This is a genomic window from Pirellulales bacterium, from assembly GCA_019694455.1.
GTDB lineage: Bacteria > Planctomycetota > Planctomycetia > Pirellulales > JAEUIK01 > JAIBBY01.
This window is the reverse complement of sequence record JAIBBY010000010.1, coordinates 1-57,671: the sequence shown is the minus strand read 5'-3', so window position 1 is coordinate 57,671 and position 57,671 is coordinate 1. Positions and strand designations below refer to the sequence as shown.

Below are 57,671 nucleotides of genomic sequence, written 5' to 3'. Positions count from 1 at the left end.
TCGTGGGGCGCGGTATCGACGTCAGCAGCATCTCGCACATCATCAACTACGACCTGCCAGAGTTCTGCGACGACTACGTGCATCGCGTGGGACGCACAGGCCGTATGGGGCGTGAGGGAGTGGCCTATAGCTTTGTCACCCCCGAGCAAGGCAACGAGTTGACGCGCATTGAGATGCGCATCAATCGCCTGCTCAAGCGCGCCGAGATCAAAGGCTTCGACACCGATCAAAAGAAACCCGCCGCCAGCGCCCACGGCAATGGCCAGCAATCGCCCCCCCCAGACGGCCAGCCCGAAGAACCGGCCAAGCCAGCCCCGCCGCCGATGCGGGGCCGGTATCGCCGGCGCATTCGCAAAGCGCTCTAGTGGGCTACTCGGCGCCGGCTGGCACCGCCTCCAGCGGCGGCGCCTCGCTCGACTGCGGCGCCTCCGAGTGCGGCAATGGCTGCGTTTCCAAAAAGCCGATCAACAAGAACAGCAGCGCCGCGCTGATCACGAACGACGCGCTGAGTCGCGTTCCGCTCGATTCCACCTCGCCCTTAATCTCTGGCGCCGTGCGCGCCACGCTCCACGCGGCCAACCGGTCGATCGCCGCCAGCAAGAGCGTCAGCGCCGCCACCACCAAGAGCACCGCCACCGCGTGATGAAGCCCCGCCAGATACATGCGCGAGGTTGGCCCCCGCAGCAGCACCGCGCACAAGATCACAAGCAGCAACAGTTGCTCCGCGACCAGCGCAATCCACATCCGCCCCGGTTGCGCCAAGATGCGATGGCCGTAGCGACTGAGCCGATACTGCAGCACGCCCGCCAAGCCCAGATAGAGCACCGTCAACCAGCGGCCAATGGCGCCCATGGTGCCCAGGTGGTCGACTCCGTGATGCGGCGTCTCCACCAGCGCGGCGCCCATCACCCAGGCGGCCCCCAACCATGCCAGCGCGGCCAGGGCCAGGTGCGCCGTCGGCAGATAATGCACCAATCGAAACAGCACGCGCCGCGCTCCTCAAAGTGTTACTCGGGGCGAGTTTCTCGGCGATCCGCTCGCCACGGAAAAGCTATGCTTTCCTAGCATGGCCCGCAAGACGCCAAAACGCATGCCCTCCACTCAGACCATCACCGATCTCGACCCCCTGTCGCCGCGCCTGGCCGCGCGCGGGCATGGCGTCATCGAGGTGGCCAATGGGCGATTGGTGAGCGTCACCCCGCGCTGGCTTCCCAAACAGGTCTCACTGGCCGAGGCGCTGCTGTGGGGCCGAGCGGCGCACGCGCGCCGCGCCGGCGACCGCTGTTGGCTCTACTACAATCAACCGCGGCGCTGCCCCAACTACCTGGCGCTCAAATACATCGTTTCGCATCGTGGCGCCAGCTTCGCCACCTTTCGGCGGGCAACGCTCGTGCTCGATCGCATTGCTGAAATAAAGCGAATCGACGCCATCGTGACAGAAGTCACTAACCTGCGCATCTCCGCCCGGTTGCTCCACCGCTGGGGCTGGGAGCCGCACTTGGAGAACGGCTGGCGGCGGCACTACATCAAGCGGTTCTACGGCCACTATCCGCGCCCGGCGCCGGCGATTGGCGCCAGCTTGCTGGCAGTCGCGGCCGACTGAGGTTCAAGCTCGCCTTGTCGCGGCGGTTCCCCCTGGCTACCATCCCGCCGCGCCACTGTTTTCTGCGCAGCCTGCGGCGCCCCCAAGCGCCGCCACCCCTGCTCGCACCGGGCCACTGATGAACATCGCGGGCCGCCAACCTGCTCGCTCCAGATTCGCCGGCTGTCTCTGCGCGCTGGCGGCGCTGGCGGCCAGCGGCTGCACACAGAACCCGATGATGATGCAGAGCCAGATTCAGTCGCTGCAACAGCAGCAACTGGCCATCTCGCAGCAAAACCGCGAACTGCAAACCCGCGCCACCACGCTCGACAACGACAATCAAGAGCTCGAACGCTTGCTGGCGCAAAGCCAACAGCAGGTGCGTCTGTTCGAAGACCAGGTGACGGTGATGCGCGAGCAACTCACCGCCACCTCGTCGCAGTTGGCGCAAGCGCGCGACCTGTCAGAAGAGTTCAACGACAAGCACAAGGCGCTCCAGGCCTCGATTCGCAGCCGCGGCAGCGCGCAAATCACCGCCAACAACAGCTTCAAGGCCCAACTTCCCGACATTGTCGTGGCGGGGCTCAACGTCCGCCGCGATGGCGACGTCGTCCGTATCGAGCTTCCCGGCACGCGGCTCTTCGTGCCCGGCGGCGCGCGGCTGCTGCCCGAGGCCAGCCCGCTGCTCGATCAGGTGTCGGCCGAACTCAAGCGGATCTACGCCGGTCAGGTCATTGGCGTCGAGGGCTTCACCGACAGCGATCCGGTGCAAACCAGCCAGTGGCAAAACAACCATCAGCTCTCGGTCGGCCAAGCGATGGCGGTGTACGACTATATGACGGTTCGTGGCGGCTTTCGCGCCGATCAGTTGTTCGTCGTCGGCCACGGCTCGAATCATCCGGTCGTCTCCAACGCCACCCCCGCCGGCAAAGAGCGCAATCGCCGCGTCGAGCTGGTGGTCTATCCAGAGCAGGTCGGCCGCAACTAGCGATCGCCTTGCTCCTCCTGCGCGCTGCCCGCGCTTGGGCTATAATCGGCGAACCCGCCCGGCCCCGCTGCTGTCCCTGCCTCTGCCGTTTCGTGCTCTCCACCACTCACGCTCACCACCTGCCGCACCGCACGCATGATCGCCATTATCGACTACGGGATGGGCAACCTTCGCAGCGTGCAAAAAGCGTTTGAAAAGGTGGGCCACGCCGCCGAAATCAGCGACCGACCCGAGACGATCGCCCGCGCCGATAAGGTGATTCTGCCCGGCGTCGGCGCCATGGGCGACGCCATGCGCGAGCTTTGCGCACGCGGGCTGGACGACGCGGTTAAAGAGTCGATCGCCGCCGGCCGGCCGTTTCTTGGCATCTGCCTGGGGCTGCAACTGCTGTTCGACAAGAGCTACGAGGGGGGCGAGCATGCGGGGCTCGGCATCGTGCCCGGCGAGGTCCGCCGCTTTGAAGTCCCCGCCGAGTGCAAGGTGCCGCACATGGGCTGGAACCAGATTGAGCTGCGCAGTCGCCCACCGATCTTGGCGGACATCGCCGACGGCAGCTATTTCTACTTTGTGCATTCCTACTATGTGGCGCCGCGCGACCGCGACATCATCGCCGCCGAGGCTCGCTATCCCGAGCCATTCACCGCCATGATCTGGCGCGACAACCTCTACGCCACGCAGTTCCATCCCGAAAAGAGCCAGGCCGACGGGCTGAAGCTGCTCAAAAACTTCGCCGAGTTGTAGCTAAAGTCGATTTCTGAACCTTCTCCCCGGCCTCCTATCGGCTTCCCTCCACCCCTGGCGTGAAGCGGGGCGCAAAGCGTATCTTCATCGCTGCCGAACTGGCTGCTTTCGCCGCACAACCACACATCACACCGTAGGCATCGAGGAGACGCACATCATGGGCGCCCACAAGAGCACCGCCAACGCACGCCGCAAGCGCCTGCGCACCAAGAAGAACGCCGCCACCCGCGCAAAGGCCGCCGAAAAGGCTGGCGCGACCAAGCCCGCCAAGAAGAAAGCGGCCCCCAAGAAGGTCACGAAAAAGGCCGCCGTCTAAACGAGCGGCAGCGCCCCGAACCGGTGTCGGTTCTTGCGTCGTCGTTGCGCGTCGGTCGTAGTTGCTGTTCTCATTTACGGAGCGGCGCGGGGCGCCGCCGGGATCGTCGGCGGTTAGCACCGGCGGCCGTTGCGCTTGCGCGGCTGGCGCTTGGTGTGCAAATGCCAGAGGAAGCAGCGCGTCCTTTTCCCATCCCAGCGCCATCAAATTCGATCGCCCGGCGCAGTGGTTCTCGACTGCTATCAACTCCGAAACCGCGATAGGGCGCGTTTCTCGCCGCGGCTATAATCCTGATCGAGTCTTGATTGCGTCGCTTCAGCTCCATTCGTCGCACGTCGAATGGAGCGGCGCGTCGCGTCAATGCTTGGCCGTCGGTCGCTGGTCCCGCGGAGGTCTTGTCTCGTGTCGCACACAGCCGCCCCCGATCCAATCGCGAACGAATCACGGCCCACCGGATCGCCACGCCATCCACACGGGTCGCGGGCTCGCGTACTGCTGACCAGTGTGTTTGGGCCGTACGCGCAGGACGACGCATATGGCAGTCGCTACATCAATCCGATGGAGCTGTACCACAATCAGGTCACGCGGGTGCAGCATGCCTTCTCGCTGCGAACGTTCAATCGGTCGTGGGGGCTGATGTTGATTCAGGCTAATCTGCGGGCCCCGGTCACATTGTTGGACTTTCCCACACAAGAACGCTTTGTGGAGGAGATTCAAACGCAGCCCTACGACATTGTGGGCATCAGCTCCATTCAAACCAACCTGATCAAAGTCCGGCGGATGTGCCGCTTGATCCGCAAGCACCTGCCCCACGCCACCATTCTGATCGGCGGGCATCTCGCCAACTTTCCCGACTTGAAACAGTATTGCGATTGCGACCACGTCGTCAGATCGGACGGCGTGCGCTGGATGCGCGAATACCTCGGTGAGGATCCCGACGCGCCCATTCGTCATCCGCAAGTCGCCGGCAATATCGGGTCGCGCATCCTGGGTGTGACCCTGCGGAATCATCCTGGCGACGCCTGCGCTACGCTCATTCCGTCGGTGGGTTGTCCGATGGGCTGCAACTTTTGCTCGACGTCCGCCATGTTTGGCGGCAAAGGACGTTCGATCGAGTTCTATCGCAGCGGGTCCGACCTGTTCGAGGTCATGTGTCAACTGGAGCAGAATCTGACGATTCAATCGTTCTTCGTCATGGACGAAAATTTTCTCGTCAACACCAAGCGCAGCCTGCAACTCTTGGAGCTGATGGAGAAGCATCACAAGCCCTGGTCGATCTTCGTCTTCAGCTCGGCCAATGTCTTGCAGAAGTACACGATGGACCAGCTTGTGCGATTGGGCGTCTCGTGGGTTTGGATGGGGTTGGAAGGAAAAGGCTCGCAGTACAAAAAGCTCGCAGGGACCGACACGCTCGCCTTGGTGCGCCAGCTTCGCGAACATGGCATACGGGTCCTCGGGTCGACCATCATCGGATTGGAAGAGCACACGCTCGAAAACATCGACGCCGCAATCGACCACGCCGTGCAGCACGCCACCGAATTCCACCAATTCATGCTGTATACGCCGATCCCCGGCACGCCCCTCTTTTCGGAGCTCGCGTCGCAGGGCAAGCTGCTCTCGGTGGCCGACTACTCCGTGGCAGATATCCACGGCCAATTACAATTCAACTATCGCCATCCTCATATTCCACAGGGGCAAGAGACCGAACTCTTGTTGCGGGCATTTCATCGCGACTTCGAGGTGAACGGCCCCAGTGTCGTGCGTATCGTGCGCACGACGCTCCGCGCCTGGAAGCGCTTCCAACACCACCCAGACGAGCGCGTGCGCGCTCGATTCGCCTATGAGGCCGCGAATCTCCCCATGCAATACGCGGGCGTGCTTTGGGCTTGTCGCCAGTGGTATCGCGACGATACGCGCCAGGCGGCAGAAATCACCACCGTCCTCAACGAGCTCTATGCCGAATGTGGAGAGCCGGCGCGGCGGGCGGCGCCGATCATCGGCCGCAAGCTCCACCGCCGGATTCAGCAAGAGGAACAACGCCTGCGACAAGGGTGGACCTATGAGCCGCCAACCTTCTATGAAACCAATTATCCCGACGGTCCGCCCAACTCCGTCCACGTGGCGCCGGTGGATCCACCTTGTGTAGCGCATGCGACCGTGAGTAATTGAACGCTGAGGCGCGTCACCCAAAGTGAGAAAACTGACGCCGATCGCCGCCACCCGCTTGCCGGCCGCCGAAAAGGCCGGCGCGACGAAGACCGCCAAGCCCACCAAAAAGTAGGCAGCGCCCAAGAAGGCCGCGAAAAAGGCCACTGCTTAAGCAGGAGGCCGCACAACGGTACGCGTGCCGCAACTGGAAAGCGCCCTACGCCTCACCTGCCAAAATGACACGCCCGGCCGGCGGCGGTTCGCGGTCCATCCGCCGACCAATCGCTGCGATTCTACACAAGTCTTTGCCTATTCGCCTCTTGTGGCGCTACTGCAGACAGAGGGCCGCCACTGGGCGCGCCGCTTGCGTTCTACACCGCCGCGCCGGAAGGTGCGCCTATTTTGGCAGGCCCCCGGCCCACACCCCGACTTTCACCACAACTCTCTGATAAGCGAATTCCGGAGGATACCGAGTCATGTCGACCGCGACCGCGTCCAAAGCTCGCAAATCGACCCAGCCCAAGCTCCAGCCGCTCGGCGACCGTGTGGTCATCCAGCGCGAGGAGGCCGAAGAGCGCACCGCCGGCGGCATCGTGCTGCCCGATAGCGCCAAAAACAAGCCCGCCCGCGGCAAGATCGTCGCCGTCGGCGATGGCCGCCTGCTCGACAATGGCCAGCGCAACAAGATTCAGGTCAAGGTGGGCGAGCGCGTGCTGTTTAGCTCCTACGCCGGCGAGACCTTCAAGATCGGCGAGCAAGAACTGCTGCTGATGCGCGAAGACGATATCCTGGCCGTCATCGACTAACCGCCGCTTGTAACCACCGTGCGCCGCGCCCCGCGCGGCCGGTTCCCTCCATACACCGCCATTGAGACATTGCGAAGGAGATTCCACGCATGGCAAAGATGATTGCTTTCGACCAGGAAGCCCGCGAGGCGATGCGCCGCGGCGTTTCCAAACTGGCCCGCGCCGTCAAGGTGACCCTCGGTCCCCGCGGCCGCAACGTGATTTTGCAAAAGAGCTTTGGCTCGCCGACCGTCACTAAGGACGGCGTCACCGTGGCCAAGGAAATCGACGTCGAGGACGTCTACGAGAACATGGGCGCCCGTATGGTCCGTGAGGTCGCCTCCAAGACCAGCGACGTCGCCGGCGACGGCACCACCACCGCCACCGTGCTCGCCGAAGCCATCTTCAACGAAGGGCTCAAGGCGGTCGTGGCGGGCGTGAACCCGATCCAACTCAAGCTCGGCATCGAAAAGGCCGTGGCCGACATCACCGAGCGCCTCCACAAGGCCTCGATCACCATCAAGAGCCGCAAGGAAATGGCGCAAGTCGCCGCCGTGGCCAGCAACAACGACATGGAAATCGGCAACCTATTGGCCGAGGCCATGGAGAAGGTCGGCAAAGACGGCGTCATCACCGTCGACGAAGGCAAGAGCCTCAAGACCGAGGTCGAATGGGTCGAGGGCATGCAGTTCGATCGCGGCTATCTGTCGCCTTACTTCATCACCGACCCCACCAAGATGGAGGCGGTCCTCGATGACCCCTATATCCTGGTGTTCGAAAAGAAGATCTCCAACGTCAAAGAGTTGGTGCCGGTGCTAGAGGCCGTGGTCAACGCGGGCCGTCCGCTGCTGATCGTCGCCGAAGAGGTCGAGGGCGAGGCCCTGGCCACGCTCGTCATCAACAAGCTGCGCGGCACCTTCAAGTGCGTCGCCGTCAAGGCGCCGGGCTACGGTGATCGCCGCAAGGCCATGATGGAAGACATCGCCATTCTCACCGGCGCCACCGCGGTCTTTGAGAGCCTCGGCATCAAGCTCGAGAGCCTCAAGATCACCGACCTCGGCCGCGCCAAGAAGGTGATTGTCGACAAGGACAACACCACCGTCATCGAAGGCGCCGGCAAGAGCGCCGACATCAAGGCCCGCATCGAGCAGATTCGCCGCGAGATCGAAGGCTCGACCAGCGATTACGATCGCGAAAAGCTCGAAGAGCGACTCGCCAAGCTCTCCGGCGGCGTGGCCAAGATCAACGTCGGCGCCGCGACCGAAAGCGAGATGAAGGAGAAGAAGGCCCGCGTCGAAGACGCCTTGCACGCCACCCGCGCAGCGGTGGAAGAAGGCATCTTGCCCGGCGGTGGTGTCGCGCTGCTCCGCGCCACCAGCGGCCTGAAGCCCAAGAACATTTCGCAAGGCGAGGAAGTCGGCTTCAACATTGTGTTGCGGGCGTGCCGCGCTCCGCTCACGCAGATCTCGCAGAACGCCGGCCAAGACGGCAGCATCGTCTGCGAGCGCGTGCTGGAGAAAGAAGGCAACGTTGGCTACAACGCCGCCACCGACAAGTACGAGGACCTGGTCAAGGCGGGCATCATCGACCCCACCAAGGTCACCCGCACCGCGCTGCAAAACGCGGCCAGCGTCTCCACGCTGCTCTTGACCAGCGATGCCTTGATCGCCGAGAAGCCCAAGGAAGGTAAGAAGGGCGCCGGCCACGGCGGCGACCACGACATGTACTAAATCGCAAATTGCTTTCCTTTCGGAGGCAAGCGATTTGAGTGGATATCAAAAACCCTGGGCGACAAGCTGCCAGCGAGTCGCCCAGGGATTTTTTATGCGCCGCGGGCCGATTTCCGCCGACATTCGCCGCAACATTGCGGGCGACGTAGAATTGTGGGCTCGTACCGCAAAGCCCAGGCAACCCGCTCATGACCGACCAGCCGACTCCCGTCCCTCCACCGCTCGCGCTCAATGCCGACCAGCGCAAGCTGCTCGCGGAGGCGGCGGCCTATCTCGAAAACCCCAGCTTCCTCGTCAAGGTGGCCAACCTGGTCGGCAAGCCCGCCGAGGTGGTCATCAAGTCGCTCCCCGATCGGGCGCGCGTCATCGTCGCCGACGGCACGAGCGACGCGTTGAAAACGGGACTCGATTGGGCAGTGCGTAGCCTGCCGCCCGAGTCGTCCGACGAGGTGTGCGAAAAGACCGGCGTCCGCGGCTTCTTGAAAAAACATCGCCACACCGCGCTCACGGCGCTCACCGGCGCCGGCGGCGGCATGATGGGCCTGCCCGGCCTCGCGGTGGAACTTCCCACCACCACCATGCTGATGCTCCGTTCCATCGCGTCGATCGCGGCCGAGCATGGCGCCGATCTCAACGACCCGGCCACGCGGCTAGAGTGTCTGGCCGTCTTCAGCCTTGGCTCGCAACCGCTGGAAGAAATGGAGTCGGCCTATCTGACCACGCGACTCAGCCTGGCGATGGCGGTGCGACAGGCCACGCACTTCGTGGCGCAGCACACGGCCCGCGAGATCAGCGACGCGCTGGCCAAGGGGACGGCGCCGGTGCTGATGCGCCTGATCAGCGCGATCGCCGCCCGCTTCCAGATTGTCGTCACCGAGAAGGTCGCCGCGCAGGCGGTGCCGATCGTCGGCGCCGGCCTCGGGGCCTTGGTCAACGCCTCCTTCACCGATCACTTCAACCGCGTGGCGCGATATCACTTTTCCATTGTTGAGATGGAACGCCGCTACGGCCGCGAACTGGTGCAGTCCGCCTATCGCGAGGCCTGTCAGGCGGAACAGAATAAACGCGTCGCTCGCCAAGGAGTAAAGCTCACCTCGGGCTAGTCATAAGCGTCGCTTATCGTCCCATTGGCATGTGGCTTGCATGTGGGAATACTCTAGAAAAACTGGAGGTTCTACCATGAATCGCGTATTCATTCTTCGCATCGCGGTCCTGGCGCTGATGTCGTTCGCCTGGGTCGGCACGGCCTGCGCCGAGGTCTATCTCGGCAAGGTGGTCTCCAGCCTCGAAGGCAAGCTGGTCGCCACCAGCAACGATGGCAAGACCAAGCGCGCCTTCACGCCCGACCGCGACACGCGCATCACACTCAACAGCACGCCGTGCAAATTGGAAGAGTTGTTGCCCGGCTTTTCGGTGACGGTGAAGACCAACGACGACGACGGCAGAGTCGAATCGATCTCCGCCCGCGGCAAAGCAGAGAAAGCGCGCGACCAGAGACCCAAGGCTCAGGACCAGCGACTCGCAGTGACCATTGTCGCGGCCAGTCAAGTGTCCTCCGCTGCTCCGCTGCTCTCTTCCGTGTGCCACTGGCTCTGCCAGTGCGACGCCAGGCGCGAGCTTCCAACTCTTCATCTCCCCTGCGCCTTCGCGACGTCGCGTTCTCGACTTTCCTAGCCACTAGTCACTGACCACTAGCGACTCATTCACACCTCTCCCCGCCGCTCCAACCATTTGTAATACACCAGCGAATAGACCACCGGCGCCAGCGCCGCGGCGATCACAAGCGCGAAACAAATCTCCAATCGCCCGCCGGCCAACAGGCAAATCACGCCTAGCGCGCCGGCAATGCCAAACGTCCACCCCGCCATCCAATGCGTGGCCCGCCACACCGTTTCGCTGGCCAGCGTCCACGGGGTGCGCACCCCCATCCAAAAATTACGCTCGATCCGCGGCATCAACCATCCAATCGCCGCGAAGAACGCCATCATGCCCCCAATCAGCCAGCGCCCAACATCGAGCGATCCGGGACGCGCACTGCCGACCAGCGTCACCAGATGGATGTAGGCCAACAAGCCAGTCGTCAGCGCCATCACCAGCCCATAAGCCCCCAAGAACGACCGTACCTGAAATTGCTTCGGCGACAGCCACGGCAGCGCCAAGGTGAGCGCCTGCAGGCCAACCAGCACGACCGGTAGCAAAAAGAAGATCGGCGCCGCATCCTCCTTGCGCGTCCAACCGTCGGGCTCTCCGTGCAGGTTCCAATGCGTCGGCAACCGCGCCGGCAGATTGTCGTAGGCGACAAACGCGTAGTAGACGCTGGCCGCCAGCGCCAAAAGCGTGATTCCGCACGAGACGTAAAACCAGCGCGTCATGACAAGAGGCTCCCCAAGGCGCGCCGCGTACCCGTCGCGCGTGCCGGTCGCTATTCTATCGCGCTTCGTCTGTCTCCTCTCCCAGCCGCGAGATGGTCGCCGCGATCTGTGCCACGTCGACCGGCTCCGACATCGGCACAAAGCGGCATTCCGCCAGACTCCGAAACCACGTCCGCTGCCGCTTGGCGAACTGCCGAGTGCGGGCCTTGATCTTCTCAATCGCTATTGCCAGTTCGCACTCGCCGTTCAAATAGGAAAAGATCTCCGCGTAGCCCACCGCCTGGCTGGCCGTGCGGCTCAACTCCCCGCGCTCGCGCAGTCGCCGCGCCTCGTCGACCAGCCCAGCCTCAATCATCGTGTCGACGCGCTGGTTGATCCGCGCGGCCAGCGCTTCGCGCGGCCAGTCGAGCGCAAACACGCGCCGCGCTGGCGCCGCCGGCGTCCAATCCGCGTCGGCCTGCCACGCGCTGATCGGCCGGCCGGTCAACTCATGCACCTCCAGCGCCCGCACCACGCGCCGCACGTCGTTGGCGTGCAGCCGTGCGGCGCTAGCCGGATCGACGGCCGCCAGTCGCGCATGTAGCGATTCGCTCCCCGCTGCCTGCGCCGCGGCGAGCAATCGCCGGCGCAGTTCCCAGTCGGCGGGCGGACCTTCGCTCAGTCCGCGCAGTAGCGCTTTGAGGTACAGCGGCGTGCCGCCAACAAAGATCGGCTCATGCCGTCGCGCGCGAATCTCCGCCACCAGCCGCGCGCTGGCGGTCAGGTACTGCGCCACGCTGAACTCGTCTTCCGGCGCAACCACGTCGATCAGGTGGTGCGGCACGCGCCCACGCTCAGCCGCGCTCGGTTTGGCCGTCCCCACATCCATCCCGCGATACAGCGCCATCGAATCGAGCGAAATGATCTCGCCGCCGACGCACTCGGCCAGCGCCACGCCAATCGCCGTCTTGCCGCTGGCGGTCGGCCCGGTCAAAAACCAGCAGTCGATAAATCGAGCCGGGTCGATCACTGTTTTCCAGTCCGTCGACATCATTTCAGATCACTTCGGTTCCAACAGTGGCCAGCAGGCCAGCGCGGCAGGCGGTTGCGACCCGCGCGCCCCCCCTCTACGATGCGTTTTTAGCAGTCTGGCCCGACCTGGAATACCGCCCGCAATGAGCGTTTCGCCCCCCATTCTTGAGCAGCTTATGGCGGTGATCGTCGATCGCAAGGCCCAGCCGCGCCCCAACTCGTACACCAACCAGTTGCTCGCCGACGGCGTCGCAAAAATCGGCGCCAAGGTGCAAGAAGAGGCCGCCGAGGTGGTCGAAGCGGCAGCCGAACCCGGCCCCGAGGGACGCGCCCACCTGATTCGCGAAACAGCCGACGTGCTCTATCATCTCTTCGTCCTGTTGGCCCATGCGGGCGTCCCGCTGGCCGAGGTCGAGGCCGAACTCGCACGCCGCTTTGGCATCTCCGGCCTCGACGAAAAAGCCGCCCGCGGCCAGAAAGGGGCCTCATGAGCAATCTGCGCATCGGCATCCCCAGCAAGGGCCGCCTCAGCGAGATCGCCGGCGACCTCTTAAGGCAAGCCGGCCTCAACTTCCGCCAACAAGAGCGCACCCTCTTTGCTCGCGTACGCGAGATGCCGGTCGACATCACCTTCTTGCGCACCGACGATATCCCGGTGCTCTGTGCCGAAGGGGCGATCGACCTGGGCATCACCGGCAGCGACCTGGTGGCCGAGAGCGGCGCCCATGTGCATACCCGGCTGGAGCTTGGCGTCGGCCAGTGCCGGCTTTCGGTCTGCGTCCCGGAAGACAGCCCGGTCCAAAAGCCCGCCCAGCTTGACGGCTGTCGCGTGGCGACCAGCTTTCCGAACATCACCCAGCGCTATCTAACGCGCGAAGGCGCCGAGGCCCATCTGGTCAACCTCTCCGGCTCCGTCGAGATCATGATCGCCCTCGGCGTGGCCGACGTAGTCGTCGACCTCATCGAAACCGGCAGCACGCTCGCCGCCAATCGGCTGCGCGTTCTGGCCGATATCGACCAATATCAAACTGTGCTCATCCAAAACCCGCAGGCCCGCCAGTCCGACCTGGCAGACCGCGTTGTCCGCCGGCTGGAAGGGGTGGTCATTGCCCGCGCGTACTCGCTGCTGGAGTACAATGTCCCCCGCGCCAAGTTGCACGAAGCGGAGCGGATCACGCCGGGCTTCAACTCCCCCACCGTCAGCTCGCTGGAAGACGCCGATTGGTGCGCGGTGCGGGTGATGGTGCGCCGCAACGAAGTGATCGGCATCATGGAACAACTCGAAGCGCTCGGCGCCACCGCGATCCTCGAAACTCAAATCACTAACTGCCGGCTGTAAGCCCTCACAAAGGATGTCTCATGGAATTCGGCGTCTCCCCCAAAATGCAGGAGATCCTTGCCAACATTCGCCAGTTCATGCGCGATCATGTCTTTCCGCTGGAGCCGGCAGTCGCCGAAAAGGGCTTTGGCGCCACCAAGCAAGAACTGGCCGCCCTGCGGGCCAAGGTGCGCGAGCGTGGCCTCTGGTGCCCGCAAATCCCCAAGGAGCATGGCGGCATGGGACTGTCGCTCTTGGAGCACGGCATGGTCAGCGAAGAGTTGGGCCGCAGCCCGCTCGGCCACTATGCGTTCAACTGCCAGGCGCCCGACAGCGGCAATATGGAAATCCTCTTGCAGTACGGCACGGAGGAGCAAAAGAAGAAATACCTGGCGCCGCTGTTGCGCGGCGACATCCGCAGTTGCTTTTCAATGACCGAGCCCGATCGCCCCGGCTCGAACCCCACCTGGATGGCCACCACCGCCGTCACGGATGGCGACGACTACGTGATCAACGGGCATAAGTGGTTCACCTCCAGCGCCGAGGGCGCCACCTTCGCCATTGTGATGGCGGTCACCAATCCCGAAGCGTCGCGCTACGCGCAGGCCAGCCAGATCATCGTGCCGCTCGACAACCCAGGCTTCAAGTTCATTCGCAACATCCCCATCATGGGGCACGCCGGCGACGACTACGACAGCCATGCCGAGGTGAAGTACGTCGATTGCCGCGTGCCGCGCACCAACTTGCTGGGGCCGGAAGGCGCCGGCTTTGTCATCGCGCAAGAACGGCTCGGCCCCGGCCGCATCCATCACTGCATGCGCTGGATCGGCATTTGTGAGCGCTCGTTCGACCTCATGTGTCAGCGCGCCGCCACGCGCGAACTGGCCCCCGGCAAACCGCTGGGGACCAAGCAAGCGGTGCAGCAGTGGATCGCCGAAAGCCGCGCCGAAATCAACGCCGCCCGGCTCAGCGTGCTGCAAGCCGCCTGGAAGATCGACAACGACGGCCTGTACAACTCCCGCACCGAGATCTCCTGCATCAAGTTTCTCGTCGCCGATGTCATGCTCAAGGTCATCGACCGCGCGATTCAGGTCCACGGCGCGCTCGGCGTCACGAGCGACACCCCGTTGGCCGCGTTCTTGCGCAACGAGCGCGGCGCGCGCATCTACGACGGCGCCGACGAGGTGCACAAGACCGTCGTCGCCCGGCAGGTGCTCAAAAACTACGGACTCAAGCTCAACTCCTGATTCGATTTCTGATGACCGAAACCGATTTTCTCGATAAGACCCGCCCCATTCGCGAAGGCGAGCAACTCGACGCGCCGCGACTCGAAGCGTGGCTCCGCGAGCGCTTTCCCACGGTCCAGGGCCCGCTCGCCATTGAGCAGTTCCCCGCCGGTCATTCCAACCTCACCTACTTTGTGCGGCTCGGCGATCTGGAGATGGTGCTCCGCCGACCGCCGTTTGGCAGCCAGGTCAAATCGGCCCACGACATGGGGCGCGAGTTTCGCGTCCTCTCCAAACTGCACGCCGCTTATCCCCCGGCGCCGGAACCGCTCGCCCAGTGCGAAGACGATTCCGTGATCGGCGCCCCCTTCTACGTCATGCGCCGCGTGCGCGGCGTAATCTTGCGCCGCGATCCGCCGTCCGGGCTGGAGCTTCCCCCCGAGGTCGCCACGCGCCTCAGCCACTCGTTCATCGATAATCTCGCCGACCTGCATGCAATCGACTACGCCGCCGTTGGCCTGGCCGATCTCGGCAAGCCGGTTGGCTACGTGCAGCGCCAGGTCGAAGGTTGGATCAAGCGCTACCACGGCTCGCAGACAGACGAACTGGCCGAAGTGGAGCCGGTGTCCCAATGGCTCACCGCCAACATGCCCCACGAGTCGGGCGCCGCGCTCATCCATAACGACTACAAGTTCGACAATGTGGTGCTGGACGCCTCCGATCTGACCCGCGTGCGCGGCGTGCTCGACTGGGAAATGTCGACCCTCGGCGACCCACTCATGGACCTGGGCACCGCCATCAGCTACTGGATCGACCCCGCCGACCCCGACGACTTGCAACTCATTCGCTGGGGTCCCACCACGCTGCCGGGCATGCTCGATCGGCAGCAACTGGTCGATCACTACGCGCATCGCACCGGCCGCGACATGTCGAACATGGTCTTCTACCTGGCCTATGCCTACTTCAAGACCGCGGTCATCGCGCAGCAGATCTACTTTCGCTATCACAAGGGGCTGACCAAAGACGCGCGCTTCGCCTTCTTTATCGAGGCCACGCGCATCCTGTGCCGCGCCGCGCTACGGACCATCGAAACCGGCAAACTGTAATTAGCAAAGGCAAGTTCCCCGGCAATCACCATGGCCGACCATGCAGCCACCAGCGACGAACTTCGCGCCACCATGGGCGCCGTCGACGCCGACTTGCCGCAGGTCTGGGTCTTTCAGCCGGCGGTCAAGCATTATCGCTTGCCCGTCTGGGACCTGATCGCCGAGCAGGCCGCGCGCCGCTACCAACTCACCGTCTTTGGCCCCTTGGAAATCGATCACGCCGATATCGAACAGCGCCATTACTTGCAAGCGATGCCATTGCACAAGCGGCTGTTCATGGGACGCGAGGTCACGCACTGGCGCGGCGCCGCCAAGATGGTGCGCCAGTCGCGCCCCGATGTGGTGGTGGTCACCGCCAGCGTGGCCTTTCTCGGCAGTTGGACACTCCCCCGCGTTGCCCGCCGCATCGGAGCCGCCGTGGTCGGCTGGTCGAAGGTGAACAATCGCGCCGGGCACACATCCTGGGTCGAGCGGCGGCTCAAGCGCCGCTTCTTCCGCCGCTTCGATCTGTTTCTCTGCTACGGCGAATGTTCGCGCTCCGAATTGCGCGAACTGGGCTATCCCGAATCGCGGATTCGCATCGCGCAAAACACGATCGACACCCGTCGCATCTTCGACGAGCGCGAGATCATCGCCGCCCGCGGCGAACAGTTGCGCCAAGAGCAAGGACTGACCGGAAAAAAGGTGCTGCTCTGCATCGGCCGCATGGCGCCGCAAAAACGCCAGGCCGACCTCATCACCGCCTGGCACGACCTGCGCACTCTCGATCCCGATCTGGTCTTGGTCTTCGTGGGGCGCGGCGAACTTTACGAAGGTCTTCTCCAGGCCGCTGAAGAAACCGATCCCGACCGCATCCTCTTCACTGGCGCGGTGCCCGAGGGAGACGACTACGCCTGGATTGCCACCAGCGACCTGGTGGTCATCCCCGGCGCCGTGGGGTTGGCGCTCAACCAGTCGCTCGCCTTCGGACGCCCCACTATCATCGCCGACGAGCCTGGGGCCGACGCCGAACTGTTGCGCCACGGTGAAAATGGCTGGCGTTATCCGCGCGGCGATATTCAGGCGCTGGTCGCCGCCGTCCGGCACGCGTTGGCAAACCCGGCCGAGGCCGCGCGCGTCGGCGCCGCCGCCGTCGCCGCGGTGCAAGACAAGGCCACCATCGAGCGAATGGTCGAGACCATGGATCGCACCTTCATGGAAGCCATCCACCTGAGCAAAAAGCGCCGTCACAAAGCCAAACACCGCGGCGCGTGAGCGGCGCATGATCGCTGCTCGAATTCCGCCTGCCACGCCTACGGCTGCTCGCCGTGGGCCGGCCAAAGTCCCGCCCCCTCTTCCCCGCACCCGGCATTTCGCCCGCGCCAGCACGCCCAGGGGCGGGTTTAGTTTCTTGCCCCGTCCACTTACAATGCTCGGCTTGTCGCAATTCCAACTAGCAGCCCGGGCAAGTATTCGCCGGGCTGCGCGAATCGCCGGAAGCAATTCGCAATATTGCGACATGGGTTGTGATTTTGCGAGCCGCAGCAGCGTCGCTGTGCTCGCGGCTAGAGAGGGAGAAAAGCCACGACGGCTTTCTTCCCCAGACTGTTACGCGCGCCCCCGGCAACCCTGCCGCCACGGCGCCAAGGAGCCCACTTTGCTGCGCACTCACTCCTGCGGCCAACTCCGGCCGCAGCACGTCGGTCAAACCGTCACCCTCGCGGGCTGGGTCGACAGCTATCGCGATCATAGCGGCGTGCTGTTCGTCGACCTGCGCGACCGTTACGGCAAGACGCAAATCGTCTTTGGTCCCGAGAGCGGCGGCGCCGCCCAAGAACTGGCCCGCACGCTTCGCTCCGAGTTTGTGATCGAAGTCGCCGGACAGGTGGCCGAGCGCCCCGAAGGGACCATCAATCCCAAGCTGGCCACCGGCGGCATTGAAGTCCGCGCCACGCGACTGACCGTTCTCAACAAATGCCAGTCGCCGCCATTTCAACCCGGCGCCCAGGAATTGCCCGGCGAGGATCTGCGCCTCAAATATCGCTATCTCGACCTGCGCCGCCCCGAGATGCAACGCACGCTGGTGCTGCGACATCAAATCATCAAGCGAATGCGTGATTACTTCGACCAGCTCGATTTCATCGAGGTCGAAACGCCGATGCTCGGCCGCAGCACGCCCGAGGGCGCCCGCGACTATCTGGTGCCTAGCCGCGTCCACAAGGGAGAGTTCTACGCGCTGCCGCAGTCGCCGCAGCTTTATAAGCAAATCCTTATGATCGCCGGCTACGATCGCTACGTGCAGGTAGCCCGCTGCTTTCGCGACGAGGACTTGCGCGCCGATCGCCAGCCCGAGTTCACCCAGCTCGATCTGGAAATGGCCTTTGTCGACACCGACGACGTGATCGCCATTATCGACGGGCTGGTCGCCAAGCTCGCCAAGGAGCTGTTGGGTATCGACGTGCCAACGCCGCTGCCGCGTATGACCTACGACGAGGCGATGGAGCGCTTTGGCCACGATGCGCCCGATCTGCGGTTTGGCATGGAACTGGTCGACGTCACCGATCTGGCGGCCCAGGCGGAGTTCCGCGTCTTCAAGGGGGCGGCCGACGCCGGCCTCAAGGTGCGCGGCGTCAACGCCAAGGGCGCCGCCTCGCGCTACTCGCGCAAGAACATCGACGACCTCACCGATTGGCTCAAGCAAGATTTTGGCGTCAAGGGACTTGTCTGGTTCAAGGTCGAGTCCGATGGCACGCTCGCCTCGACCGTGGCCAAGAATTTCACCCCCGAGCTGCTGGTCCAAATTGGCCAGCGCCTGGACGCCGCTCCCGGCGACCTGCTGCTCTTCGTCGCCGATACTTACCCCATCACTTGCAAGGCCCTCTATGGCCTCCGCAAGCGCTTTGGCGAGGAGCTTAAGCTCTACGAGCCCGGCAGCATGAACTTTTCTTGGGTCGTCGAGTTCCCCATGTTCGCCTGGGACGAGGAAGCCAAGGCCTGGGCGGCCATGCACCATCCCTTCACCGCACCGCGGCCGCAAGACCTGCAACTGCTCGCCACCGACCCAGGCCGTTGCCGTGCCCAGGCCTACGACCTGGTTATCAACGGGCTGGAGGCGGGGGGCGGCACCATTCGTATCCACGATCAGGCGGTGCAGCAGCAGGTGTTTGCGTTGCTCGGCATCGACGCCGAAACGGCCCGCGAGCGGTTCGGCTTTCTGCTCGACGCCTTGCAGTTTGGCGCGCCGCCGCATGGCGGCATCGCGCTAGGCATGGATCGCTTTGTCATGCTCTTCTCCGGTCGCGACAATATCCGCGACGTGATCGCCTTCCCCAAAACGCAAAAGGCCAGCGACTTGATGACCGGCGCCCCCAGCCACGTCGAGACCAAGCAACTGCGCGAACTGGCGATCAAGGTCGACAAGCTCCCCGACTAACGCGAAGGAACTTCTATGTCACGGAAGACCCCGCGACAGGTCAATCTGCGTCGCGCCGTCGTGCAGACGCTCGAAAGCCTTGAATCGGCCGGCGTCAAACAGATCGACCGCAAGCTCGCCGCCAAGCTCACAACCCCGGCGGCCAAGCGAGGCGAGTCGGCCAAGGCCGCCACGGCGCGTCCCGCCCCTCCGCGCGCGAGCACGGCGCCACCATCCGCGTCGCGCGCCGCTCCGCCTGCCCCCGCTGCGCCGGCAACACCCGCGCCTCGGCGCGAAAAAGATATCTCTTGGTCTGGCGCCGCATTGCCGCTGGCCAAACGCGTCGACGCCCTCGCGGTCGTCCAAACAGAAGTGGCGGCTTGCCGGCAGTGCAAGGAGCTTGCCTCTACTCGCACCCAAACGGTCTTCGGCGTCGGCGATCCAAAGGCGCGGCTGGTCTTCATTGGCGAGGCGCCCGGCGCCGACGAAGATCAGCAAGGCGTCCCGTTCGTCGGTCGCGCGGGGCAACTGCTCACCAAGATCATCGAGGCCTGCACCCTCAATCGGGCCGAGGTCTACATTCTCAACGTGCTCAAATGCCGCCCGCCCGGCAATCGCATTCCGCTGCCAGACGAGGTCGAAAACTGCCGCGGCTATTTGGAGCGGCAGCTACAGATCATTCGCCCCGAGTTCATTTGCTGCCTCGGCGCCGTCGCCTCGCGCTCGCTGCTCGATCTGCAATTGCCGATGGGTAAGCTCCGCGGCAATTTTTACAAATACGGCGACGCCAACGTGCTCTGCACCTATCATCCCTCTTATCTGTTGCGCAACCCGGCCGCCAAGAAAGACGTCTGGGAAGACATGAAGCTGCTCATGCAGCGCATGGGCGTCAAACTGCCCTAAAGGGGCGCACGGCGCGTTCAGTTCTCGTTGGCCGCTCCGGTCGCCGCCGCCTCGCCCGGCAACGGCGGCACAAGCTGCGTGAGCACGCTCCGCAATTCCTTCAATTTGATCGGCATCGCGATCAAACGGTGTTGCTTGTCGATTCGCGCGTGTTCGCGCCAGCCAGACTGCTTCTCGCCCAACAAGAGCACCGCCGGAATGTGCTTGGTCTCCTCGCACTGGCCAAACTCGTTGAACGCCTCGAGCGCCGACTGGCCAATGTCGCCCGACGAAAAGATCACGCAATCGGCCGACTTGGCGTTTTCTTTCAGCCGGCCGATCGCCCGCTGCGGGTCGCTGGTAAGCAGCACGCGATAGCCGCACCGCTTCATGCCGTCGCGAAAGATGTCCTGCATCCGAATGTTCGACTCCACGAACATCAGCACGCGCCTTTGGTGCTCCGGAATCAACATCGCCGTCAGCCGATTGCGCTCCTCGTCGCTGGCGGCCACGGTCTCCTTGCCGGCGTCGCTGTCCAGGTCGGCGGCCGTCTCCTGCTTGTCTCCCCCCGCCAGTAACCGCTTATAGGCAATGTTCAAGTCCACCAACATCTGGCCCAGCGTCTGATAGCGCTTGTCGGCGTCCAACTCCATCGACTTGTTCACCAAAAGCGCCACCACGCGCGGCAGGTCGGGATCGATGCGATGGATCGGCTTCACATCCATATACCGCTGCCGGCTTAAGCGCTGAATCCGGTCCTTGGTTTCTTGCAGCGGCGATTTGCCCGTCAAAATGTAATAGTAGATGCAGCCCAAAAAGTAGATGTCGCTGCGCGGGTCATCCTTGCGCACGCCGGTGGCGCGCTCCAGTCCCGCGTAGTCGATCGTCCGCGGATTCGCCGCGGTCTCCAGTTCTTCCTCGTTGTCCTCCAGGTCCCCCCCGGCCAGGCCAAAGTCGATCAGCCGCGCCTGGCCTCGGCTCGACACCAGCACATTCGTCAGCTTCAAATCGCGATGGCACACCCCCCGGCCATGCGCGTAGTTCAGTCCGCTGGCGATGTCGACCAGCATCCGCGTCGCCTCGGGCGGATCAATCTTCTTGCGAATCTTCAAGAAGTCGCGCAGGTTATGCCCCTCGACGAACTCCATCACCAGAAAATGGTTGGCGCCTTTCGAATACACCTCGTAGATCGGCACGATGTTCGGATGCCGCAGCGTACGTCCCATCTCCCCTTCGCGTACAAACTGCTCGGTCTGCTCCTGGTTGTCGGCAAACCGCCGTCGCAACAGCTTGATCGCCACCACTCGGCCGTTCCGCCGATCCACCGCCCGGTACACGCGGGCAAACGATCCCGCTGAGACCAGATACAGCACCTTATAGTCGCCGTAGAAATAACCCCCGCGCTCGCCGTTTAGCAGCCGCGTCACCTGATAGTTGGTCAACAACTCGCGGCGAACCAAGAACTGCAAGAACTCGTCGGGCGTGGCATCGGTGCGGCCGAACTCTCCCCACGCGGCCTGCATTTGGCGGTCGTCCAACAATCCAACTTCGACCACGCGATGGGCGATCTGTTCAGCGGTCTGCTCGCCCATGAAAAGTTCCGACGTTCAATGTGCCTCTGACGGCGCAAGTTCCTTGGCGCATACTTCCGGCGCAGGCGCGTGCGCCATGAATCGTACTGGCCAATGGTCAATCGTATTCGCTCACCCGCAGGGTCGCAATTGGGTTGAAAACCGGGCCATTCTGGCGCCGTTTGCCGGTATCCTGGTTCCTAGCCTATTCGCCGCATTCCACTCGACATTTGGCAGGCTGCGGACCAGACGAAAATCCACGACCGTGCCCCCCAGCGCCCCGATTCCGACCCACGACCCAAAAAACAGAATCCCGATTCTGTTTTCCAAACCCGGCGCACTGTAGGCGATCCGCGACTCGAATAGTTATCGGAGGCCAATTCCGAAAACTCCGAAAACCCTGGCGGCCCCGCCCTCGCTGCCATCATGCGCGAACCCCTTGTTGTCGATGGTGTTGCGCCGCGGAACCGCGCGAATTTGGCCGCTGTCGAAATCGGAGTTGTCGGAGTCCAACCCCCTGTTTTTCTGAAAACCCGACGCGCCGCCAAGCGCGACGGCGCGAAGTATCGTTTTGCTTATTGAGCCACCCCTTTGCTACATTCGCGGCGCCGGCAAGACGAGCGCGGCGCGCCGCGTTGTTTGCTCACCGCCAGGAGTGCGCCCAATTGGCCGCGAGGCAGAATCGCGCAACGAAAACGCCCCGCGCCTCCAGATCCAGGAGGCGCGGGGCGCTAGACAACCCGGGGAGGGTTAGACTTGCCGTCGTTCCAAGCCGCGAATAAGACCGCTCACCATTTTGGCAATTGTTTCCAATTCGTTACGCAATCTCGCGTGAATGGTCACCTTGATCAGTCCTCGCCGATGGGCGATTTCAAGCAATGGGACGCATTCCTGAAGCGATCCTCGCGCGATCGTGAAGAATCGTTTTCGATCTAGCTTGGTGGATCTGCCGTTGCCTTCGGCCACATTGGTGGCAATTGACAGCGCGGCACGATTCAACTGGCTAGTCAGGAAACCGAATCCTCGCGGAAACTCCTGGGTCAATGCGGCAATATCGTCGGCGAACGTAACAGCTTTTTGGTAGACCTCCAGTCGTTCAAACATGAAGGCCATCGACGGTCTCGCAAGTGGACTGTGTCCAGCATGTGACAGGTGGTGACAATGAGCAGGGGAGCAGGTGATCAGTGGATGATTGAGAAGGCGCTCCTACTCACCTGCTCCACTGTTCTAATTTTCTCCTGCTCGAGTTTCGGTTGGCATCGCCGACCGAAACTCAATCCACGTCTTCTTTTAATTGACGTTGAAATTCATCTCGCTCGCGGCGAGTCGCTTCGAGATCGAAGACCAGATATTTCATATCCAACCGCAATTGCCCCAGCGCTTCTTGAACGAGCGCCAATATCCGCCGGCGGCGCTTGGTGCTCTCGACCACGCGATGATAGATCGGCTCCAGCGACTGCCGGTGCTCCAGCGGCAAACCTTCGATGGCGGAGCCCAAGGCAATCAGGTCGGGAGGGACCTCTTCGACGGCCGGTTTCAAAACTCGCGATGCGTGGCTCATGGTGTTCCTCGGCGTGCTTGGCGGTTGATGGCTTCTTACCGGAAGCAGTCCTCGTGCCACTTGGTTCGACGGCGGCCGGTCCGGCGCGCAAGTGCCGGAATCTAGATGGTTTGCCGCGAATCAGGCCCGTCATTTCGTTCTAGCACTGGTGCAAAAAGGAAACAAGCCGCTCTAGCCCGGTTGCACAAATCACACTACAAGCACTTTTCGCCACACTGGCGGCACTGCGCCCGCGCTGCGCCTATTCGCTAGATTCCGCAGCCTCGCGCAGGACGCGATCGCTTTATATTGCGCAAGTAACCTGCATTGACAGTCACCGCCATCATCTTGGGATTGATGCTCGGCCTGGCCGGCGATGTTCCGCCGTCGAATGGACTCTTGCGCGATGGCTTTGAAGGCCCCGACTTCCGCTGGGGAGAACCGCAGGGGCGCGGCGCCTTTCGCGTCGAGCGGCACGAAATCTCCCGTCTCGATCGCCACGACGGCGCCGCTAGCGAAACCATCTCCGTCGCCGCCGCCGGACAATCACCCGTCTATTTCCACTATCCGCTGGCGGGCGCGCGCGTCATCGACGAGCTGGCCGCCCGACTCTGGATCAGGTCGAATCGACCGCAGGTGCAGTTCTGGGCCCGCGTGGTGTTGCCCCGCTCGCGCGACGTGGCGGGACTGCCCATCACCACCTTGCTTGGCGGCGCCTCCTATCGCGCGGTTGGCTCCTGGCAAGAGCTGGCCATCGAAGGCCTGCCGCAATTGCTGGAACAAAGCGCCCGCGCGCTGCGGGTGCAACACGGTCCCTCGATCGACACTCGCGAGGCCTACGTCGATCGGCTGGTGCTCAGCATTCCCCCCGCCGCCGGCATCGCGACGTTATGGGTCGACGACCTGCAAGTGGCCGGCCTGGTCGACAGTGGCGCCCCGCGCCCTTCGGTCAACACGGTGGCCAATATTCAATCGGCGCAGCCGCCGCCGGCCCCGGCGCGCCGTCCGCCGCAGGTGCGCTTAAACGGCCCCAGCATTTTGGTGGCAGACGCTCCCTTCTTTCCGCGCGCTATCGCCTATCGGGGCGAACCGCTCGACTTTCTCAAGGGACTTGGCTTTAACACGCTGTTGCTAGGCGGACCGCCGACCGCCGAAATGGCCGCCGCCGCGTTGCGGCTCGATCTGTGGTTCATCTGTCCGCCCCTTGCCGACGACACGCTGGGCGCCGCCCTCACCAGTGGCGCCGCCGCCCCCTCGGTCCTCGGCAGGCAATACGATCGGGTGCTTGTTTGGAATCTGGGCGAGGGCTTGACCGGCGCGCAACTCGATGCCATCAAAGCCAGCGCCGAGTTGATTCGCGTTCGCGATCGCGAATTCTCCCGCCCGCTCGTGTGTCAGCCCCTCACCGATCTGCGCAGTTACTCGCGCGCCTGCGATGTGTTGGTCATGAGCCGATCTCCCATTGGCTCCAGCTTGGAACTGCCGCGTTATCTCTCCTGGCTGCGCGAGCGCCCCCAACTCGCCCACCCTGGCACCCCGATCTGGGCCACGGTGCAGACCGAGCCGATACCGGAACTGACCGAACAGATTCGTCGCTTCTCGTCCGGCCGTGTGGCGCAAACGCCGCTGCAAAGCGAACAGATTCGACTGGCAGCTTACACCGCCATCGCCGGCGGCGCGCGCGGACTATTGTTCGATTCGCGCACGCGACTCGACGATCCCTCCCCCGCCACTCGCCATCGCGCCCGCACGCTGGAACTAATCAATCTCGAACTGTCGCTCGTCGAGCGCTGGGCCGCCACTGGCAACTTCACCATGACGGTGCCCGGTAGCGATCCCGAAGCCTTGGCCGCCGTCTTCGAGAGCAGCCACGCGCGCGTTTTGTTGCCTCTCTGGTCGGGCCGCGGCGCGCAATTCGTCCCCGGTCAGCTTGCCGGAACCAACGTTTCGTTCACCGTGCCGGGCGTCCCTGAATCCAGTTCCGCCTACGAAATCACGTTCGCCGATCTGCCGATGCCTCGGCACAAGCGGGTGGCAGGGGGGACACGAGTCACCCTCGACGAATTCGGCCTGACTTCGATTGTGCTGCTCACCGGCGACGCCGTGGCGGTTCAACACGTCAGCCAGCGTCTGGCCGCGATTAGCGATCGCGCCGCGATGCTCGAATTCGAATTGGCGAGCGAGCGCTGGGGGCTAGTGAACGAGATTCATAGTCACCTGGTCGCCCAGCGCCTCAATGTGCCCAAGAGCGCGGAGTATCTGAGTTTGGCCGGCCGCTACCTCAGCGAGGCCGATGGCCATCTGCAGGCAGGCCGCTTCCCCGCGGCCGCCACCGCCGCGCAGCGCGCCGTGCGTCCCTTGCGCTTGATCGAACGCGCTCATTGGGATGCGCTGGTCAAACCACTCGCTTCGCCCCTCGTCAATCCGCTGGCCACCACCTTTGTCTCTCTGCCCGAGCTACCCGCGTCGCAGGCCTTTCTTGGGCGTTCGCAATTCATTTCCGCTGGCTTGCTCGGCGGCGACTTTGAGCAACTCGGCGTGCTCGATCAATCGGGCTGGCAGCACGTGCGCTACGAAGAACGCGGCATCAAGACCGGCGCCGAATTGTCGGCCGTCGAGCCGCGGCTTGGACGCTACAGCCTGCGGCTTTGGGCGCAGCCGCTCGATCCCGCCGCCCCCCCGGTGGTCGTCGAATCGCCTCCCGTGTGGGTCACCAGCCCTGGCGTGCAGGTCGCCACCGGCGAACTGCTCAAAATCCACGGTTGGGTCCGCGCGCCCGGCATCGCGGGCAGCGTCGACGGACTCATGATTATCGACAGCATTGGCGGCCCGGCGCTGGCCCAGCGCGTCGACGCCGCGCCAACCTGGCAAGAGTTCGTCGTCTATCGCGTGGCCACCGACAGCCGACCAGTGAGCGTGCAATTCGCTCTTACCGGGCTGGGGCAAGTCTGGATCGACGATGTGGCGATCGAGCGTCTCGGCCGCCCACAAGACCTGGTGCGGTCACGGCTCCCGCAACCGCCGAGCCGCTGACAGGCCTCGCGTGGGCTTTGCTTCATCCACGGCGGACGAGCTTCGTCAATTCGCTCCACGGCCGTGTGTTGCCAACCTGTTCGCGCGTCAGGCCGCCGCGCCGCGCTTGTAGTACGCCGTAACGCAGCACGTCGATGCCGCCGGTGGCATGCGCGTCGGAAGAAATCACGATTGGCACGCCTTGAAGTCGCGCTTGCCCACAGGCCAGATCGTCCAAGTCAAGCCGCGCCGGATTGGCGTTCAACTCCAGCAGCTTGCCATGCTCGCGCGCCGCCTGGATCACCGCGCCCAGATCGACCTCGTAAGGCTTGCGCCGATTGATCAGCCGCCCCGTCGGATGCGCGACGATCGACACATGTGGGTTCCGAATCGCGCCGATAATGCGATCGGTGATTTGGTCGCGCGGCTGGTTCTGCCCGTAGTGGACGCTGGCGATCACCCAATCGGCCTCGGCCAGCACGTCGTCGGCCAGGTCCATGCCCCCCTTTTCCAGAATGTCGCACTCGATTCCCTTGAGTATCGTGAGCTGTGGAAACAGCGCTCGCGCCCGATCGATCTCGCGCCACTGAGCGCGCAGGCGTTCGGCGTTCAGCCCGTTGGCCATCGAGACTCGTTTCGAGTGATCGGTGATCGCGATGTAATCCAATCCTCGTTCGACTGCCGCGGCGCACATCTCTTCCAAGGTCGCCTTGCCGTCGGTGGCGCTGGTGTGCATGTGCAAATCGCCGCGCAGGTCGGCCAACTCCACCAATCGCGGCAAGGGGCCCGCCGCCGCCCAATCGAACTCCCAGCGCGCCTCACGAATCTCAGGCGGAAAGCATGGCAAATCGAGAGTGGCGTACACCTCCTCCTCGGTTCGGCCGGCAATCCATTCGTCCCCCCGATACACGCCATATTCGTTGATCTTCAGTCCGCGATCCTTCGCCAGTCCGCGCAGCGTCACATTGTGCTGTTTTGATCCCGTGAAATATTGCAGGGCCGCGCCGAACGATTCTTCTGGCACGACACGCAGATCAACCTGCATGCCGCTCTCCAGTCGAACCGACATTTTGGTGTCGCCGCGCGCTATCACTTCGGCCACCCCCGACAGTGTGGCCAGCCGATCCATCGCCGCACCCGGCTGTTTGGCGACGGCCAGAAAATCGAGATCGGCCACCGTCTCGCGACCACGCCGGTAACTGCCCGCCGCTTCGAGCTTCAAGATCCCCTTGCAGCCGCGCAGATGTTCGAGCGCTCCGTGCGCGATCAGATCGGCATCGGCCCAGTACGTGCGTCGATCGGCTTCGCTGGCTAGCGACAGACCGGCAAGTATGGCCGCCTCTGTCTTGGCGCCAAAGCCTTTTAACCCACGCACCTCTTGCGCTTCGCACGCGGCGCGCAATTGATCGAGTGTGGCGATTTTGAGCTCGCGAAACAACGCCGCCGCCTTCTTGGGTCCCACCCCTGGCACACGCGACAGCGTGAGCACGCTCTGTGGGATGCGCTCCAATAGCTCCGCCAAGAGCGGCAATTCTCCGGTCGTGACCAGCCGCCCGATCTTGTCTGCCAGATCGGCGCCAATGCCGCGAATGTCGGTCAACTGGCGATTCGGATCGGCCACGATCGCGGCCACCTGTTCCGGCAACTCCAACACCGCCTGCGCGCCGTTGCGATACGCGCGCACGCGAAACGGATTCGCCCCATCCAGTTCCAGCAAATCGGCCACTTGTTCCAAGGCCGCGGCCACGCCGGCGTTGTTCATGGGGGGATGAGATTCTGGCATGATTCGCTCCGCGCCGGTTTACATGTGCAGTTCAACCACATCGCGGTCGGCCACCACATGATCTCCTTTGACTACGAGTCCGTCATGGGCGCCATGTCCCCACACCTTGGCGAACTTGAACTTCTCCACAAAGTCCTTGTGCACCTGTTCGGCAATATCCAGCACGGTGCCGCCGCGCCGCACCGTGAATGGTCGCTCGAAGTCGGCCTGCTTGTGCGTCGGTAGTTTGGTGTAGACGCGGACCACATCCAGCCCCTCATAGATGGCGGCCCGCAGCGCGTCGAGCCCGGTCCCTTGCTCCGCTGATACGGGATACTCGGCAAAATCGAGCGGCAACAACTCGTGCAATAGCTCTAGCCGCGCGGGCGCGTCGGCCAGATCGATCTTGTTCGGCGCCACGAGCGTCCTCGTGTACGAGAGCCCCATGTCTTCTTCGTCGAGCGATGAGTCGCGCGCCAGCCGGGTCTTGGTGCCGTTCAAACGATCGAGCACCGCCTGGCACTGTTCAATTCCCTCGTCGGCGCCCAGATCGATCAACAAAACCACCAGGTCGGCGCCGCGGATCATCCCTTGCAAGTACGACTCCATGAAGTCCTCGGTCACCGGCGGCGTGTCGATCAATTGCACTGCCACGTCCTCCCACGGCATCATGCCCGGCGTGGCCACCCGCGTAGTAAACGGATACGGCGCCACCTCGGGCGTGGCGCGGGTCAACGCTCGCACCAGGCTGCTCTTGCCGGCGTTGGGGCCTCCCAACAGCACCACACTGCCGGCGCCTTGCCGGGGGATGCGTACCGAGTGACCTTTCTTGCCGGTCTTGCGCTCGGTATCCAACTCCTTCTTGGCGCGGCTGATCTTCTGCTTCAGCTCCGACTGCATCTTTTCCGAAGCCTTGTGCTTCGGCAACTCGCGATACATTACCTCGAGCCACTGGACCTCTTCTTCCAGCGTGGCGGCCCGGCGGTATTGCTCTTCAGCCTTGAGATACTGCGGAGTGAGATTGGCGGCCATGATTGTCGCGCGGCGAGCGAATTGACTCTCGGCAGTCTATCGCCTGAACCGCGGGCTGACTACGCCCGCACGCCGCTATCGGCGCTCCATGGGCGCCGCGCTTGCTTCCGCGTCTTCGACCTGCGCCAATGCCGCCGCCACGCGCGGACGCGCCAACTTCAGCAGCAGCCACAGCGCGGCCGCGGCCGCCACCAACAGCGGCACGCCATACCGCTTGTAGAGCGGCACATGCTCCATGATCGCTTCGCCTAACAGATAGGCCAGACCGAAAACCAGCGGCACATAGATCAGCGACGCCAGCGCAAAGCAGCCGGCCGCCTTCCAAGAGCCGGTTCCCATGGCGCCGGCGACCACTTGTAACGGTGTGCGCAGGCCTGGCAGAAAACGGCTCATCAAAATGACTATTGCGCCACGCCGCCGCACCGCGGTCTCCGCCACGCTCCAGCGTTCAGGGCTGACCACCCACGCCAATGGGGGCCGTCGCAACGCCCAGCCGCCGACATACTTGCCCAGCGAGAACCACCCCAGATCAATCAGCACCGTGCCGATCACGCAGGCCACCATGGCAATCGGCCACGACACGTCGCCGCGCGCGGCCGCTAGCCCCGCGCCAATGCAAGCCATGTCTTCCTGCAGCATGGCGGCCATCAATATGAGCAGTACGGGGCCAAAATCCATGAAATTCGCCAACCGGAGCGAGTCCGAACAGTTACATCGTGAGTGTAGCTTGCCGCGTCATGCCGATGCCATCGACTGATGCGCGACGTGGCAATGGTTTGCAAAGACTATTTGCTGGCTAGCTCAACCACGCCGTCCCATTCGGCAGGTGGTCGCTCGCCGAGCGACGAGCAATGCGCTGCCATCGCGCCGGCCGCAGCGTCCCCTTCTATCGCCAAATGTTCAAGTCGTTGCCGCGCTGTTTGCCAATCGCCTTGTTCAAACTGCGCCAGCGCATCGGCGTACGCGTTCCACGCCGCTTGGCGCTCTTGCCGTTCTTCCACCGAACGCACCTCGTACAGGTCGACGGCGCCGGCCACTCCAAACGCGCGCACTCGGCACAAGCGCCGCGCCGCCACGTCGCCAGCGGCCAGCACTGTGGCGCCGGTGGCCAGGATCGGCGCGCCAAACCATTTGGTCGCCTGCTCAATGCGGCTGGCCAGGTTCATGGTATGGCCGCGCGGCCCATATTTCAGCCGCCGCGCGCTGCCGCTGTTGCCCACCAGCGCTGGTCCTGTGTGAATGCCGATGCCAAACTCCAGCGACCGCCCGAGCTCGGTTCGCCAACTATCGTTGAGTTGCGGCAACTCGCCGCGCAGCGCCAGCGCCGCCTGGCACGCCCGCCGCGCATGATCCGCCTGATCCAAAGGCGCGTTCCACATCACTGCCATGCCGTCGCCGTAGTAGTCGATCACCACCCCCCCCGCGTCCATCACTCGCGAGGTCAGTCGGTCCAGTACGTCGCTCATCAGTCGAAAGGTCTCGCGTGGGCCGGCGCGTTCGGCGATGGCCGAAAAGCCGCGCACATCGGCGAACAACACCGTGATCTCTCGTTCGCGTCCTTCCAACAGCGCCGGATCGCGCTCCAGCTCGCGCGCCAGCTCGGGAGAAAAGAATTGCTCAAACTGCACCCGCATCCGCGCGGCCTGCGCCTCGCGCGCCAAGCGCGCCAGCCCCGCGCCGCTGGCGGCGGCCAAAAGCTGCACCACCTGCGCCTCGATTAGCGAGATGGCCGAACTCGTGCCGCTCAAAGTGTGCAACCGCGATCCGTACAACACCCCCACCGCCTTACCCTGGTCGTCCAAGATCGGTGACGCCACCACCGCTTCGATTTCGCTCAGGCTGCCTGGCCCCTGCGGCAATCGAAAGCTTTCATAGAAGGTGCGCCGCTCGCTCGCCACGCGCTCGATGACCGTGTGACTGAACTCTTGCGACTGCCGCGGGTTCTGCGGGTGCCGGGCGGCAATCTCCCAGCCCTCCTTGCCGTGCAGCAACACGCAACTCGAATCCAAGCCCACCAGGTCGACCACCGCCTTGGCCGCGTCGAGGTAAAAGGCGTTCGAGCCCGCCGCCGACTGCTGCACCGTCACCACGCGTTCCAGCCACTGCGCCAACACATCGGCCGGCGGCGCTTCTCCCAGTTCGCGCAAGCTGGCGTTGCGCACCACGCTGTCTTGCAAAACCGGTTGCCGAATTGTCATCAGTGGGCTGTCAACTACGGTCTCGCCCTCGACCAGCAAATGCGTTTCGCCAATCGTGATTGAGAGCGGCAACCCGCAGTCTTGCGCGGCGCCCACGTCCAGCGAATCTCCCTCGTGCAGGGTCACCGGATTCTTGCGGCTGATGTTCTCCACTCGCACCCGGCCATCTGGCAGCGGCTCGATGCGCAAGTGATCGCGCGACACAAACGGATCTTCAAGCACCAGTCGCGGCAAGTCGCGCTCGTTGCCGCGACCAACCTCCAGCGGTCCCTGCGCGTGCTCAAAGCGCCGTAGCTCGTGATTCGTCCTGATCAAGATTCGCAGCATCGGCTATCGCTCACGCGGGTAACGGCTCGCGCCGCCAGACTACTCCCAATCGCCGCGCACTAACAACCTCGGCCGCCATCTTTGCCTGACGCACAACAAAAAAACCCAGGAGTTGCTTCCTGGGTCTGTTGGTCGAAAGGTTCGTTCTCGGGCTCAGCCAGTTTCGGCCTTCAGTTCGGCCAAATGCTGCGCCGTGCCGACCAGCCGATCCCAATGCTCGGTGATGTACTCCGGCGGTCCGCCAACCTGCGCCACCACTTGCGCCACAAGCTCCGTCGGCACCATCTCAATGGCGTCCCAAGGGCATACCGTCAGCTCGTACGGATCGGTCTTCTTCCGCGGAATATGTACGCAGACCTCGCAGCCCACGCAGCGCTCGATATCGATCTGGCAAAAGCTCTGCATGTTCGGCATGCCCGGAAACTGCTGCACCTTGACGATGCAATCGACCGGGCAAACCTCAATGCAGGCCTCGCAGCCAGTGCAGTTGTCGGCGTTGATGACCGCCAGTTCTTTCGGCAGCTTCTTGCGGGGACCTTGCTTGGCCATGCCAGTTACTCAGTGATTGGGCGGGGAGAGCCTGCCCTCAATTTGAGAAATTTTTCACAGTCTTCAACTATCATAGGGTCAGATCGGTCGCTGGCCAACCGCAGCGCCACGATAAACCGCCGCCGTTTGGGAAAAATCGCCGGCCGATGGGCCAGATGGCCGCCAAACCTGTCCGATTGGTAACCCTAAAGGTGACTTCAGACCGCCCGGACAGCGGCTACAAATACTTGTCGAGTCCACGTTCGGCCAGCAGTTGCGTCAGCCGGCGGATCGATTCCTCATCGTGCTTATTGGCCACCAGGGTCACGTCGGGCGTATGCACGATCACCAGATCGCGCACGCCAAGCGTGACCACCAGATGCCCATCTCCCGCGCGAATGATCGAGCCCATCGTATCGATGCCGACGTGGGCACCGCTCATCACATTGCCGTTGCTGTCGGACGGCGCCAATCGAGATAGCGCTTGCCAGCTTCCCACGTCGTCCCAATCAAAGGGGGCCTCGATCACCACCACACTCGGCCAATGCTCCAGCACCGCGTAATCGATCGAGATCGGCTTCACGGCGGCGAACTCGCGCTCGAAGACGCTCGCCTCGTCGCGCGCCCCTTGCGCCTCGACGATGCGCGCCAAGTGGCCCAGCATCTCCGGTTCGCGCTCGGCCAAGGCATCGCGGATTGTCGCCGCCCGCCAGACAAATATGCCGGCGTTCCAGTAGTAGCTTCCCACCGCCAAATATTGGAGGGCCAACTCCCGCTTCGGCTTTTCGTGAAACCGCGCCACGTCAAACGCCGGCGCGTCCCCCTTGGCTCCGTGTGCCAGTGCCTCTCCCCGCTCGATATAGCCAAACGACTCGGCCGGGTAGGTGGGGCGGATGCCAAAAGTCGCTAACCGCCGCGGCCCTTCATCCACCAGTCGTGCCGCCTGCCGAATCGCCTTTTCAAACGCCTCGGTCGGACCCAACACATGATCGGCGGGACAAACCAGCATGGTCGCGTCGGGGTCGACCGCTAATAGTCGCAGCGCGGCCAGCGCGATGCACGGCGCCGTGTCGCGCTTGCACGGCTCCAAGATCAATCGATCGGCGTCCAACTGCGGCAGTTGCTCCTGGATCGGCCGCGCCAAACGCGCCGCAGTGGCGACCGTGATCCGCTCCGGCGGCACAAGTCCCGCCAGCCGCGCGAGCGTTGTTTCGAGCAGCGTCTCGTTGCCAGCTAGCCGCAACAGTTGCTTCGGCAGCGCGGCGCGACTCTCCGGCCAAAAGCGAGTGCCGGCGCCGCCGGCCATCACAAGCGCGTGCAGCATGGGTTATCTCTTTCCGCCGAGCGTGCGCCATAGCACCGGCGCGTAGCCACAGGCTGCGCCAAACACTAGCCCAATGGTGTGCGCCGCGTTGGCGACGTTGCCCACGATCGGAGTAAAGCAGAGCACAAACCAGAACAGGAACATGAACACTGTGTTCGGATCGATATACAGGCCCGACCAAGGGTCGAACTTGCTCTGCATCCAGATGTATCCAAAGAAGGCGAACCCCACTCCCGACATGCCAAACGCGATGCCGCCGAAATAGAATTGCCCCGCCACCGTCAGCACCCCCGATGCCAGCGCCAGCGCGATGTACAACAATCGGCTGCGATGCTCCTCAACAATGCCGCCGAGCAAATACAGCCAGTACATGTTGAACACCAGATGCAGCACACCCAAATGAATGAGCACCGGCGTGAACAATCGCCACACCTGCCCCTCGCGCACCCCCCCTAGCCCGCGCTCGCGATAGACGTTGCCCGTCGCCGAGTCGACCACCACACGGTTCAAGGTCAGCGCACGATACACCACCGTCGGCTTGCTGCCAAAATCGGTCAAAAACGTCGCCAACACGCTGGCCACCACCAGCGCAACCGTCAGTGGCCGCCGCTGCGCCGCGCCGCCGCTCCAGCGGCTGCGCACTTGGATCATGTTGCGCCGATACTCTTCCTCGCGCTTGCGCGCCTGCTTTTCCAGCTCGCGGGCCTTTTCCGCCGCCGCCTTGAAACGCGCCGCTCCCGGCTCCGCCTGAAATTCGCCGAGCTCTCGTTTCGCGGCTTCGAGCTGATCCTCGTCGTGAATCCAGACAACCGTGCCGTCTGCCGACGAATCGAGCCGGCTCTTGATGCCTTGCGTCAGCAGATAGCCGGCAAAAACACGAGCTTGCTCCGGATCGGTAATGACGCCGATTTGTCGCATGATCAAAGCGCAGCGGACCGTGAAACCAGGATGCCGATTGGCTGAATCGTAGTCATTGACCCCGCCGCGATGAAAGGCCCCCTCGCGCGCAAGGCAGGCCAGCGACTCCCGCCCCCTTCAATCCCTGGCGCCGTCGCGCATCGGCCAACGGCGCTGGTCTTTCATCTCGAATCCGCGGCCGGTCCAGCATCGGCTTTCGCCTGGGCAGCGTCCTCCGCCTGCGCCGACTCATCCCGCTTCTTCCGCCGACTGCGGCGGCGCTCCGGCATCTGCCCCTTGTCGATCGCCTCGAAGAACACCGCGACCTCGCGGCCAAACAGCTTGCCCGCCTCGTCTAAAATCTTGGCCTTGGCGTCGGGCGCCAGCTTTGCCTCGCGCCACTGTTTCATGAAGCTCTGCATCAAGGCGCCGTTCAGCCGCCCCTCTTCCTTCGGCTTGTCGGCCACCAGTTGAAAGATGCCAAAGCACATCTCATCGGCGCTGCCGTTGCCAAACAGCACCCGCGCGGGCGGCGACTGCGGATTGCGCGGATTCTCCGCCGTGTTGTTGTAGCGGCTCACCACGTCCAACCGCGTGCCGGCGGGCAGCTTCACCGGCTCGCGATAAACATAGTTGTCTTGCCAATAAAAATCCCAGTCCTTGATCCACACCAACGACTTTTCGGCGCCATCTGGCAGCGTGGCCGTGATCTTCATTTCCTTGCCGATCAGATGCATGTGCGGCAAGAGCGAGATCAGCGACACGTCGGTCGGCAAGGTCACGGACGAAGTCACCGTGTGCTCGCTGGCGCCGGCCGGTATGTCGATGATGATCGTCCCCACCACAAACGGGTTGGCCGCCATCACCCGATCCACCGGCTTGTCGGCAAAGTAGAGCGCCACCGTGGATTGGTCGCTCTCTTCCTTGCCGCTGGGGTGCAAATGCAGTTGCAACACCAGATCGGTCTTCGTCTGCACCGGCATGCCGATGTTCTGCGGGAAATACCGCGGCGTCATGCCCGGCGTCCACACCCCCACCAGTCCCGCCACAGGGATGTCGATCGAGCCCGACGTGGTGTAGCCCGGCTCTGGCGTCGCCGCGTCTTTCTCGCGCGCCATACCGCTGCGGTCGAGGAATAGGATCGCATGATGCACAATTGCCGGGTTGCCCGGCCGAAACTCAAAGCCGACGATCGTTTTGTCGTCGGGGATGTCGATCGGCATGATGACGTGTTGAAAAATATCGGGTCCACTCGCCGGCATGTTGAACACGTCGGGCGCCTTGAGCACCAGGTCGGGCTCTCCCATCCGCCAGCCAGAAGCAAAAACCGGCGCCGGCGGCAGATCGGCGGCGTCGCCCTGTGGAGCCCCTGCCTTGGCCCAGGCGTCGATCAGCGCGATTTGCGCATCAGTCAGTCGTCGCTCCCCCAGAAACAGCCCGTGGCCCGCTTCGGCCTTCCACGGCGGCATGATCCGCTCGCTCGTCACCTGCGCCAAAAACTCGGCCCGCTTCGCCGCATCCTCGTAGCCCAATAGTGAGAACGGCGCCACCTCGCCAGGGCGGTGGCACTCCACGCAGTTCGCGATCAACAAGGGCGCAATATCGCGCGAGTACGTCACGCCGCCGGCCTCGTGCCCTTCCTCGATCGGGCAGCCCACGGGTGTGGTGGCCGCCACCTCGACCGGCTTCCCTTCCAGCACAGCGGCAATGGCATCGGCCAGTTCGTGCGTCGTGATCGTCGGTCGCTTTGTCCCCACTGCCGCGTACAGGTCGTTGATCCGTCCGCGATAGGCCACCCTCCCCGACGCGTCGAGCACCAGCGCCTCGGGCACGTGCGTCGGCGCCAATAGCTTCTTGAGTTCGCCCGATGCGTCGAACAGCACCGGAAACTCAATCTTGAACTCCTTGGCGAACGCGGCCGCCTGGGCTCGCGTCGTGTGCGGGTCGGAAATCACGCCCAACAGCCGCGCCGGCCTGTCGGCCAGCGACTTGGCAATGCGATTCAACTCCGGCACATACTCGCGCGCCACGGGGCATTCGGTTCCCAAGAACACGACCGCCGCCGCCTTGTAGCCATCGCCATCCAATCGCTGGATTTGGCCATCGAGGTCAATCGCCGCATAAAATCGCGTGGCCGGCTTCTCGTCCGCTGCCCGAGCGGTGGCAACCAACCCGGCGAACACAACACTACAAATAACCAGACGGCAAATATTCCAAATGGGCGCGAGCGCGATTTGTGGCATGGAGAGTTTCCTTGCGAAAAGAAGAGGGGCCGGCTCATCAATACCGCCGGCCAAGCCCGAGTATTGTAGCCGCGCCAAGCCCCTGGGGACAAAGGCTGGCTGATCGACTTGGATCAGTCTATTCCGGTAGTCGGATCCCGCGATCATCTCCCAGACGCATCTTGGATCAAGTAACTCCCCGCACTGTGTTCGCGACTCTTGCCCGGCGCGATGGTGATCCACGGGGCATCGGGACGGAAAAGCCGGGCCAGATAGGTCACCTGTCCCGCATGGTATGCCAAATGATTTGCGCTGCGCAGCAGCGCCTGGAACACCGAGTGTGGCTCGCCGCGTATGGTCACCAGCCGGTCCAGATCGCTGTCGTTCAGGCTGCTAAGCGCGCCCTCGACCACGCTCCAGGCCTCGCGCCAACGCGCCATCAAGCTGGCTCGCGTGTCGGCGACGCCGAGGACAAATTCTTGATCGCGATCGCGATTGGGCTTCTCGCCGTCACTGGTCAAAAAGTCGGTCCAGCGCGAACTCAGATTTCCCGTCAGATGCTTGATGACCAGCGCCAGCGAATTGACCTCAGCCGACGGTCGACGAAAAAAATCGTCGTCCGCAAGTCCGTCGAGCGCTCGCTCGATCATTCCTCGATAGCGATCGAACTCATGTGCGAAGGCGGCGATGGTATTCATGGTTGTGACCGGTCGGGTTTCGCGACATCTCGCCATTAGCATACTGCGTCGATCGGCGGCCCAAGCTCAAAAAAGTTGTGCCGCGCTGGCCAGCGGCCATAATGTCCAGCATCGTTCTCGTCCGCCCAGCGCCAGTCAGTTCTCCGGAGATGCCGCCATGTCGCAGCTTACACGTCGCCAGGTTCTCAAAACCGGGGCCGCCTGGGCCTGTGCTCCCGCCGCGCTCTCACTGGCCAGCGCCCAGGCCGCCAATGCTGATCCGTATGCCGATGGCAAACTGGTCGCTGGCGAACCCCCGCTGCCAGAACCCGGCGCCTTCACCATTGCCGTGCTGCCCGACACCCAAAACTACAGCGAGCGCTATCCGCAAACCTATCTGGCGCAAACCGGTTGGATCGTCGAAAACCAAAAGCCGCGCAACATCGCTTGCGTGCTGCACCTGGGCGACATCACCAACAACAACGCCGTGCCCGAGTGGGAGAACGCCCGCAAGGCAATGGCCCTGCTCGATGGCCACGTGCCGTACGTGCTCACCCCCGGCAACCACGATTACAGCGACGGCGGTGGCTGCACCGACCGCACCACCCGGCTGAACGATTACTTCTCGGTCGGCCAGTTCAAAGACCGCTCCCACTTTGGCGGCACGTACGACCGCGAGTCCGATCGCCTGGAGAACTCGTTTCATCTCTTTTCCGCCGGCGGACGCGACTTTTTGGTGCTCGCGCTCGAGTTCGGCCCGCGGCGCGACGTGCTGCGCTGGGCCAACGAAGTGGTCGACCGCCATCGCCAGCGCGAGGCGATTCTCATCACGCACGCTTACATGTACTTCGACGACACCCGCTACGACTGGAAGAAGTACGGCGCCAAGCAAATGTGGAATCCGCACAGCTACGGCGTCGCCAAGGCCACCGACGACGATGTGACCGACGGCGAGGAGCTATGGACGGGGCTCGTCTCGCGCCACGAGAACTTCATCCTCACCTTGAATGGCCATGTGCTGAAAGACGGCCTCGGGCGCACTGTCACCGCCACCCCCGCCGGACGCGAGGTGCCGCAAGTGCTCGTCAATTTTCAGATGCGCCCCAAAGGGGGCGACGGCTGGTTGCGGCTGCTCGAATTTCGTCCCGATGGCAAGTCGGTGCAGGTCTACGATTACTCCCCCACGCGCCAAGAGCGCAACGAGTCGCCGCAAAATCAATTCGCGATGACGCTGGCCCCGGTCGCCACTGGCTGACCCGCAGGCGGTTCCTTGCGGCGCGTCATGAGCGGCATGCTCGGGCCGCCGGCAAGTCGATAGATGGCGTAGCCGTACTGCCGGTCTGCTTCCATCTCCTGGAAGCGGGCGCGAAAAACTTGCTGGTCGCTCTCGGGCCCCACGACCACTGCAATCCGCGCCCCGCCCGTTTGCGCAGCCGCGATTCGCTCGTCAAATTCTGCGTCGCCGGCGGCAAAGAACCAGCCCCGCCGCTCGGTGTAGTAGAGTAAGTCCAGCGTCGAACCATGCACGGCGACGACGGGCTCGCCGACTGGCGCCAACCGCTGCGCCGCGCTAGCCGCGGCCAGCACTCCGCGATCTTCGTCGGGAGTAAAGAACGCCGGCCGCGCCGCATAGCGGGCCGCGCATAGCGCCCCCGTCAGCGCAACCGTCGCCAGAACCAGGCGACGCTGGTTAAGCCGCGCCGCTATCGCGTCCCAACCGAGTCCCACCATCAGACAAAACGGCGGCAAGATCACCAGCGCATAGTAGTTCATCTCATAGAATTTACGCGGCAACAGCAGCACCAGGATTGCATACGCCGCCAGCCACGGCAGATGCCGCCGGCTGTCGCGCCGCGCCAGGCCAATTGCCAAGAGCGCGGCGCCCACCGGCGTGAGCATCACTGTCATCAGGTCAACCGCCAGACGCGCGTAAAAACGCGGCTCGCCTAACAGCGGATGCGGTGGCAGGTGCGCCGCCGCGCTGTCTCGCACCGAGTAAAACACGCGCTCCGCCAACTCACTGCCGGGCGCCGCCGCTCGGGCGGCATGCGCGTACCACAGCGCCGCCGGCAGCGTCGCCAGCATCAGCACGGCGACGGTTAATAACAGCCTAGCGCCGCCAAGGTGATGGCGCGCAGCCCAGCACATCCACACCAGTGGCAGCAGCAGCACGGCGATATAGACCTTGGTCAACAGCGCTCCAGCCAGCGCGAGCGCGGCGACTACGAGCCAAACGCCGCGGCGACTGCTCATCCAGCGATCACAGCTCCAGATGCAGGCGATGCTCAGGCAGACAAGTGACGGTTCGAGCATGAATGCCTGCCCATAGATGATGCTCACCGGCGACAGCGCCAGCGCCAGCGCCGCGGCCAGCGCCACGCGCCGGCCGTGCCAGCGCCGCGCCAGATCGTAGAGCAGCGCCACGGCGGCCGCGCTGAATAGCACCGAGACAAGTCGCCCCCAAACGTCGAGCGAGCCCCCCAGCCATCGCCAGGCGCCGCCAGCCAGATAGGCCGCCAGCGGAAACTCGAGCAGGTGCAGCGCCAGTCCATCGCCAGACAAACTATCCAGCGCCGGCCGCCAAATGCTGCTGGCGCCGGTGGCCCAGTTTCGCGCGATCATCGCGTAAACCACATTCTTGGTGGCAAAGTTGCCGAGTAGCGGCCGTCCCAGGCCGGGCAGTCGCACCACAATCGCCAGCACCGCCAGTGACAGCACTTCGGCATGCGCGCGGACAAACGGCGCAAGACAGGCGAGACTGCGTGCGCGCTGAAGTTGCCCTGGATAGGACATTCGAAAAATTCCGCAAGAAAAACGCGGGCGGCAAACTGCGGGCGGCCGAATATACCGCTACCGAGCCTTCGCTCCCAGGCGGATGCGCGCATGCGATAGGGCAGTGTCGCAGTGCTAGCAGTCGCCCGCGAACTTGATCTCAAAGGGCGTTGTATGAGCCGTGCCTGGTCTCTCGTTGGGCTGTTGTCGCTGATGGTCTCGTCGGGCTGCGCGATGTGCGCCAGCCCCTACGATGACTGCCCACCAACCTTTCTGGGGCCTAGAGGCGAAGGCGATCCTTGCTTCGATCTGCACCTGCGCGCCGGTTCCATTCTGGGTCCCGCGCCGGTCGTCTCCTACGGCGGAGAACAGGTGATCGAAGAGGGAGTCATCACCTCCCCCAGCGAATCCGCGGCGCCCACCGAGGCCGAGCCAATTCCCACCCCCGCGGCCGATGCGCCGCTTGAGACCGAACAGCCGCGGATCGAACCGCGCCCCGACTCCGGCGCCGATCGCGGCGCGCCTCGCACCCGTGTGGTCTCGGGAATCGCCCGCGCGTTCCGCCGCTAGACCGGCGTCGCGTTCGGTTGCGAGCGACCAATCCGATACGTGGCGCTACTCCGCCGCAATCACGCGGCGCACTGCCTCTAAAACCGGATCACGACCGGCAAAATAATCCGCCGACGTGAGCGCCACCGGCACGTCGGGGGCGATCCATACTCGCCGGTCCATCGGATACGAAAACTGCCACACGCGCGTGGAGATGCTCACCTGCAGCTCGGTGTGCGGCAGCACCACCATCGTCGACTCGCCAATAAAGTTGGGATTGGATCCAGTCGGTTCGCCAGCAAACACAGCGTCGGTCAGACGATCAACGTCGGTGCAGAAGTTCTGACACGCCGAAAAAGTGTGACGGCTCGTCAGCAGGAAAAGGCGACGCCCCGGCTTGTCACGCTCGAAGTGTATGAGCGTCCTCAGCAGCGGCTGGTATAAGAACGTGTTGCCTCCCCCATTGTGGCGCACGTCGACGATCAGCCGCCGCACATCGGCATCGGTATATGTCTGCTGCAATCGCCGTGAAAACTCCTCGATCGATTCGCCGCGAGCTTCTCCCACACCGTTGAACTGAACAAAGATGGCATGGTCGTCAGGCAGGTGCTCCAGCCAATAATTGGTCTCCGTGTCGCGCAGCCACAGCGGATTGTCGTTGTCGCGCTGTAGCGCCGATCGTCCACTGTCGTTGCTCGGTCGCAGCGCGACCGCTTCCAATACCGCAGTCTCCTGGCTGCTGCCGTCGCGCTGCAGCGTCAACGCCACGCGGCCAGTCTCGCCAGCAATTCCACATCTTTCCAGCACCGCCGGCACGGTGAGATAAATCGGCGCCCAGACGCGAATCCCCATTTCGTTATCCCGACTGATGATCGGGGTAACTGAATCAACTGCCTGATCGATGGGCGTATCTGCGATCTTCACCACTCGCGCGCCAATCCATCGCTCGTGCTCCGGCGCAGTATTTACGACACAAACACAGTCTGCGAACCGATAGAGCGTCAGCGGCAGCCGGGTTAGCCGGATCTGCCGATGAAACAGCGACGTCCGCGAATGCCCGTCCCCCAATAGTGCCAGCACGCGATGTAGCTCGATCAGCATCTGCGCGTCAGTTAGGTCCGCGATTCGTGGTTTTAACCGTTCAACCGCTGCGGCTAACTCGTTAGCTCCTGCGCCGCGCCCTAGTTCGGAGTGCTGGCCGGGGTGAAGCCGCTCGGCTTCAGCGACCAAAAAATCCAGATCGCGTCGCCACCGCTCACCGCGAGAAGTTCTCGCATCCAGTGGCTCAGCCGCTAGCGTGCGAAAGCGATCCTCGTCGCGCATTCTGGCGAACTGATCGTCGCGCCGCAGCAATATGCGCTCCGCCATGCCGCTGGTCATCGCGCGGTCGAGCCACTCATACGCCTGTTCCTTCTTTTGCAGTTCGGCATAAAGCCCCGCGATGCGACGACTGTTGATGTCGGGTTCGCTGGCGCCGTAGCGCATGGCCTGTTCGTAACTGGCGATGGCCGCTTGGTACTGCTTCTCGGCGGTCTGGCAGGCGGCCAATTCCAGCCAGTTTTGGCCGTCGTGCGCAAAGCTACTCGTCAATTGTTCATAGAGCGGAATCGCGGCCGCATAATTGTGCTCCCGGTACAGTTGCCGCGCTTCGCGCCTCACGCGGTAATACGCCTCCCCATCGAGCGGAGCTTCGCCGCCAAATAACTGCCATCCGCAAATGCCGGAAAAGATACCGGCGACGACCAACCGGCCGAACATCATGCAACTGCGTGCGCGCATGGTTGCTCCCTAGGCTTGATTCGCTTGCCAACTCTCGATTCGCGATTCTGCCATGGATCTTGGAGATTCCCGGGTTCTTTCGCTTCCCGCCCCGACCGCTATACTGCGCTCGCCCTCCGCCGGCGCCTTGGTCGCGGCGATTCTCCCTCGCCGCCGGCGAACCTGAGCCGGCGTTCGGCCCTCCTAACTGCCTAGTTTCTCCCTTTCGAGCCGCCCATGTCCGCCACACGCATTGCCATCCTCGGCGCCACCGGTTACTCCGCCTTGGAGTTGATCAAGCTCCTGCTGCGCCACCCCAACGCTCAAATCGTGGCCGTCACCAGTCGGCAGGAAGGCTCGCCACCGATCTCGCAAACGCACCCCTCGCTCACCGGTCGGCTCGATCTGCCGCTCGAAGACCTCACGCCGCAGCAACTCGTCGATCGCGCCGATTGCGTGTTCAGTTGCCTCCCCCATGGTGTGACCAGCAAACTCGTTCCGCAACTATTGCGGCCCGGCAAGCGCGTCATCGACTTTAGCGCCGATTATCGCCTGGCCGATCACGCCTCGTACCGCGAGTGGTACAAAGAAGAACATCACGATCCCGAGCGACTTGGCAAAACAGTCTATGGGCTGCCCGAATGGTTTCGCGACCAGATTCGCGGCGCCCAGTTGATCGCCAACCCCGGTTGCTATCCCACCTCGACCATTCTGCCGCTGGCGCCTTTATTGAGCGCCGGACTGATCGAAGACCGCGATATCATCGTTGACGCCAAGAGCGGAGTCTCCGGCGCCGGCCGCGCGCTCAAACTATCGATCCTATATCCCGAATGCAACGAAAGCATCTCCGCCTACGGCATCGGCAATCATCGCCATACCCCGGAGATCGAGCAGATCCTCGGCAAGGCTTCCGGCCGCGCGCCGCGCATCGTCTTCACGCCGCACCTGGTTCCAATGGATCGCGGTATCCTCACCACTGCCTACAGCCTTCCAGCGCCTGGCGTGACTGAGGAAAAGCTGCAAGCCGCGCTGCGCGAGGCGTATGCCAGCGAACCTTTTGTGCGCGTTGTAAGTCATCTGCCGGCCACCAAGGACGTGTCGGGCACAAATTTCTGCGATCTCACCGTTCGCCTGGTGCGCGGCCGAGTCCTCACCATTAGCGCCATCGACAACCTCGTCAAAGGCGCGGCCGGCGCCGCCGTGCAAAACTTCAACCTCATGTATGGCTATCCAGAAACCACGGCGCTGTTGTAACCAGAGAAATTAGTCCATGAGCATCTCTCTCCCCGTCGGGTTCCGAGTCGCCGGAGTACATGCCGGCGTCAAGCACGACGACGGCAAACTCGATCTGGCGCTGGTGGCCACCGACCGACCTGCGACCGCCGTTGGCGTCTATACTCAGAATCTGGTCTTTGCCGCTCCTGTCGCGCTCGACCGGCAGCGAACGCCCAGCGACCAGATACGCGGCGTCGTCGTCAACTCGGGCAACGCCAATGCCTGCACCGGAGATCGCGGCTACCGCGACGCCGAGCAAATGGCCGCGCTGGCCGCCGCCGCGATTGGCGCCACTCCAGAGCAATTGCTCGTCATGTCGACCGGTGTGATCGGCCGCTTTTTGCCGATGGAAAAGATCGAAAAAGGGATCGCCGCCGCCGGCCAACAACTTGGCGTCAGCGATGCCCATCTGGTTGCCGCCGCGCAGGCGATGATGACCACCGACACGCGGCACAAGCTGGCCACCGCTTCCTTTACGGCCCGCGGCAAAACGTTTCGCGTCACCGGCATGTGCAAAGGCGCGGCCATGATCGGCCCCAACATGGCCACCATGCTCGCCGTGGTGATGACCGACGCCGCGCTGGCCCCGCCCGACGCGCAGCGCGCGCTACAGGCCGCTGTCAGCGAGAGCTTCAACGCGATCAGCGTCGACGGCCACATGAGCACCAACGACACGGTTTTGCTGTTGGCCTCCGGCGCCGCGGACGCCAAACCCCTCCTCGCTCCCGACGATCGCGCCGCGTTTGGCCGAGCGTTGGCCGAAGTATGCCGCGAACTGGCGCGCATGATCCCCGCCGATGGCGAAGGCGCCACGCATCTGGTGACCATCGATATCGAAGGCGCGGCCGACCGCGCCAGCGCTCATCGCATCGCCAAGACCATCGCCGAGAGCGCGCTGGTCAAAACCGCCATCGCCGGCGCCGATCCTAACTGGGGGCGAATTGTCTCCGCCGCCGGCTATGCCGGCGTGCCGTTCGATCCCAGCCGAGTCGATCTGCGCCTCAACGGCTTCTTGCTCTATGAGGCGGGCTCGCCCGTCTCCTTCGACGCGGCCGAAGTCTCGCGCTCCATCCGCGAACATCGCGACACCAGCATCGTGCTCACGCTGGGAGAGGGGGACACCAGGCTCCGATTCTGGACCACCGACCTCACGGCCGAGTACGTGCGACTCAACGCCGACTACACCACGTAGATCGCATGGCTGCACACGGCTGCTAGCAGTCTCCGCCAAACCGCTCTTTGCCCCATTTGCCGCGGCCGATACACTTGGGCCGCCCTGACTTGTTCCGCGCCCGGCGCTTGAGGATGAGCGTCCATCGCGGCTCGTATCTGGATTTGAGCGCAGGGCATCAGGAGGGATCCGCTATGTCGACCGCCGCAGGCGCTCGTCCCCGATTGTCGGTTGCCATGATCGCGCGCGACGCCGCTGGCGTCATTGCGGCCAGCTTGCAGAGCGTCCGCGCCATCGCCGACGAAATCGTGGTGCTCGACACCGGCTCGCGCGACGCCACTGGGGCCATTGCCCAAAGCGCGGGCGCTCGCGTGATTTCCGTGGCCTGGGAAGACGATTTCGCCGCCGCCCGCAATCGTTGCCTCGACGAGTTGACCGGCGACTGGGTGCTGTGGATAGACGCCGGCGAGCAACTGTCGCCGCGCTGCGCCGTCCCGCTGCGCGACTTTGTTGATCGCGGGGCCGACCTCGAAAAGGCGTATCTGGTGATGGTCGAAACGCCTGCCCCGCAGGCCGATGGCGATCCCGAACAGGCCGCCCGCATTCGTCTCATGCCGCGCCGCGCTGGCCTGCGCTTCGTGGGGCGCGTGCGCGAATCGATCAAGCCGGCCATGGCCCAACTCGGCATGGAACTGGAGCTGGCCCCTTGGCGCATGCTCCGCACCGAGCGCGAGCACGATGCCGACGTCAAACGCGAGCGCGCCTTGCGCAACCTTAGGCTCATCGAACGCGAGGTGCAAGAACGCGGCCCTTCTGCCGCGCTCTTCCTGGCGCTCGGCGAAGCCTGCGTCGCGCTCCAGCAACCAGGCAAGGCGCGCGATTATTTTCGCCGCGCGCTCGGCGCCGCCAGTCGGGGATCGACCGACATGCTTTCGGCCTACTACGGGCTGCTCACCTGTCAGGCCGATTCCGCCGAACCTAATGCGCCTCTCGAGCTGTGCATCGCGGCGCTCGAGGTGTTTCCCTACGATTCACAACTCTTGTGCGCTATGGGCGCTTATTTGCAGCAACAGGGGCATCTGCCGCTCGCCCAGCGCAGCTATCGCGCTGCGCATCAGTTCGGACAGGTCGATCCCGAAACTTGGCACGTCCGCGCCATTGGCGAGATCGCAGCCATCTGCCTGAGCCTCAACTTGCAGCTTTCGGGCGACGACCCGGCCGCCATGCTGGTGCTAGACGAGGCCTTTGCCCGGTATCCGCAATCGCCGCGCGTTGGTCGCCGTCGTCTGGAATTGCATGTCAAACATGGACAAACAACGGCCGCGCTCGCCGAGATCGATCGCCTGGGCCTGGATCGCGCCGAGCGCGATGTGCTGCGCAGCGCCGTCCGCGGCGCCTGCGTCGCCAGTCAGAGGAACTGGATTCCGGCGCTGGCGTATCTCGAAACCGCCTACACGGCGGGCTGTCGCGATCCCTTGTGCCTCCGCTGGTACGTGGCGGCATTGGTCGCCACCGGTAATCCGTCGCTGGCCCGCAAGGTGCTCGACGACTGGGCCCAGCTCGAACCCGATTGCGTCGAGTTGGCGCAGGTACGCAAATCGCTGTCCAGCGGCGATGCTCCGACGGAAGCGGTTGCTCGCCAGCCAGGTTCCGGCGTTCCGCGGCCCCATCTTTCCTCGCTGGGCGCCTCGCGCGTTGCGTCGCCCCCCGCCGCGCGCTAATTCATCGCGTAGAATCTCGCGTTCGGCCGCAAAATCGCTGTTTTTCCCGCATGCGCGCCTTGAACTGGCGGGCCAATAGCGTACCTTTCGTTAGGTGCGCGATCGCCATGCGATGCGCGCGGGGGCGGATTTGTGTTCTCTGGTTACGGCCTGTTCACGGGAGTTGTCGTTCATGTTGGTCACGCCTGTCGTCACGGTGACGGTCGGCGCCTCGCGCTTCCCACGCGCGGGCGAGGCGCTTTACAGCATGTTTCTCGTCGCCGAGCACGACGAAGACGAAGCGGACGAGGGGGATGACGAAGATTTCGACGACGACTTTGACGACGATTTCGAGCAGGAACTCGAAGCCGAATGGGACGAACTCGACCGCGATCTGGAAGAAGACAATCTCAACCTGGGGACCAGTAGCGACGACGACGACGATGCCGATGTCGACGAGGACGCCGAATTCGACGACGATGAATAAAGGCGACGAGTAACAGACGACGAGTAGCAATTGCGGCGCGCTGGCGCGCGGATTGTCAAGCGGCCCTGCCGGCTGTTTGGCGCGCATCGTGGGGGGGTGAATTGCGGGTCGGACGGCAAGGCGTATAATTTGACTGTCCGTGAGCGACCAGGGATGGCCGCCTTGCCATCAACAGCAAGATTGGCATCGAAACGACCAAGGGCGGCCATGGGGCCGCGATCCGCATGTCGCTTCCCGATTCATTCCTCGATCCCGAATCGCTCGAACGCGCCGCACGCGCCACGCGCGAGACCTCGGATTTCGATGCCGAGGGCGTCGAGTTTGAAATCCGCTTCTTCGATCGCATCTTGCGCCGCAGTCCCGACTTTATCGACGTGCTGCGCTGCCAAGGCGAATTATTATCGCGCAAGCATCGCCATGCCGAGGCGCTGGTGATCGATCAACGATTGGCCGCGCTGTGCCCCGCCGATTGCATCATTCGCTACAACCTCGCCTGCAGCCTGGCCATGGCGGCAGAACCCGAGGCCGCCGTCGTCGAATTGCGCCGCGCGTTTGAGCGCGGCTATGTCGACATGGAGCACCTCCAGATCGATCCCGATCTCGATAATCTCCGCGATCTGCCCGCCTTCCAAGAACTGCTCAAGGAATACGGCCGGCACAAGTAGCGCTCGCGGCCCGCATCCCGGCTTGCATCCCATTGTCGGCCCATTTCAAGCGGTGCCCCTGCGAACCAATCCACGCGATAGGCGTCCGTCATTGGCGGGGCGTCGTGTGTTTAGTCTCGCGTGACCAGCGTCTCGCCATTGTAAACGGCGCTGTTTGCTGATTTACTGCCCGTTTCTCGTCGCGCAAAACCGGACCAGCCAGCATGTTTCAGCCCGTCGGCAATTCGGCCCACTTTCCCCAGCTCGAAACCGAAATCCTCGAGTTTTGGCGGAACCAGGCCATTTACGAAAAATCGCTCGACCGCCGCCGCGGCGCTGATCGCTTCGTGTTCTACGAGGGTCCTCCCACCGCCAACGGCATGCCCCATCCCGGCCACTGCCTCACCCGCGCCATCAAAGATCTCTTTCCGCGATATCGCACCATGCGCGGCGACTATTGCGAGCGCAAGGCGGGCTGGGACACCCACGGACTGCCGGTCGAGGTTGAAGTCAGCAAAGAGCTGGGCATCCACTCCAAGGAAGATATCGAGGCGTATGGCGTCGAGCCCTTCATTCATCGCTGCATCGATAGCGTCTTTCGTTACATGCGCGAGTGGGAGCGACTGACCGAGCGGCTCGGCTTTTGGATTCGTCTCGACGAGGCCTACGTCACCTACCACCAGTCGTATGTCGAAAGCGTTTGGTGGGCCCTCAAAAATCTGTTCGATCGCGGGCTGCTCTACCAAGGCCACAAGATTGTCTGGTGGTGGGCCCAAGGCGGCACGGCCCTCTCTTCGGGCGAGGTCGGACAAGGCTATCGTCAGGTTGCCGATCCCAGCGTGTATGTGCGGTTTCCCTTGGTTGGCGCGGCGCCGGCGGAGCTGGCTGGCGCGGATCTATTGGTCTGGACTACCACGCCCTGGACATTGCCCAGCAATCAGTTCGCCGCGGTGCATCCCGATCTGGAGTACGTCGTCGTTCGCGTCGAGGGAGAAGACCGCGGGCTGATCGTCGCGGCGGCCCTGGTCGCTGCGCTGGCCGAGAAGTTCAAACGCGAGTTGCAGATCGAATCGCGCCACTTTGGCCGCGATCTCATCGGCCTCCGTTACCAGCCGCCGTTCGACTATTACTATGCCGCCGATGGCGACCAGCGGGGCGCGCTCCGCGCCGGCAAAGAGCAACACCATGCGTGGCGGGTGGTCGCGGCCGATTTTGTGACCATCGACACCGGCACCGGTGTGGTGCATCAGGCGCCTGCCTTCGGCGAGGTTGATTTTCAGGTGCTGCTCGCCGAGCAAGAGCGATTCGTTGCCGGCGCCGGACCGCAACTCATCTGCGCCGTGGGACCCGATGGTCGCTTCACCGCCGAAGCGCCAGACTACGCCGGCCGTTGGGTCAAAGAGGCGGATAAAGACATCAGCCGCGAATTGCGGCGCCGCGGACTGTTGTTTCACCAGGAACAATACCTGCACGATTATCCCTTCTGCTGGCGCGCCGACGACGATCCCTTGATTCAATATCCGCGCCAGAGCTGGTTCATTCGCACCACAACCTTTCGCGACGAACTGTTGGCCAACAACCAGCGGATCGGTTGGTTGCCAGAACATATCCGCGATGGCCGCTTCGGCAACTTTCTCGAATCCAACGTCGATTGGGCTCTGTCGCGCGAGCGCTATTGGGGCACGCCGCTGCCAATCTGGGTTTGCGAGGCCACTGGTTATATGGAGGCTGTCGCCAGTTACGCCGAATTGCTCGCCAAGCCGGGCGTCGACGGCACGCAGGCCTGGGACGAGGCCAAGGTGGCCAACCCGCGGCTTTCCGACCACCTCAAGGTGCATAAGCCTTACATCGATGCGGTCACTTACGATTCGCCTCAGGCGCCGGGTCGGCGGATGCGCCGCGTCACCGAAGTGATCGATTGCTGGTTCGACAGCGGCGCGATGCCGTTTGCTCAATGGGGCTATCCGCATACGGGCCACGAGCGATTCGCCGAACAGTTTCCCGCCGACTTCATTAGCGAGGCGATCGACCAGACGCGCGGCTGGTTCTACAGCCTATTGGCGATCAGCACCTTGTTGTTTGGTCCGCGCCGCGAGGCGGAAGCCGCCACCACGCGCGACGTCACGACTCCGGAGAAAGAATATCCGCATCCCTACAAAAACTGCATCGTGCTCGGCCTGATGCTTGGCGAAGACGGCGCCAAGATGTCCAAGAGCAAACGCAACTACCGCGAGCCCGCCGAAATTTTCGATCGCTATGGCGCCGACGCCATGCGTTGGTACTTTTTTGCCAATCAACCACCTTGGAGCTCGATCCGCTACAACGAGCAGGCGATCAAAGAAAGCATTCCCGAGTTCCTGTTGCGCCTCTGGAACTGCTACAGCTTCTTCGTCATCTACGCCAACATCGACGGCTTTGATCCCGCTGCTCGGCTACACGGCCCGGTCAGAGATTTGTCGACCAGCGCGCTGGCTTCGGCAGAGGGCTACCGACCGATTGGTCAGCGCGGCGAACTCGATCGCTGGATCATCAGCGAACTGAACCAGACTGCGGCTGCTGTCACCGCCGCCATGGACGCGTATGACAACTACGGCGCCTGTCAGCGCATCACCACCTTTGTCGACGCGCTCAGCAATTGGTATGTCCGCCGCAGCCGAGATCGCTTCTGGGCGGCTGGCCAATCGGCCGAAAAGCTCGACGCCTATTGGACCCTGTATGAATGTTTGACGACCACTGCCCGGCTGGTCGCGCCGTTTGTCCCCTTCATCGCCGAATCGATCTGGCAAAATCTCGTGGCGCGTCCTTTCCAAAACCGCGCCTTCGAAAGCGTGCATCTGGCCGACTATCCCACTGGCGATGCCGACGCGATCGATCTCGATTTGTCAGCGCGCATGAACGCCGCTCGCGCGATCGTCTCGCTCGGACGCAATGCCCGCATGAGCGCCAAGCTCAAGGTGCGTCAGCCCCTGGCCAAAGTCGAAGTGATCCTGGCGCAGCCAGAACATCAACATTGGCTTGCCGAGCATGCGGCGCTGATCCGCGAGGAGTTGAACGTCCACGATATCGAGTTCGCCCGCCAGGCCGATCAATACATCAGTTACACGGTATTGCCCGATCTCAAGCGGCTTGGCCCCCGGCTGGGCAAGCAGTTGCCACAGCTCAAAGCCGCCCTGGCCGCCGCCGATCCGGCCGCGCTCTTGGCGCAACTCGATGCGACTGGCGTCCTGCTGCTTCCGCTGGCCACCGGCGAGGCGCGACTCGAACGCGACGACATCCAAATCCGCATGCAGGCCAAGCCGGGCTGGACCGCCGCACAGGGCCCCGAAGCGGTGGTGGTCCTCTCCACCGAAATCACCCCGGAACTCGAACGCGAAGGCTTCGCGCGTGAGGTGGTCCACGCCATTCAGAACCGCCGCAAGGACTTGAATTGCGAATATACCGAGCGGATCGCCGTTGGCCTGACGGGCGACGGCGAGTTGCCAGAGCGTCTCATCGCCGAGTTTGGCGATTACATCCGTGGCGAAACGCTCGCTCAAGATCTGCAAATCGGGCCCATCGAGGGCGTAGAGCCGATCGAACTCGAATTGTCCGGACAGACGCTGCGGATTTTCGCCCAACGGCTTGCCCCGTAGACCAGTTCGGCGCCGGCAATTTACAGAGAGATTCGGGCCGCGCCGTTCGGTATGATGACTTGCGTTGGCCCGCTGCCAACCAGGTTCGTGTCTCCCGTTAGCCGGGATGCGTCGATGTGGCAGAACGCATTTCTTGTCGATGATTTCATTGGCAGTCCGCTATTGAGCGGTCTCATGCGCGACTCAAGCGCCGCGCGCGAAAAGCTGGGGCCTCCCGCCGACTGGCCAAATGCGTTGCAATCAGCCGCCCGGCTGCTGCTCGCTGCGCGCTATCCTGCATTGGTGTGCTGGGGAAGCGACCTGACGCTTCTCTACAACGATGCCGCGATTCCCCTACTCGGCCAGCGGCACCCCGCGGCGTTGGGCCAACCGGCAGCGTTGACATGGCCGGAACTTGGCAGCCAATTGGCGCTGGCGGTCGACGACGACGTTGCGGGGAATGTCGCGCCCGCCAAGCAATTCACCTTGTGTTTCCCCAGCGGGTCACTCGGCGACGGCAGGTTGGTCGTCTCTTGCTTGCCGTGGCCAGACGATAGCGGCAACGTGGCCGGCTGGTTTTGCGCGCTCGTATCGGATGCCGAGCGGCCGAGCGACCAGCGAACGGTTGCTGGCGACTCCGTTTTGCCGCCGCAACGCGTGCTGATTGTTGAACACGACGCAAACACGCGAGCCGAGTTGGAAAAACTGCTCCAGACTCAGTACAGCGTGCAGGCAGTATCCGATGGTCTGGCCGCGCTTGACGCCATCGAGCGCGCGCTCCCCGATTTGGTACTGACCAATTCAGAACTGCCACGCCTCGACGGCGCCGGCCTGATTCGCGCGCTCCGCTTGCGCCCCAAAACGCAGAAGCTGCCGATCCTCATGCTCTCCGGCCAATTGCGGAACGGCTCGCAAATCGGCGGCCAGGATGTCGAGGCAGACGACTACCTGGCTATGCCGTTCTCCGCCAACGAACTGCTGGCGCGGGTTGCCGCACATCTCGAAGAGCGGCGACGGCGCCGCGAAGACACACAGCGCGCCAAGGTGAACGAAAGTCACTTTCACGCCCTGGCCGACACAGCGCCCGCCATGTTGTGGATCACCAACCAACAGGGCGAGTGCGTCTATCTGTCGCGTGGCTGGTGCGATTTCACAGGCCAAACACTGGCCGAAGGACAAGGCCAAGGGTGGTTCGACGTCGTTCATTCCCTCGACCTCTTGAAGACGCGCGAGGCGTACTATCAGGCCGTCCAGCGCCGCGAGCCGTTCTCGTTCGATTATCGAGTAAGGCGCGCCGACGGCGTCTACTGCTGGGTGCTCGACAGCGGACGCCCGCGCTATAACGACCGCGATGAGTATCTTGGCTACATCGGCTCGGTCATCGACATCACAGTGCGCAAATGGGCGGAAGAAGCCTGCCAGGAAAGCGAAGCCCGCTTGCGGCAACTGGCCGACAATCTGCCGGCCGGGTTTATTTATCAAGTCTGCCAATTCACCGACGAGCCACCGCGCTTCAACTATGTGAGCGCCGGCATCGAACCGCTGATCGGCATTACTCCCGCCGAAGTCGCCGATCGGCCCACATTGCTCTACGAAACGATTTTGCCCGAAGATGTCGCCCGCGTGCGGGCCCAGGAAGAAATCAGCTTTCGAGATCGCGTCCCCTTCGATTGCCAGTTCCGCCAGTGCGCGCGTAATGGCGAAGTGCGCTGGCTCCATGCCCGGTCCGTGCCCCGACCAATGGACGAGAGTCTGGTGCTGTGGGACGGCATCGCCGTCGACATCACCGATCAGGTCGAGCTGGAGCAATCGCTGCGCGACGCCGATCGTCGCAAGGACGAATTTTTGTCGATGCTCGCCCACGAACTACGCAACCCCTTGGCGCCGCTCAAGAGCGCCGCGGTCGTATTGTCGATGCTCGGTGGCGACTCTTCGGAACTGAACTACGTGAAGGCGGTGATCCATCGGCAAGTCGACCACATGACGCGCCTGCTCGATGATCTGCTCGACGTGTCGCGGATCACGCGCGGCAAAATCTCGCTGCAACGACACGAGGTAATGCTCCAGACGGTGTTGCAGCATGCGGTCGAAACGGTCCGGCCAGCGATCGATTCGCACCGGCATCGCCTGGAGATCGCGGTCGAAGACGCCCCGCTGCGCGTGCTGGGGGACGCCACGCGGTTGGAGCAGGTGTTCAGCAATCTGCTCGCCAACGCCGCTAAGTACACTCCGCCCGGCGGAGATATCTCCGTCATCGCCGAAGCGCGCGGCGAAACGCTCGTTGTCCGCGTCCGCGACACCGGCGCCGGCATCGCGCCCGCGGAATTACCACATGTCTTCGATCTCTTCTTTCAGGTCGATCAAGGTTTGGCTCACGCCAATGGCGGGCTGGGCATTGGCCTGACCATGGTGCGCGAGTTGGTCCGCATGCATGGCGGCACGGTAGAGGCGGCCAGCGACGGTCTCGGCCGTGGCAGCGAGTTCACCGTGCGACTGCCGCTGGCCCCGGCCGCCGATGCCCATCGGCACGTCGGTCCGGCGGCCCCCCTCGCCGGTTCGCGACCGCAACGCATTTTGATCGTCGACGACAACGCCGACGCCGCCGTCTTGTTGCAATTGTTGATGAAATTGCAAGGACACGACACCCGCATCGCGTATGATGGGCCCTCCGCTTTGACATTGGCCGGGCAGTATCGGCCCTCGATTGTCTTGCTCGATATTGGATTGCCGGGAATGGACGGATACGAAGTCGCTCGCGAAATGCGAACCCAGTTGGGAGACGGGCCGCGCATCATCGCCATCAGTGGGTACGGCCAGGCCGCCGATCGTGAACGTTCCCGCCAGTCCGGGTTCGATTACCATCTGGTTAAGCCGGTCGATCATGCCGTGCTGGTCGATCTTCTGTCGTGCGAGGCCGTTTCGTGACCACACCGCGATTGCCGGCCGCCGTGTTGATCTCGGGCGGCGGAACGACCCTGCGCAATCTGATCGCCAAGGCGCGCGCTGGCGAACTGCCCATCGATATTCGCGTAGTGATTTCGAGCAGCCCAACGGCTCGCGGCCTAGAGATCGCTCGTCAGGCGGATATCGAAACGCACGTGATCGAACGCAAGGCCTACCCAAGCGTCGCCGAGTTCAGTCGCCCCATCTTCGAACACTGTCGCCTCGCGGGCGCTCAGCTAGTCGTCTGCGGTGGGTTTCTTAAGCTGCTCGACATCCCCGCCGATTTCGAAGCGCGCGTCATCAACATCCATCCCGCGCTCATTCCATCCTTCTGCGGGCATGGCTATTACGGCGCCGCCGTCCATCGCGCCGTGCTCGAGCATGGCGCCAAACTCTCGGGCTGCACGGTCCATTTTGTCGACAATCAATACGATCACGGGCCCATCGTTTTGCAGCGCGCCGTGCCGGTGCTCGACGACGACACCGCCGAGTCGCTCGCCGCGCGTGTGTTCGCGGCCGAGTGCGAGGCGCTGCCCGAGGCCATTCGGCTCTTCGCGGCCGGCCGCTTGACAGTCGAGGGCCGCTGTGTGCGCGTCGCGCCCGCGCCGGTGTCGACATGAATCACTTCACCGAACGGTCGTTCCATTCGGCCGGACTGACGCTGAATTACGCGACTGCCCCCCCAGGCGGCCCCAGTTTGATTTTTCTGCATGGCGTTTGCCGACGGTGGCAAGACTGCCTGACTGTCGTGCCGGCCCTGGCCTCGCGCTGGCGAATCGTCGCACTCGAACAGCGCGGCCACGGCGCCTCGTCACGCGATTCCAACTACCTCGTTGCGGATTATGTCGACGACGCCGTGCGCTTTATCGAACAGCTAGCCGCAAAGCCGGTAGTATTGTTCGGTCATTCCCTGGGCGCGATGGTCGCCGCCGGCGTTGCCGCGCGCGCGCCGCACCTCGTGCGGGCGGTAGTGCTCGAAGATCCTCCGTTCAGCACGATGGGCGCGCGCATCGGCCAAACACCACTACTCGCGCAATTCTCCGCGTGGCGCGAGCTGGCGCGGCGGCATCAGACTCAGCCGACAGGCGACCGGCAGCAGCGCATGGCGCGCTTGTCCGCCGAACTGGGCGACGTCCTTGTGGCGGGGCGGCCCCTCAGCGATACCCGCGACGCCGCCACGTTGAGATTCACCGCCCATTGTCTGCTCGATATGGACCCTGAAACACTTACCCCAGTGGTCGAAGGTCGCTGGCTAGAAGGCTACGAACTGGATGAGATCGCCGCCGCCATTCGCTGCCCGGCGCTGTTACTGCAAGGCAATGCCGACCTAGGCGCAATGCTTACCGACGCCGACGCCGCCAACTTTGCGCAAAGGGCCAGTTTGGCGCAGTGGGTGCGTGTGCCAGAGGCCGGGCATTCGATCCATTGGATGGCGCCTGCCACCGCGGCCCGGCTAGCAATCAGTTTTTTGGAAACCGTTTAGCAGTCCGGGGAATTGTTCGCCGGCTGCGTGAATTGCAGGAAGCTTCGCAAAATCGCGACATGGGTTGTGATTTTGCGAGCCGCAGCAGCGTAGCTCCGCTCGCGGCGAGAGGGAAGAAAGCCACGACGGCTTTCTTCCCCAGGCTGTTAATCGCGCCGCAGCCGGTTTTGGCGCCAAAACCACGTTCTTGCGGGCATCGATTTCACCACCGCGGCCGATCCGCCGCCGTGCGGATATCCGCGTGATATGTGGCCCCATTGTCGCAGCGGCAGGCAATAGTTGTCAGATTTCGCTTCGTTGCGGCCAGTCGTGCGGGCTCCTACAATAATGCCGATCGGGATGAGCCAAGGCGGCACGGATCTTAAGCCCCTCTTCGCCCCCACGATGGGGCTCGCCGTCGTCATCGCGCGCCCGGCGCTGGCCAATTACCAACGCATATCGCAAACTTCATGAAAATCGCCCAGGGCACGCTTGTCGTCAAAAACGGCCAGATGGTCGATGGCACTGGCGCTGCGCCCATCCCCGACGCCGTACTGATCGTCGCCGACGGGCACATTGCCTACGCCGGTCCGGCGGCGGGCGCTCCACCGGTTCCGCCCCAGGCCGATGTGCTCAACGCCCGCGGCGGCGCCATCCTCCCCGGCCTGGTCGAGGCGCACTATCACCCCACCTACTTCAACGTCAGCGAGTTGGCCGATCTCGATGTCAAATACCCGGTCGAGTACGTCACTCTGCTGGCCGCCGCCAATTGCAAGCTAGCGCTCGAGTGCGGTTATACCGCGGCGCGCAGCGGCGGCAGCCTGCACAACATCGACGTCTGGCTCAAGCGGGCCATCGAAGAAGACCTGTTCCTCGGCCCGCGCCTGGCGGCCAGCGGTCGCGAGATCTGCGGTTCGGGCGGCCTGATGGATTGGAACCCCGACTATCTCTCGCTTGGCATGGAAGGCCTGATTCTCTTGGTCAACGGGCCCGTCGAGGCTCGCGCCGCCGCGCGCAAGCTCATCAAAGGAGGGACCGAGTGGATCAAGACCTATCCCACGGGCGATGCGGCCAGCGACCACGCCGATCATCACTCCTTGTGCATGACCTTTGAAGAGATGGAAGCGGTCGTCCACGAGGCGCACAACTACAAAGCGAAAGTCACCGGCCACTGTCGCGCTAACGAAGGCATCAAGAATGCACTGCGCGCGGGCTTCGACACCCTTGAACATGGCACCTTCATGGACGCCGAAGCGCTCGATCTGCTCATGGCGCGCCAGACGCCGGTTGTGCCCGCGCTGCAATTCGAACTGGCCAGCGTGCGCAACGGACCAGAGTTCAAGATGCCGCAGCGGGTGATCGACGGCCATCAAGAAACGCTCGACGCCGGCTGCGAGAGCGCGCGTCTGATCTTTCGCGCGGGGGGCCGCCTGGGGCTGGGCGGCGACTACGGCTTTGCCTGGAATCCGCACGGAACTTACGCCAAGGAAATCTCGTTCTTCGTCAATTATGTCGGCTTTTCCCCGGTCGAGGCGATCCAGTGCGCCACGCAGTCGGGCGCGGTCATCCTGGGCCGTGCCGATGAGTTTGGAACCCTGGAAGCCGGCAAACTGGCCGATGTGCTGGTGATCGATGGCGATGTGATCAGCGACATTACCATTCTGGAAGACCGCTCACGTATCATGGCGGTCATCCAAGGTGGCGTCGTCAAGGCCGGCCGACTGGCCGGCAAGTCGCCGCGCGAATGGGACGCGGCGGTGTCGGCCTGAATTACAATAGTGTTCTGTTGTTTTTGTCCGTGGTGAGTGAGCAAATCGCATGACCAACACGTTCGCGGCGGCGGTCACGCTTTGGGGTTTGTTGATGCCCATGGCGGGCGAGCCAGGTTCCATCAAGGCCTTGGTGGTCACCGGCTATTGCCAGCCCACCCACAACTGGAAGGAAACCACCGCGGCGCTGCAAGACGTCTACAAGACCGATGCGCGCTTCGATCTGCGCGTGGTCGAAGATCCCGCCTTTCTGGAGTCTCCCGCGCTCGCGAATTACGACGTGGTGCTGCTCAACTTCGAGGACTACCAGCGCCCCAATCCGGGCGATAAAGCCCGCGCCAATTTGCAGCAATTCGTCGAGTCGGGCAAAGGCGTGGTGCTGCTGCACTCGGCCTGCGCCGCCTGGAACGAGTCGCCGGAGTTCGTCACGATCGCCGGGCGCATCTGGAAAGAAGGGGTGAGTGGCAACGATCCCAAGGGCGCCTTCAAGGTCGATGTCCTCAAGACCGAAAACCCCATCGTCAAAGGACTCGAATCGTACGACACCGACGACGAGTTGTTCTATTCGCTCGAAGGGGCCCAGGCGATCGAGGTGCTGGCCACTGCCAAATCTAAGATCACCGGCAAGGACGAGCCGATGGCCTTCATCTTTCCGCTCGCCAAGGGACGCGTCTTCAACATCACCTTAGGGCACGATGCGGCGTCGCTGCACGTTGCCGGAACCATGGAACTGTTGCGACGCGGCGCCGCCTGGGCCGCTGGCCAACCCGCCGTGCCAGAGGCCCCAGCAGCGCCGGCCGCGCAAGCAGCGCCCGATCCGGCCGCACCCGCAGCCAGTTAACGA

48 protein-coding genes (1 of these 48 running past the window's edge) are annotated in these 57,671 nt (G+C 63.5%); 31 read left to right on the top strand and 17 right to left on the bottom strand.

What is annotated here, in order from left to right:
- A protein-coding gene (locus K1X71_06215) for a DEAD/DEAH box helicase (protein ID MBX7072725.1) crosses the window boundary here: on the top strand, window positions 1-365 show its 3' end. It extends 877 nt beyond the left edge of the window; only the last 365 of its 1,242 coding nucleotides appear in the window; its start codon lies off the left edge, out of view; the stop codon is at window positions 363-365.
- A 4-nt stretch (window positions 366-369) separates the two neighbouring features.
- Here the strand turns inward: K1X71_06215 and K1X71_06210 are convergent, their stop codons facing one another.
- Window positions 370-987, bottom strand: coding sequence for a hypothetical protein (locus K1X71_06210; GenBank protein MBX7072724.1), 618 nt, complete (start codon window positions 985-987; stop codon window positions 370-372).
- Between the two features lie 103 nt (window positions 988-1,090).
- Between K1X71_06210 and K1X71_06205 the strand changes: the two genes are divergently transcribed.
- The 9 genes from K1X71_06205 (at window position 1,091) to K1X71_06165 (ending at window position 9,964) form a co-directional block, all read left to right on the top strand.
- The gene (locus K1X71_06205) at window positions 1,091-1,603 is read left to right on the top strand and encodes a hypothetical protein (GenBank protein MBX7072723.1); all 513 of its coding nucleotides are present in this window, start codon (window positions 1,091-1,093) and stop codon (window positions 1,601-1,603) included.
- Window positions 1,604-1,721: 118 nt separating this feature from the next.
- Window positions 1,722-2,570 (top strand): OmpA family protein, encoded by an 849-nt coding sequence (locus K1X71_06200; protein MBX7072722.1) that lies wholly within the window; start codon window positions 1,722-1,724, stop codon window positions 2,568-2,570.
- Window positions 2,571-2,705: 135 nt separating this feature from the next.
- Window positions 2,706-3,311 (top strand): imidazole glycerol phosphate synthase subunit HisH, encoded by a 606-nt coding sequence (gene hisH / locus K1X71_06195; protein MBX7072721.1) that lies wholly within the window; start codon window positions 2,706-2,708, stop codon window positions 3,309-3,311.
- Window positions 3,312-3,468: 157 nt separating this feature from the next.
- Window positions 3,469-3,627, top strand: coding sequence for a hypothetical protein (locus K1X71_06190; GenBank protein ID MBX7072720.1), 159 nt, complete (start codon window positions 3,469-3,471; stop codon window positions 3,625-3,627).
- 402 nt (window positions 3,628-4,029) lie between these two features.
- Window positions 4,030-5,796: a cobalamin-dependent protein gene (locus K1X71_06185; protein ID MBX7072719.1), complete on the top strand. Its 1,767-nt coding sequence runs from the start codon at window positions 4,030-4,032 to the stop codon at window positions 5,794-5,796.
- A 455-nt stretch (window positions 5,797-6,251) separates the two neighbouring features.
- Entirely contained in the window at window positions 6,252-6,581 is a 330-nt protein-coding gene (gene groES / locus K1X71_06180) for a co-chaperone GroES (GenBank protein ID MBX7072718.1), read from the top strand.
- 89 nt (window positions 6,582-6,670) lie between these two features.
- Window positions 6,671-8,290, top strand: a complete 1,620-nt coding sequence (gene groL, locus K1X71_06175; GenBank protein ID MBX7072717.1) for a chaperonin GroEL — start codon at window positions 6,671-6,673, stop codon at window positions 8,288-8,290.
- A gap of 188 nt (window positions 8,291-8,478) precedes the next feature.
- The gene (locus K1X71_06170) at window positions 8,479-9,393 is read left to right on the top strand and encodes an EcsC family protein (protein MBX7072716.1); all 915 of its coding nucleotides are present in this window, start codon (window positions 8,479-8,481) and stop codon (window positions 9,391-9,393) included.
- 76 nt (window positions 9,394-9,469) lie between these two features.
- On the top strand, window positions 9,470-9,964 hold the full coding sequence (locus K1X71_06165) for a hypothetical protein (protein MBX7072715.1): 495 nt from the start codon (window positions 9,470-9,472) through the stop codon (window positions 9,962-9,964).
- Window positions 9,965-9,993: 29 nt separating this feature from the next.
- On the opposite strand, the gene K1X71_06160 is transcribed toward K1X71_06165, so the two are convergent.
- Together K1X71_06160 and miaA are read right to left on the bottom strand one after the other, a co-directional pair.
- Window positions 9,994-10,662, bottom strand: coding sequence for an SdpI family protein (locus K1X71_06160; GenBank protein ID MBX7072714.1), 669 nt, complete (start codon window positions 10,660-10,662; stop codon window positions 9,994-9,996).
- Window positions 10,663-10,717: 55 nt separating this feature from the next.
- Window positions 10,718-11,692, bottom strand: coding sequence for a tRNA (adenosine(37)-N6)-dimethylallyltransferase MiaA (gene miaA / locus K1X71_06155; GenBank protein ID MBX7072713.1), 975 nt, complete (start codon window positions 11,690-11,692; stop codon window positions 10,718-10,720).
- A 124-nt stretch (window positions 11,693-11,816) separates the two neighbouring features.
- Here miaA and hisE point away from each other — a divergent pair, with 124 nt between their 5' ends.
- The 7 genes from hisE to K1X71_06120 all read left to right on the top strand — a co-directional run bounded on the left by hisE (window position 11,817) and on the right by K1X71_06120 (window position 19,617).
- Window positions 11,817-12,164 (top strand): phosphoribosyl-ATP diphosphatase, encoded by a 348-nt coding sequence (gene hisE / locus K1X71_06150; GenBank protein MBX7072712.1) that lies wholly within the window; start codon window positions 11,817-11,819, stop codon window positions 12,162-12,164.
- Entirely contained in the window at window positions 12,161-13,012 is an 852-nt protein-coding gene (hisG, locus tag K1X71_06145) for an ATP phosphoribosyltransferase (GenBank protein MBX7072711.1), read from the top strand. Before hisE ends, hisG begins: the two co-directional genes overlap by 4 nt.
- A gap of 20 nt (window positions 13,013-13,032) precedes the next feature.
- Window positions 13,033-14,238, top strand: a complete 1,206-nt coding sequence (locus K1X71_06140; GenBank protein MBX7072710.1) for an acyl-CoA dehydrogenase family protein — start codon at window positions 13,033-13,035, stop codon at window positions 14,236-14,238.
- An 11-nt stretch (window positions 14,239-14,249) separates the two neighbouring features.
- The gene (locus K1X71_06135) at window positions 14,250-15,323 is read left to right on the top strand and encodes a phosphotransferase family protein (protein MBX7072709.1); all 1,074 of its coding nucleotides are present in this window, start codon (window positions 14,250-14,252) and stop codon (window positions 15,321-15,323) included.
- 30 nt (window positions 15,324-15,353) lie between these two features.
- On the top strand, window positions 15,354-16,577 hold the full coding sequence (locus K1X71_06130; protein MBX7072708.1) for a glycosyltransferase family 4 protein: 1,224 nt from the start codon (window positions 15,354-15,356) through the stop codon (window positions 16,575-16,577).
- A 244-nt stretch (window positions 16,578-16,821) separates the two neighbouring features.
- Complete coding sequence (aspS, locus tag K1X71_06125) at window positions 16,822-18,735, top strand: aspartate--tRNA ligase (protein ID MBX7072707.1); 1,914 nt, start codon at window positions 16,822-16,824, stop codon at window positions 18,733-18,735.
- 15 nt (window positions 18,736-18,750) lie between these two features.
- Window positions 18,751-19,617, top strand: coding sequence for a uracil-DNA glycosylase (locus K1X71_06120; GenBank protein MBX7072706.1), 867 nt, complete (start codon window positions 18,751-18,753; stop codon window positions 19,615-19,617).
- A 17-nt stretch (window positions 19,618-19,634) separates the two neighbouring features.
- On the opposite strand, the gene K1X71_06115 is transcribed toward K1X71_06120, so the two are convergent.
- The 3 genes from K1X71_06115 to K1X71_06105 form a co-directional block, all read right to left on the bottom strand.
- Window positions 19,635-21,188, bottom strand: coding sequence for a serine/threonine protein kinase (locus K1X71_06115; protein ID MBX7072705.1), 1,554 nt, complete (start codon window positions 21,186-21,188; stop codon window positions 19,635-19,637).
- A 729-nt stretch (window positions 21,189-21,917) separates the two neighbouring features.
- Window positions 21,918-22,280: a four helix bundle protein gene (locus K1X71_06110; GenBank protein MBX7072704.1), complete on the bottom strand. Its 363-nt coding sequence runs from the start codon at window positions 22,278-22,280 to the stop codon at window positions 21,918-21,920.
- A gap of 160 nt (window positions 22,281-22,440) precedes the next feature.
- Window positions 22,441-22,728, bottom strand: coding sequence for a transcriptional regulator (locus K1X71_06105; GenBank protein MBX7072703.1), 288 nt, complete (start codon window positions 22,726-22,728; stop codon window positions 22,441-22,443).
- Window positions 22,729-23,034: 306 nt separating this feature from the next.
- On the opposite strand from K1X71_06105, the gene K1X71_06100 reads away from it, so the two are divergent.
- The gene (locus K1X71_06100) at window positions 23,035-25,740 is read left to right on the top strand and encodes a hypothetical protein (GenBank protein ID MBX7072702.1); all 2,706 of its coding nucleotides are present in this window, start codon (window positions 23,035-23,037) and stop codon (window positions 25,738-25,740) included.
- A 22-nt stretch (window positions 25,741-25,762) separates the two neighbouring features.
- Here the strand turns inward: K1X71_06100 and polX are convergent, their stop codons facing one another.
- From polX to K1X71_06055, 9 genes are all read right to left on the bottom strand, one after another.
- Complete coding sequence (gene polX, locus K1X71_06095; protein ID MBX7072701.1) at window positions 25,763-27,481, bottom strand: DNA polymerase/3'-5' exonuclease PolX; 1,719 nt, start codon at window positions 27,479-27,481, stop codon at window positions 25,763-25,765.
- A 39-nt stretch (window positions 27,482-27,520) separates the two neighbouring features.
- Window positions 27,521-28,513 (bottom strand): 50S ribosome-binding GTPase, encoded by a 993-nt coding sequence (locus K1X71_06090; GenBank protein ID MBX7072700.1) that lies wholly within the window; start codon window positions 28,511-28,513, stop codon window positions 27,521-27,523.
- A 75-nt stretch (window positions 28,514-28,588) separates the two neighbouring features.
- A complete protein-coding gene (locus tag K1X71_06085) occupies window positions 28,589-29,191 on the bottom strand; it encodes a DedA family protein (GenBank protein MBX7072699.1) in 603 nt (200 codons plus the stop codon).
- Window positions 29,192-29,298: 107 nt separating this feature from the next.
- A complete protein-coding gene (locus K1X71_06080; protein MBX7072698.1) occupies window positions 29,299-31,038 on the bottom strand; it encodes a hypothetical protein in 1,740 nt (579 codons plus the stop codon).
- A 153-nt stretch (window positions 31,039-31,191) separates the two neighbouring features.
- Window positions 31,192-31,587: a 4Fe-4S binding protein gene (locus K1X71_06075; protein MBX7072697.1), complete on the bottom strand. Its 396-nt coding sequence runs from the start codon at window positions 31,585-31,587 to the stop codon at window positions 31,192-31,194.
- A 217-nt stretch (window positions 31,588-31,804) separates the two neighbouring features.
- A complete protein-coding gene (locus K1X71_06070) occupies window positions 31,805-32,890 on the bottom strand; it encodes an NTP transferase domain-containing protein (GenBank protein MBX7072696.1) in 1,086 nt (361 codons plus the stop codon).
- Window positions 32,891-32,893: 3 nt separating this feature from the next.
- Window positions 32,894-33,808 (bottom strand): rhomboid family intramembrane serine protease, encoded by a 915-nt coding sequence (locus K1X71_06065; protein MBX7072695.1) that lies wholly within the window; start codon window positions 33,806-33,808, stop codon window positions 32,894-32,896.
- A 161-nt stretch (window positions 33,809-33,969) separates the two neighbouring features.
- Window positions 33,970-36,030 carry a redoxin domain-containing protein gene (locus K1X71_06060; protein MBX7072694.1) on the bottom strand — a complete coding sequence of 687 codons (2,061 nt, stop codon included), beginning with the start codon at window positions 36,028-36,030 and terminating at the stop codon, window positions 33,970-33,972.
- 143 nt (window positions 36,031-36,173) lie between these two features.
- A complete protein-coding gene (locus tag K1X71_06055; protein ID MBX7072693.1) occupies window positions 36,174-36,707 on the bottom strand; it encodes a DUF1572 domain-containing protein in 534 nt (177 codons plus the stop codon).
- Between the two features lie 157 nt (window positions 36,708-36,864).
- Here K1X71_06055 and K1X71_06050 point away from each other — a divergent pair, with 157 nt between their 5' ends.
- Complete coding sequence (locus tag K1X71_06050; protein ID MBX7072692.1) at window positions 36,865-37,941, top strand: metallophosphoesterase; 1,077 nt, start codon at window positions 36,865-36,867, stop codon at window positions 37,939-37,941.
- Here the strand turns inward: K1X71_06050 and K1X71_06045 are convergent.
- The gene (locus K1X71_06045; GenBank protein MBX7072691.1) at window positions 37,902-39,479 is read right to left on the bottom strand and encodes a glycosyltransferase family 39 protein; all 1,578 of its coding nucleotides are present in this window, start codon (window positions 39,477-39,479) and stop codon (window positions 37,902-37,904) included. The genes K1X71_06050 and K1X71_06045 overlap by 40 nt on opposite strands.
- Before the next feature lie 153 nt (window positions 39,480-39,632).
- Here K1X71_06045 and K1X71_06040 point away from each other — a divergent pair, with 153 nt between their 5' ends.
- Window positions 39,633-40,028, top strand: coding sequence for a hypothetical protein (locus K1X71_06040; protein ID MBX7072690.1), 396 nt, complete (start codon window positions 39,633-39,635; stop codon window positions 40,026-40,028).
- 45 nt (window positions 40,029-40,073) lie between these two features.
- Here K1X71_06040 and K1X71_06035 read toward each other — a convergent pair whose 3' ends face one another.
- Window positions 40,074-41,786, bottom strand: coding sequence for a hypothetical protein (locus K1X71_06035; GenBank protein ID MBX7072689.1), 1,713 nt, complete (start codon window positions 41,784-41,786; stop codon window positions 40,074-40,076).
- Between the two features lie 216 nt (window positions 41,787-42,002).
- Between K1X71_06035 and argC the strand changes: the two genes are divergently transcribed.
- The 11 genes from argC (at window position 42,003) to K1X71_05980 (ending at window position 57,668) form a co-directional block, all read left to right on the top strand.
- Window positions 42,003-43,019 carry an N-acetyl-gamma-glutamyl-phosphate reductase gene (argC, locus tag K1X71_06030; GenBank protein ID MBX7072688.1) on the top strand — a complete coding sequence of 339 codons (1,017 nt, stop codon included), beginning with the start codon at window positions 42,003-42,005 and terminating at the stop codon, window positions 43,017-43,019.
- 16 nt (window positions 43,020-43,035) lie between these two features.
- A complete protein-coding gene (gene argJ, locus K1X71_06025) occupies window positions 43,036-44,232 on the top strand; it encodes a bifunctional glutamate N-acetyltransferase/amino-acid acetyltransferase ArgJ (protein MBX7072687.1) in 1,197 nt (398 codons plus the stop codon).
- Between the two features lie 173 nt (window positions 44,233-44,405).
- The gene (locus K1X71_06020) at window positions 44,406-45,932 is read left to right on the top strand and encodes a glycosyltransferase (GenBank protein ID MBX7072686.1); all 1,527 of its coding nucleotides are present in this window, start codon (window positions 44,406-44,408) and stop codon (window positions 45,930-45,932) included.
- 172 nt (window positions 45,933-46,104) lie between these two features.
- The gene (locus K1X71_06015) at window positions 46,105-46,398 is read left to right on the top strand and encodes a hypothetical protein (GenBank protein MBX7072685.1); all 294 of its coding nucleotides are present in this window, start codon (window positions 46,105-46,107) and stop codon (window positions 46,396-46,398) included.
- Window positions 46,399-46,622: 224 nt separating this feature from the next.
- Window positions 46,623-47,063 carry a hypothetical protein gene (locus K1X71_06010; GenBank protein MBX7072684.1) on the top strand — a complete coding sequence of 147 codons (441 nt, stop codon included), beginning with the start codon at window positions 46,623-46,625 and terminating at the stop codon, window positions 47,061-47,063.
- A gap of 203 nt (window positions 47,064-47,266) precedes the next feature.
- Window positions 47,267-50,674, top strand: coding sequence for an isoleucine--tRNA ligase (ileS, locus tag K1X71_06005; GenBank protein MBX7072683.1), 3,408 nt, complete (start codon window positions 47,267-47,269; stop codon window positions 50,672-50,674).
- Window positions 50,675-50,788: 114 nt separating this feature from the next.
- Window positions 50,789-53,578, top strand: a complete 2,790-nt coding sequence (locus K1X71_06000; protein ID MBX7072682.1) for a response regulator — start codon at window positions 50,789-50,791, stop codon at window positions 53,576-53,578.
- 11 nt (window positions 53,579-53,589) lie between these two features.
- Window positions 53,590-54,216: a phosphoribosylglycinamide formyltransferase gene (gene purN / locus K1X71_05995; GenBank protein MBX7072681.1), complete on the top strand. Its 627-nt coding sequence runs from the start codon at window positions 53,590-53,592 to the stop codon at window positions 54,214-54,216.
- The gene (locus K1X71_05990; protein MBX7072680.1) at window positions 54,213-55,079 is read left to right on the top strand and encodes an alpha/beta hydrolase; all 867 of its coding nucleotides are present in this window, start codon (window positions 54,213-54,215) and stop codon (window positions 55,077-55,079) included. The genes purN and K1X71_05990 overlap by 4 nt, the downstream gene beginning before the upstream one ends.
- A gap of 449 nt (window positions 55,080-55,528) precedes the next feature.
- On the top strand, window positions 55,529-56,827 hold the full coding sequence (locus K1X71_05985) for an amidohydrolase family protein (GenBank protein MBX7072679.1): 1,299 nt from the start codon (window positions 55,529-55,531) through the stop codon (window positions 56,825-56,827).
- Between the two features lie 49 nt (window positions 56,828-56,876).
- Complete coding sequence (locus K1X71_05980) at window positions 56,877-57,668, top strand: ThuA domain-containing protein (GenBank protein ID MBX7072678.1); 792 nt, start codon at window positions 56,877-56,879, stop codon at window positions 57,666-57,668.
- Window positions 57,669-57,671 lie beyond the last annotated feature (3 nt).

Bases quoted from the DNA above. Each gene is read 5' to 3' on its own strand.
- K1X71_06130 (MBX7072708.1), top strand. From the start codon at position 15,354: ATGGCCGACCATGCAGCCACCAGCGACGAACTTCGCGCCACCATGGGC.
- K1X71_06205 (MBX7072723.1), top strand. From the start codon at position 1,091: ATGCCCTCCACTCAGACCATCACCGATCTCGACCCCCTGTCGCCGCGC.
- K1X71_06010 (MBX7072684.1), top strand. From the start codon at position 46,623: ATGTCGCTTCCCGATTCATTCCTCGATCCCGAATCGCTCGAACGCGCC.
- K1X71_06190 (MBX7072720.1), top strand. From the start codon at position 3,469: ATGGGCGCCCACAAGAGCACCGCCAACGCACGCCGCAAGCGCCTGCGC.
- K1X71_06075 (MBX7072697.1), bottom strand. From the start codon at position 31,587: ATGGCCAAGCAAGGTCCCCGCAAGAAGCTGCCGAAAGAACTGGCGGTC.
- ileS (MBX7072683.1), top strand. From the start codon at position 47,267: ATGTTTCAGCCCGTCGGCAATTCGGCCCACTTTCCCCAGCTCGAAACC.
- K1X71_06165 (MBX7072715.1), top strand. From the start codon at position 9,470: ATGAATCGCGTATTCATTCTTCGCATCGCGGTCCTGGCGCTGATGTCG.
- K1X71_06055 (MBX7072693.1), bottom strand. From the start codon at position 36,707: ATGAATACCATCGCCGCCTTCGCACATGAGTTCGATCGCTATCGAGGA.
- groL (MBX7072717.1), top strand. From the start codon at position 6,671: ATGGCAAAGATGATTGCTTTCGACCAGGAAGCCCGCGAGGCGATGCGC.
- K1X71_06015 (MBX7072685.1), top strand. From the start codon at position 46,105: ATGTTGGTCACGCCTGTCGTCACGGTGACGGTCGGCGCCTCGCGCTTC.
- K1X71_06090 (MBX7072700.1), bottom strand. From the start codon at position 28,513: ATGGCCGCCAATCTCACTCCGCAGTATCTCAAGGCTGAAGAGCAATAC.
- argC (MBX7072688.1), top strand. From the start codon at position 42,003: ATGTCCGCCACACGCATTGCCATCCTCGGCGCCACCGGTTACTCCGCC.
- K1X71_06080 (MBX7072698.1), bottom strand. From the start codon at position 31,038: ATGCTGCGAATCTTGATCAGGACGAATCACGAGCTACGGCGCTTTGAG.
- hisH (MBX7072721.1), top strand. From the start codon at position 2,706: ATGATCGCCATTATCGACTACGGGATGGGCAACCTTCGCAGCGTGCAA.
- miaA (MBX7072713.1), bottom strand. From the start codon at position 11,692: ATGTCGACGGACTGGAAAACAGTGATCGACCCGGCTCGATTTATCGAC.
- K1X71_06050 (MBX7072692.1), top strand. From the start codon at position 36,865: ATGTCGCAGCTTACACGTCGCCAGGTTCTCAAAACCGGGGCCGCCTGG.
- K1X71_06070 (MBX7072696.1), bottom strand. From the start codon at position 32,890: ATGCTGCACGCGCTTGTGATGGCCGGCGGCGCCGGCACTCGCTTTTGG.
- aspS (MBX7072707.1), top strand. From the start codon at position 16,822: ATGGGTTGTGATTTTGCGAGCCGCAGCAGCGTCGCTGTGCTCGCGGCT.
- K1X71_06170 (MBX7072716.1), top strand. From the start codon at position 8,479: ATGACCGACCAGCCGACTCCCGTCCCTCCACCGCTCGCGCTCAATGCC.
- K1X71_05985 (MBX7072679.1), top strand. From the start codon at position 55,529: ATGAAAATCGCCCAGGGCACGCTTGTCGTCAAAAACGGCCAGATGGTC.
- K1X71_06120 (MBX7072706.1), top strand. From the start codon at position 18,751: ATGTCACGGAAGACCCCGCGACAGGTCAATCTGCGTCGCGCCGTCGTG.
- groES (MBX7072718.1), top strand. From the start codon at position 6,252: ATGTCGACCGCGACCGCGTCCAAAGCTCGCAAATCGACCCAGCCCAAG.
- hisE (MBX7072712.1), top strand. From the start codon at position 11,817: ATGAGCGTTTCGCCCCCCATTCTTGAGCAGCTTATGGCGGTGATCGTC.
- K1X71_06085 (MBX7072699.1), bottom strand. From the start codon at position 29,191: ATGGATTTTGGCCCCGTACTGCTCATATTGATGGCCGCCATGCTGCAG.
- K1X71_06160 (MBX7072714.1), bottom strand. From the start codon at position 10,662: ATGACGCGCTGGTTTTACGTCTCGTGCGGAATCACGCTTTTGGCGCTG.
- K1X71_06045 (MBX7072691.1), bottom strand. From the start codon at position 39,479: ATGTCCTATCCAGGGCAACTTCAGCGCGCACGCAGTCTCGCCTGTCTT.
- K1X71_05980 (MBX7072678.1), top strand. From the start codon at position 56,877: ATGACCAACACGTTCGCGGCGGCGGTCACGCTTTGGGGTTTGTTGATG.
- K1X71_06065 (MBX7072695.1), bottom strand. From the start codon at position 33,808: ATGCGACAAATCGGCGTCATTACCGATCCGGAGCAAGCTCGTGTTTTT.
- K1X71_06200 (MBX7072722.1), top strand. From the start codon at position 1,722: ATGAACATCGCGGGCCGCCAACCTGCTCGCTCCAGATTCGCCGGCTGT.
- K1X71_06035 (MBX7072689.1), bottom strand. From the start codon at position 41,786: ATGCGCGCACGCAGTTGCATGATGTTCGGCCGGTTGGTCGTCGCCGGT.
- K1X71_06000 (MBX7072682.1), top strand. From the start codon at position 50,789: ATGTGGCAGAACGCATTTCTTGTCGATGATTTCATTGGCAGTCCGCTA.
- polX (MBX7072701.1), bottom strand. From the start codon at position 27,481: ATGAACAACGCCGGCGTGGCCGCGGCCTTGGAACAAGTGGCCGATTTG.
- hisG (MBX7072711.1), top strand. From the start codon at position 12,161: ATGAGCAATCTGCGCATCGGCATCCCCAGCAAGGGCCGCCTCAGCGAG.
- K1X71_06105 (MBX7072703.1), bottom strand. From the start codon at position 22,728: ATGAGCCACGCATCGCGAGTTTTGAAACCGGCCGTCGAAGAGGTCCCT.
- argJ (MBX7072687.1), top strand. From the start codon at position 43,036: ATGAGCATCTCTCTCCCCGTCGGGTTCCGAGTCGCCGGAGTACATGCC.
- K1X71_06040 (MBX7072690.1), top strand. From the start codon at position 39,633: ATGAGCCGTGCCTGGTCTCTCGTTGGGCTGTTGTCGCTGATGGTCTCG.
- K1X71_06110 (MBX7072704.1), bottom strand. From the start codon at position 22,280: ATGGCCTTCATGTTTGAACGACTGGAGGTCTACCAAAAAGCTGTTACG.
- K1X71_05990 (MBX7072680.1), top strand. From the start codon at position 54,213: ATGAATCACTTCACCGAACGGTCGTTCCATTCGGCCGGACTGACGCTG.
- K1X71_06135 (MBX7072709.1), top strand. From the start codon at position 14,250: ATGACCGAAACCGATTTTCTCGATAAGACCCGCCCCATTCGCGAAGGC.
- K1X71_06020 (MBX7072686.1), top strand. From the start codon at position 44,406: ATGTCGACCGCCGCAGGCGCTCGTCCCCGATTGTCGGTTGCCATGATC.
- K1X71_06140 (MBX7072710.1), top strand. From the start codon at position 13,033: ATGGAATTCGGCGTCTCCCCCAAAATGCAGGAGATCCTTGCCAACATT.
- K1X71_06060 (MBX7072694.1), bottom strand. From the start codon at position 36,030: ATGCCACAAATCGCGCTCGCGCCCATTTGGAATATTTGCCGTCTGGTT.
- K1X71_06115 (MBX7072705.1), bottom strand. From the start codon at position 21,188: ATGGGCGAGCAGACCGCTGAACAGATCGCCCATCGCGTGGTCGAAGTT.